This window comes from Enterococcus sp. 3H8_DIV0648 (assembly GCF_002140655.1).
GTDB classification, from domain to species: Bacteria; Bacillota; Bacilli; order Lactobacillales; family Enterococcaceae; genus Enterococcus_A; species Enterococcus_A hulanensis.
In genome coordinates, this window is the sequence record NZ_NGLG01000001.1 from 1,406,592 (window position 1) to 1,449,703 (window position 43,112).

Annotated in this window: 39 protein-coding genes; 9 read left to right on the top strand and 30 right to left on the bottom strand. The window is 42.0% G+C overall.

From position 1 onward, the window contains the following. Positions 1-83 precede the first annotated feature (83 nt). On the top strand, positions 84-500 hold the full coding sequence (locus A5875_RS06465; protein ID WP_088932843.1) for an Lrp/AsnC family transcriptional regulator: 417 nt from the start codon (positions 84-86) through the stop codon (positions 498-500). Positions 501-553: 53 nt separating this feature from the next. Here the strand turns inward: A5875_RS06465 and A5875_RS06470 are convergent, their stop codons facing one another. Further along, positions 554-3,346, bottom strand: coding sequence for an ABC transporter permease (locus A5875_RS06470; RefSeq protein WP_088932844.1), 2,793 nt, complete (start codon positions 3,344-3,346; stop codon positions 554-556). Between the two features lie 11 nt (positions 3,347-3,357). Then, complete coding sequence (locus tag A5875_RS06475; RefSeq protein ID WP_088932845.1) at positions 3,358-4,059, bottom strand: ABC transporter ATP-binding protein; 702 nt, start codon at positions 4,057-4,059, stop codon at positions 3,358-3,360. A gap of 181 nt (positions 4,060-4,240) precedes the next feature. Here A5875_RS06475 and A5875_RS06480 point away from each other — a divergent pair, with 181 nt between their 5' ends. Further along, positions 4,241-4,837, top strand: a complete 597-nt coding sequence (locus tag A5875_RS06480) for a TetR/AcrR family transcriptional regulator (RefSeq protein WP_254911852.1) — start codon at positions 4,241-4,243, stop codon at positions 4,835-4,837. A 42-nt stretch (positions 4,838-4,879) separates the two neighbouring features. Here A5875_RS06480 and rsgA read toward each other — a convergent pair whose 3' ends face one another. From rsgA to A5875_RS06505, 5 genes are all read right to left on the bottom strand, one after another. Next, positions 4,880-6,220, bottom strand: coding sequence for a ribosome small subunit-dependent GTPase A (gene rsgA / locus A5875_RS06485; protein ID WP_088932846.1), 1,341 nt, complete (start codon positions 6,218-6,220; stop codon positions 4,880-4,882). A gap of 433 nt (positions 6,221-6,653) precedes the next feature. Then, on the bottom strand, positions 6,654-6,977 hold the full coding sequence (locus tag A5875_RS06490; RefSeq protein WP_088932847.1) for a carboxymuconolactone decarboxylase family protein: 324 nt from the start codon (positions 6,975-6,977) through the stop codon (positions 6,654-6,656). A gap of 88 nt (positions 6,978-7,065) precedes the next feature. After that, on the bottom strand, positions 7,066-7,446 hold the full coding sequence (locus tag A5875_RS06495) for a VOC family protein (RefSeq protein WP_088932848.1): 381 nt from the start codon (positions 7,444-7,446) through the stop codon (positions 7,066-7,068). A gap of 40 nt (positions 7,447-7,486) precedes the next feature. Then, positions 7,487-8,434, bottom strand: coding sequence for a LacI family DNA-binding transcriptional regulator (locus A5875_RS06500; RefSeq protein ID WP_088932849.1), 948 nt, complete (start codon positions 8,432-8,434; stop codon positions 7,487-7,489). Positions 8,435-8,559: 125 nt separating this feature from the next. Next, positions 8,560-8,928 carry a DUF1694 domain-containing protein gene (locus tag A5875_RS06505; RefSeq protein ID WP_088932850.1) on the bottom strand — a complete coding sequence of 123 codons (369 nt, stop codon included), beginning with the start codon at positions 8,926-8,928 and terminating at the stop codon, positions 8,560-8,562. A gap of 108 nt (positions 8,929-9,036) precedes the next feature. Between A5875_RS06505 and A5875_RS06510 the strand changes: the two genes are divergently transcribed. Further along, positions 9,037-9,843: a MerR family DNA-binding transcriptional regulator gene (locus A5875_RS06510; protein WP_088932851.1), complete on the top strand. Its 807-nt coding sequence runs from the start codon at positions 9,037-9,039 to the stop codon at positions 9,841-9,843. A gap of 30 nt (positions 9,844-9,873) precedes the next feature. On the opposite strand, the gene A5875_RS06515 is transcribed toward A5875_RS06510, so the two are convergent. From A5875_RS06515 to A5875_RS06550, 8 genes are read right to left on the bottom strand one after another with little or no spacing between them, the layout of a single operon-like run. Further along, positions 9,874-10,482, bottom strand: a complete 609-nt coding sequence (locus A5875_RS06515; protein WP_088932852.1) for an AAA family ATPase — start codon at positions 10,480-10,482, stop codon at positions 9,874-9,876. 14 nt (positions 10,483-10,496) lie between these two features. Further along, the gene (locus A5875_RS06520; RefSeq protein WP_088932853.1) at positions 10,497-11,228 is read right to left on the bottom strand and encodes a GntR family transcriptional regulator; all 732 of its coding nucleotides are present in this window, start codon (positions 11,226-11,228) and stop codon (positions 10,497-10,499) included. A 22-nt stretch (positions 11,229-11,250) separates the two neighbouring features. Beyond that, positions 11,251-12,012, bottom strand: coding sequence for an SDR family NAD(P)-dependent oxidoreductase (locus tag A5875_RS06525; RefSeq protein ID WP_176244716.1), 762 nt, complete (start codon positions 12,010-12,012; stop codon positions 11,251-11,253). Positions 12,013-12,031: 19 nt separating this feature from the next. Continuing rightward, positions 12,032-12,505 (bottom strand): PTS system mannose/fructose/N-acetylgalactosamine-transporter subunit IIB, encoded by a 474-nt coding sequence (locus A5875_RS06530; protein WP_088932855.1) that lies wholly within the window; start codon positions 12,503-12,505, stop codon positions 12,032-12,034. After that, positions 12,477-12,917, bottom strand: a complete 441-nt coding sequence (locus tag A5875_RS06535; RefSeq protein ID WP_088932856.1) for a PTS sugar transporter subunit IIA — start codon at positions 12,915-12,917, stop codon at positions 12,477-12,479. Before A5875_RS06535 ends, A5875_RS06530 begins: the two co-directional genes overlap by 29 nt. A gap of 16 nt (positions 12,918-12,933) precedes the next feature. Then, positions 12,934-14,595, bottom strand: coding sequence for a PTS system mannose/fructose/sorbose family transporter subunit IID (locus tag A5875_RS06540; protein ID WP_088932857.1), 1,662 nt, complete (start codon positions 14,593-14,595; stop codon positions 12,934-12,936). Positions 14,596-14,607: 12 nt separating this feature from the next. Continuing rightward, on the bottom strand, positions 14,608-15,612 hold the full coding sequence (locus A5875_RS06545) for a zinc-dependent alcohol dehydrogenase family protein (RefSeq protein WP_088932858.1): 1,005 nt from the start codon (positions 15,610-15,612) through the stop codon (positions 14,608-14,610). Between the two features lie 11 nt (positions 15,613-15,623). Continuing rightward, positions 15,624-16,472 carry a class II fructose-bisphosphate aldolase gene (locus A5875_RS06550; protein WP_088932859.1) on the bottom strand — a complete coding sequence of 283 codons (849 nt, stop codon included), beginning with the start codon at positions 16,470-16,472 and terminating at the stop codon, positions 15,624-15,626. A gap of 238 nt (positions 16,473-16,710) precedes the next feature. Between A5875_RS06550 and A5875_RS06555 the strand changes: the two genes are divergently transcribed. After that, complete coding sequence (locus tag A5875_RS06555; RefSeq protein WP_088932860.1) at positions 16,711-17,457, top strand: MurR/RpiR family transcriptional regulator; 747 nt, start codon at positions 16,711-16,713, stop codon at positions 17,455-17,457. Positions 17,458-17,481: 24 nt separating this feature from the next. Continuing rightward, positions 17,482-18,381 carry a carbohydrate kinase family protein gene (locus A5875_RS06560; protein WP_088932861.1) on the top strand — a complete coding sequence of 300 codons (900 nt, stop codon included), beginning with the start codon at positions 17,482-17,484 and terminating at the stop codon, positions 18,379-18,381. A 125-nt stretch (positions 18,382-18,506) separates the two neighbouring features. Here A5875_RS06560 and A5875_RS06565 read toward each other — a convergent pair whose 3' ends face one another. Further along, on the bottom strand, positions 18,507-19,652 hold the full coding sequence (locus tag A5875_RS06565; RefSeq protein WP_088932862.1) for a hypothetical protein: 1,146 nt from the start codon (positions 19,650-19,652) through the stop codon (positions 18,507-18,509). A gap of 521 nt (positions 19,653-20,173) precedes the next feature. Between A5875_RS06565 and A5875_RS06570 the strand changes: the two genes are divergently transcribed. The 3 genes from A5875_RS06570 (at position 20,174) to A5875_RS06580 (ending at position 24,438) form a co-directional block, all read left to right on the top strand. Further along, entirely contained in the window at positions 20,174-20,674 is a 501-nt protein-coding gene (locus tag A5875_RS06570; protein WP_088932863.1) for an NADH-quinone oxidoreductase subunit NuoE family protein, read from the top strand. A 125-nt stretch (positions 20,675-20,799) separates the two neighbouring features. Then, positions 20,800-22,677, top strand: coding sequence for an NADH-quinone oxidoreductase subunit NuoF (locus A5875_RS06575; protein ID WP_207114350.1), 1,878 nt, complete (start codon positions 20,800-20,802; stop codon positions 22,675-22,677). A 12-nt stretch (positions 22,678-22,689) separates the two neighbouring features. Then, positions 22,690-24,438: an NADH-dependent [FeFe] hydrogenase, group A6 gene (locus A5875_RS06580; protein ID WP_088932864.1), complete on the top strand. Its 1,749-nt coding sequence runs from the start codon at positions 22,690-22,692 to the stop codon at positions 24,436-24,438. Between the two features lie 150 nt (positions 24,439-24,588). Here A5875_RS06580 and A5875_RS06585 read toward each other — a convergent pair whose 3' ends face one another. The 6 genes from A5875_RS06585 to A5875_RS06610 form a co-directional block, all read right to left on the bottom strand. Further along, positions 24,589-28,563, bottom strand: a complete 3,975-nt coding sequence (locus A5875_RS06585) for an RCC1 domain-containing protein (protein ID WP_088932865.1) — start codon at positions 28,561-28,563, stop codon at positions 24,589-24,591. Between the two features lie 14 nt (positions 28,564-28,577). Continuing rightward, positions 28,578-29,234 (bottom strand): hypothetical protein, encoded by a 657-nt coding sequence (locus A5875_RS06590; RefSeq protein ID WP_088932866.1) that lies wholly within the window; start codon positions 29,232-29,234, stop codon positions 28,578-28,580. A gap of 99 nt (positions 29,235-29,333) precedes the next feature. Next, positions 29,334-30,038 carry an LPXTG cell wall anchor domain-containing protein gene (locus A5875_RS06595; RefSeq protein ID WP_088932867.1) on the bottom strand — a complete coding sequence of 235 codons (705 nt, stop codon included), beginning with the start codon at positions 30,036-30,038 and terminating at the stop codon, positions 29,334-29,336. A 95-nt stretch (positions 30,039-30,133) separates the two neighbouring features. Further along, positions 30,134-31,099 carry a BsaA family SipW-dependent biofilm matrix protein gene (locus A5875_RS06600; protein ID WP_088932868.1) on the bottom strand — a complete coding sequence of 322 codons (966 nt, stop codon included), beginning with the start codon at positions 31,097-31,099 and terminating at the stop codon, positions 30,134-30,136. 52 nt (positions 31,100-31,151) lie between these two features. Then, positions 31,152-31,697, bottom strand: coding sequence for a signal peptidase I (locus tag A5875_RS06605; protein ID WP_088932869.1), 546 nt, complete (start codon positions 31,695-31,697; stop codon positions 31,152-31,154). After that, entirely contained in the window at positions 31,697-33,241 is a 1,545-nt protein-coding gene (locus A5875_RS06610; RefSeq protein ID WP_088932870.1) for a helix-turn-helix domain-containing protein, read from the bottom strand. The genes A5875_RS06605 and A5875_RS06610 overlap by 1 nt, the downstream gene beginning before the upstream one ends. A gap of 430 nt (positions 33,242-33,671) precedes the next feature. On the opposite strand from A5875_RS06610, the gene A5875_RS06615 reads away from it, so the two are divergent. Beyond that, on the top strand, positions 33,672-35,123 hold the full coding sequence (locus A5875_RS06615; protein WP_254911890.1) for a helix-turn-helix domain-containing protein: 1,452 nt from the start codon (positions 33,672-33,674) through the stop codon (positions 35,121-35,123). An 87-nt stretch (positions 35,124-35,210) separates the two neighbouring features. On the opposite strand, the gene A5875_RS06620 is transcribed toward A5875_RS06615, so the two are convergent. From A5875_RS06620 to A5875_RS06655, 8 genes are all read right to left on the bottom strand, one after another. Next, positions 35,211-35,756, bottom strand: coding sequence for an ECF transporter S component (locus A5875_RS06620; RefSeq protein WP_088932872.1), 546 nt, complete (start codon positions 35,754-35,756; stop codon positions 35,211-35,213). Between the two features lie 303 nt (positions 35,757-36,059). Next, on the bottom strand, positions 36,060-37,055 hold the full coding sequence (locus A5875_RS06625; RefSeq protein WP_088932873.1) for a sugar kinase: 996 nt from the start codon (positions 37,053-37,055) through the stop codon (positions 36,060-36,062). A 54-nt stretch (positions 37,056-37,109) separates the two neighbouring features. Further along, positions 37,110-37,850, bottom strand: a complete 741-nt coding sequence (dagF, locus tag A5875_RS06630) for a 2-dehydro-3-deoxy-phosphogluconate aldolase (protein ID WP_088932874.1) — start codon at positions 37,848-37,850, stop codon at positions 37,110-37,112. Between the two features lie 14 nt (positions 37,851-37,864). Beyond that, positions 37,865-38,959, bottom strand: a complete 1,095-nt coding sequence (locus tag A5875_RS06635; RefSeq protein WP_088932875.1) for a DgaE family pyridoxal phosphate-dependent ammonia lyase — start codon at positions 38,957-38,959, stop codon at positions 37,865-37,867. Then, positions 38,949-40,055: an amidohydrolase/deacetylase family metallohydrolase gene (locus tag A5875_RS06640; protein ID WP_088932876.1), complete on the bottom strand. Its 1,107-nt coding sequence runs from the start codon at positions 40,053-40,055 to the stop codon at positions 38,949-38,951. The genes A5875_RS06635 and A5875_RS06640 overlap by 11 nt, the downstream gene beginning before the upstream one ends. 8 nt (positions 40,056-40,063) lie before the next feature. Next, complete coding sequence (locus tag A5875_RS06645; protein WP_088932877.1) at positions 40,064-41,152, bottom strand: DUF871 domain-containing protein; 1,089 nt, start codon at positions 41,150-41,152, stop codon at positions 40,064-40,066. Next, the gene (locus tag A5875_RS06650) at positions 41,149-41,328 is read right to left on the bottom strand and encodes a hypothetical protein (protein ID WP_254911853.1); all 180 of its coding nucleotides are present in this window, start codon (positions 41,326-41,328) and stop codon (positions 41,149-41,151) included. Before A5875_RS06650 ends, A5875_RS06645 begins: the two co-directional genes overlap by 4 nt. A 153-nt stretch (positions 41,329-41,481) precedes the next feature. After that, positions 41,482-42,831, bottom strand: a complete 1,350-nt coding sequence (locus tag A5875_RS06655; protein ID WP_088932879.1) for a PTS sugar transporter subunit IIC — start codon at positions 42,829-42,831, stop codon at positions 41,482-41,484. Positions 42,832-43,112 lie beyond the last annotated feature (281 nt).

Here is a 43,112-nt window from a genome sequence, read left to right on the forward strand (position 1 = left end):
GTTTTTAAGCTGTTTTTGTTTGACTGCTTTATAATCTAAAGAATTTTTATTCTTTCACTTAAAAAAAGAAAGAAGGCATGAAAATGGATGAGACCGATAAAAAAATATTAAATCTCTTGAAAGAAAACGCTCGTGCGTCCTACAGCGAGATTGCTCAAAAAGTAGCCCTTAGTTCTCCCGCCGTCAAAGAACGGATCACGAAGCTGGAGGAATCCGGGATCATTGACAAATACACGATCAACATCAATTATCAGAAAATGGGGAAAAGCATCACCGCCTTCATTATGTTTGAAACGGTCAATTGCAAAGCCTTCCGCGAATTTTGTTCGAATCAGCCGATGGTGCTGAAGTATTATCGGATCGCCGGCTATTACAGTTATCTGGTCAAAGTCGTTGCCGAGAATATGGAATTGCTGGAAGCTTTTATTGATGAAACGATGCGCTTTGGCACACCTTCCACCCATATCGTCTTTTCATCAGCCGCAAATGATACGGTTTAAATGAAACAGCCGCTCAGTTTTTTTCTGAGCGGCTGTTTTTGTTATGTGAACCATTAATCGACAGATTTCAATGCCTCCAACATATCAACATTTCGTAAGCGTCGATTTACCACAAACCCTAGCATCAGCGTGACTAGAGAAATAATGGCTGCCGGTATAACAAAACTAGTGACGGATAAAGCTGGATTGAACATCACATCGTCGGGAGGAACCACGGTAATGATGTATCGGTGCAGCAGCTCGCCAACGCCGAAACCAGTCAAGATTCCCATTAAGGTCAATAAAATGGTCTCGCGATAAATATACAGCGTGACTTCTTTATCATAAAAGCCAAGAACTTTAATCGTCGACAGCTCTCTGATTCGTTCGGAAACATTGATGTTCGTTAAATTGTAAAGAATTACTATTCCTAAGAGTGCTGCGATGATAATCAATACCGTCATGATTTTATCCAATGAATGGACGATCGTATCGACTTGGTTCGTCAGCGTCGTATTCTGAACCACACCCTTGACACCGCTTAGGTTAGTAAATTTAGCCGCTTGTTTTTCCGTGTTGCTTACCGTACTGGTTTTTAGCCGAACTAAGTAAGCATTATCTTTTGGCTGCTGGTCAAACGTCTTTTGATAGCCTTCTTGACTCATAAACGCGAAGTGGCCCATATACATTTCAGTGATCCCACTGACTTTCATCTCACGCTTTTGATCATTTTCGTCCTTCAAGACAATGGAATCGCCTTTTTCAACATTTAGCAACTTGCTTAATCGCTCTGAAATGACTACGCCATTATCCGGCAATGCAATTTTCTTACCGGTTTGACGATTTTCAAGCTGGATATAGTCGGAGAACTGCTCTTCATTACTTGGAACGATTAGTTTGATAGACTGTTTGTCTTGATTCGCCCCAGCTACTTTACTCATTTCCTCATAACAAACGGCTTCCTTTTTATCAATCGACGAGCTGTTCAATAGATCATCAATTTCTTGCTGCTGATCATCGGTCACATAATTGTTTTCCGCCACGATCATATCATAGCGAATCAAATCCCCGAATTGCCGTTCATTGATCCCACTGATCGAATGCTGCACGCTGAAGCCGGCAAAAAGCAAAGCAACCGCACCGGCGACACCAAAAATAGTCATCAGCATTCGTTTTTTATAGCGGAAAATATTGCGCGCCGTTACCTTATGGGTGAAGCTTAGGCGTTTCCAGATAAAAGTGATTCTTTCCAATAAAATCTTTGAACCAGCCGTTGGCGCTTTCGGCAGTAATAATTGTGCCGGCTTCTCTCTTAATTCTTTTACGGCAACTAGCCACGCAGGTAAAACCGCACTGAACAGCGCTAATAATAAGGCGACCAGTGTCACCTGCCAATGGAAGTGCATTTCGATTTTAGGAACAGTAAAGCCGGAATGATAGGCGTTATAAACGATCAGCGGCAATAATGTGTGGCCTAAAATCACTCCTAGAACCGTTCCGGTAAGACTTGAAACCAATCCATAAAACGTAAATTTTTTCATGACATCTCGATTGTCATATCCTAAGGCCTTCAATGTTCCCGTATTCGTCCGCTCTTCCTCAACAAAGCGCGACATTGTAGTAAAGGTCACCAAGGCGGCAACAAAATAAAGAAAAATCGGGAAAACATTGGCTAACGCATCAACGATAGTAGAAAGCGAACTATAAATCTTATAACCTTCACCGCCGGGAATTTCGCGCCGGCTGTTTAAGGAATATTCTGGCTCCTCTAAATGCTCAAGTGTCTCTTGGGCTTCGGTCAATCGCTGCTCATTTTGATTGATCTCGGCTTCTGCTTCGCCTTTTTTCTTTTGAAAGGCTTGATTTTTTTCCTCATATTCCTGTTCCTTCAGTGCCAGCTCGGCTTGAGCGCTGGACAATTGTTGGCTGGCTTCGGCTGGTAATGGAATATTCTGTTCATTTGCTTGCTGCATTTTTGCCTGCAGTGCATCGCTGTTGCTGTCTAATTGCTGCTTGGCTTCATCCAGCTGCAGCTGAGCAGCAGTGATTTCCTGTTTTGCATTGTCAATGCGCTGCTGCCCGTCAGTGATTTGCGTTTGATATTCCTCTTTAATAGAAGATAAGCGCTGGGCAGGCTGATCTTTTAAAAGCTCCGCTAGATCATCTTTATGTTCCTGTATTTTATCGGTATACGCTGTCGAATATGGATCTAAGCCTTTAGTATCATCAAACGTCAAGCGCGCCAGCATATAATAATCCACATCAAAAACATTTTTGGAAACAACGGCATAGCCCTTTAATGCTCCAGTCCCAGCAGTCGATTGGCCTAAATTGACATTCGATAAGATCTCACCAGAATAAACAAAGCCGACGACCTTAAAGTTATGGCGTTTTAAGGTAGAGCTGCCGGTCTGATCCTGCTTTTCGGTAAAATCGATCTGGTCACCGATTTTATACTTGTTGTCATACATTTGACTGAGGGCTATTTCATTGCCTTTTTCAGGCAGCCGCCCTTTCGTGAGTTGATACTCCGAAACATTGTCAGACGCTGAGAATAGTCGCACACTATCGTCCGTGTCCTTAATCACAACATCCTTTAAATAGCCGTACTCTACTTTTTCTAACCCCTTAGCCTGATCGATCAGCGCTTCATCACTTTTATCGATCCCCAGCCCGCCTATGACGGTAACATCAGCAACATTCAGCTTTGCAGAATAATCCTCGCCGGTCGCCCGCATATCCGGTCCTGTTACTTTTAATCCTACCAATGCAAATGAACCTAGCAGCATCAGTCCCATAATGGATACGAAACGTCCTTTGGATTTAGCAATTGATTTAAAAATATCTTTCCATAATTTTTTCTTCATTTTTCCTTCACCTACCACTCGATATCAGCAATTTTTTGCGGGTTATGATTAACCTCGACTGCTTTGACCTTAGCATCACGCATCCGTATGACTCGATCGGCGATTGGAGCGATCGCGGCATTGTGGGTAACGATGATGACGGTGGCCCCTTGAATACGACTCATGTCTTGTAAAATTTGTAAAACTTGTTTTCCTGTTTGATAATCCAATGCACCAGTCGGCTCATCACAAAGTAGGATCTTAGGATTTTTGGCGACTGCTCGCGCGATGGCGACCCGCTGCTGTTCACCACCAGATAGCTGCGCTGGGAAATTATTTATCCGCTCTGCCAAGCCGACCTCCTGCAATACTGTCACTGGATCAGAGGCATTTTTTACAATTTCCGAAGCCAGCTCGACATTTTCCTTTGAAGTCAAATTAGGAACTAAATTGTAAAATTGAAAGACGAAACCAACTTCTTCTCTGCGATACTTCGTCAATTGCTTCGAATTGTAATTTGAAATATCATTCCCATCGATAATTATTTTTCCAGAATCATTTGAATCCATTCCGCCTAAGATATTTAAGATGGTCGACTTCCCGGCACCCGAAGCGCCCAGAATAATGGATAACTCACCCTTTTCAATTTCAAAAGAGATATTTTCGTTCGCGACAATTTCACTATCTCCCATCTGATAACGTTTATAGCTGTTTACTACTTCAATGTAACTCATATTTGTTCCTCCTTAAATTAACAACGTGTTGATTTATTTATATCAAGAGTATAGAATCAAGGTGACAGGAAGACAATAATCAGTTTTTGAAAAGTGTTGATTTAAGGTTTTGGCAAGCGTTATAGCTGGGGATAAGCTTTCTTAAGAAATGCAGCCCTTTAACAAAAAAATAAGGAGGAAGATGGAATTGGCAAAAGAAAGAAGTACGCAAACAAAAGCAAAACTCAAAAATTCTTTCATCAAATTAGTGAGAGAAAAAGGCTTAGACAATGTGACCGTCAGTGATTTGGCGCGCGATTCGCAGATTAATCGCGGAACTTTTTACCTGCATTATTTGGACAAGTATGATCTAATGGAAAAATTAGAGGAGCAGGCCATTAACGATCTAAAGCAGATTTTGCTATTTGATAAAAATACCGAGAATTTGAATGATCCGATCGAGCTGATTCCCTACGATGCGATTCTAAAGGCTTTGATCTATGTAAAAAATGATTTTGACTTTATCAAAACTTTGGCCAGCGACGGGGGCGATCCTAACTTCATCCTGATGATCAAAGAAATTCTCAGCCAGATGATTGACTCAAAAATCCAGCAATCCGAAAAGCTGACCTTTTCGCAAAAAATGCTGCCGGAAGATTACGCGAGAGAAATCTTATTATCGAGTATGGTCGCGATCTTGGTTTTATGGATCAAAAAGGATGCCGCTGAGTCGCCAGAAGAAATAGCGGTGATGATCACCAAAGCCAAGCAAATCTCCCCTTATGAACTATTGCTTTAAAGTAGCTAAAAAGCGTTCAGGAATTGACCTGAACGCTTTCTTTTAGCCTATTTTAAACGGTGGATGCTTCAAGGCTTTTTCTGCCAATCCGATCAAGAGCTGCTGATTGTCATCGGCGGCCACGCGATTGGTTTTTAAGGTGCCGCAATCGCGACAACGATGAATGATCGCCCATTCGCCATCGGCCTTTGCCCAAATACTGATCGGCTCCATTCGTCCTTTACACAGCGACGCGCGATCTCCTGGCCGATTGTCCACATGCAGACTAACCAAGCAATGAGGACAATGATTGCGATGCTGACTTCCCGCACTTTCAGGATTAGCCGGCATTCCGCATTCCTGACAAATAAAGCTTTCGCTGTAGGCAGTATGTTGATAATTGCTTTTTAACTGGCGCGCGAACTTGCTGATATCCTTTAGCCAAATTTCTTTTTCTCGTAAATAGGCGGTTTTGTCATTCGTATATTTCGCTTCCGCGTGGAGTTTAAGATAGCTTTCCCAGCGCTCTGAGGACAGCTCGCCATTGCGCAACGCTTCTTTGACTGCACAATCAGGTTCGCTTTGATGACGACAGTCGTTAAATTTACATTTGCCAAAATAGCTTTCGACATCCGCAAAGCTTTCTTCTAAACCTTGACGGACATCCCACATCCCGACTTCCCGCATTCCCGGCGTGTCGATCAGCTTCGCGCCATTTGCCAACTGGAATAATTGACGATGACTTGTGGTATGGCGGCCGCGGCCATCTTTTTCCCGGATCGCACTAGTCGCCATGACCTCTTTGCCTAATAAGCGATTGATCAAGGTCGACTTGCCGACACCCGAAGAGCCAACTAAAACAGCGGTCTTTTCTGGCCGCAAGTATTGATTCAGCTCCGCTATTCCTGCACCGGTTTGTGCGCTGATGGCATGGACTTCTGTTCCCAATGCAACTTTCTGAGCCGCCGCAAGCTGATCAGAATAGTCTTTCCCCGTATCTATCTTCGTTAATAAAACCAGCGGGATCGCGCCTGATTGCCAAGCAAGCGTCAAATAACGTTCCAAACGGCGCAAGTTAAAGTCATGACCAATTGATTGCAGGATCATCACGTAATCAAAATTAGCGGCGATCATTTGCTCCGTGCCTTTAAAGGAATCCAGCCGCGACAAGCTCGAAGTCCGCGGCAATGTGCGCTGGATGATACTTTGGTCTGCTCCCTGCCAGTCAACAGCGACGTAATCACCCGTTGTTGGATAATCGGACGGTTGATTCTGATAGTGGCTGCGTTTGATCCTTGCCAACCCTGTTTCAGTTTCTTTCGTAATTTCAAATAGGTCTTTATAAACAGCTGTGACCTGTGCGATCGTTTCAGCTGGGCGGTTTTCGATAATTGGTGTATTCATAGATTTGTTTTTCTCCCATTGTCTTATTCTTTCTCCTTTGTCGTGAAACCTCTATTTCCGATAGCATACATCATGTCCTTCTTTCATTAATTTTTTTACTATGATATCTGCCGCGAAAATAAATTTTTCACCTAAAAAGTATCAAAAAGAATCCGGTCTTCCTCGCTTCAGCTTTTTCAAACTGCGAAAATTGAAACGACAAAAAAGACGATAGTCATACTATCGTCTTGAGAATACACTTATCCCATTCATTCGACAGATATCACTTCCACAAGCACACCAAATAAAACGCACTTTATTCGGCTATTCAGCTTATTGATTAGATACCTGTGACACTCACAAAACATGCTCCATTCATTCATAGGTGGTTGATTTATTTTCAAGCTCAGTATAGCAAATCATAAGATGGCAAATCAACCTAAAATTCTTTTTGCTAATAATTCAGCTCATCCAGCAGCCGCAAAATCTTCCGAGCAGTAGGATAAAGAACCGAGCCGCCGCCTATTACTGTCAGCTTTACGACCTCCATCACCTCAGCCCGCGTGATCCCGGCTTTTTGACACTCCTCTAAATGATAAAGAATGCACTCATCACATTTTGACATGATTGAAATGGTCAGCCCGATCATTTCTTTTTGCTGCTTATCAAGAACATTGGCTTGATAGGTTTGAGAATCTAGTTCACCAAACTGCTTAAAAAAATCATCCTCTTGTGCCAAACGTTCATTGTAGACTTTTCTTTCACTGCTTTGTTCCAAACTTATTCGCCGCCTTTTGTTTTTTTACTCTTATAATTATACAGCTTTAGACAAAAAAACAGCCGAAGTTTCGGCTGCTGAATGGGAATTAATCTGTTGTAAGCTCGATCAGGTTTCCTTCGGGATCTTGGATGACTGCTTCATAATAGCCGTCGCCGGTCGTTCTTGGTCCGTTCAATAATGGGAATCCGTCTGCTAAGAATTTTTCAACAAAGGCATCGACATCCACTTTTGTGCCGACTGAGATCGCCATATGCGTATAGCCCAAGCTTTCCGCCACGCGATTTGAGAGATGCTGCTTAGAAGTCAGCTCCAAGCGGCTGCCAGATTCAAAGCTGACAAAATAAGATTTAAAACCGGTCTTTTTATTATGATAAAGCTCTGTACTGGTAACATTAAAGTAGTGCTCGTAAAATTCCTTCATTTTTTCCAAGTCTTTTGTCCAAATGGCTACGTGTTCGATATGCATTTTTTAGGTTCCTTTCCTATTTCCAAATTTTAGTGAGTATTTATCTTTTGATAATTCTTGGTTCCTTGGCTGTGTGAATCGTTTTTTGATCCGATAAAATATAATCGATCACTGCTGCTCCGATTTCATCCGGCAAAAAATCGATCGTAGAAAAATTCAGCAGCTGGCTGTATGCCAGATTCCCTTCGCCGATGATTTGGTAATCCTTTTTATGGGTGAATCCTAGCTCCTGCAAGGCACTAATGATCCCTGCAGCCGTATCATCCGCATTGGCATAGATTATTTCAGGCAGCGGCAAATCGCTATAGGTTTCCTTCGCCCAATAATAGCCGCTGTCATAGCCCTCCACTCCCGTAAAGAAATTCTGCCCTTCAACCACTTCACCAAAATATTGCTGGTAACATTCTGCTTTGTCTCTAGCACTGGTACTTTCAGCAAGCGGCCGCTTATTGGTGAAGGTCACTTTTGAAAAGCCCTGCTGCGCCAAATCCTTAAACAGCTGCTCATAAGCTTTTTTGCGATCAGGGTAGATCATGGGAATTTTAGGATCGGCGACCTTTTCCGTGGAAACGATCCGGCCTCTGGATTTGAGCTTGGTCCAATTTTCTAAATTACTCGCGCGGGATACTAAAACCAAGCCATCGATCATACGTTTTTCAAGTAAAGAGTAATACTCGCTTTCCGTTTTTTCATCATAATAGGTAGGCAAAAGCAGCACCTGATAGCCCTTTTCCCTAGCATGAAACAATAAACTATTGACTAAACGATCATAACAGGAATTATTGTAAGGTAAAGTCACACCCAGCGTATAATTCTTGCCGTTGCTTAATTTCACCGCATTCCCATTGACCACATAGCCGGTCTCTTCCATGACTGCCTGTACTTTTTCTCGAATGTCCTCAGACACATACTGATGATTATTGATCACTCGTGAGACAGTCGTTTTCGAAACGCCTGCCATTTTAGCGATATCACGAATATTTACCAAGCGCCCACCTCCCAGCTCTAGCTTACACTAAATCCTCTAATACGAATATAAACTATGGGACGCGTCCCATGTCAATATTTTTTATTAAAAAAAGGAACAGCCGCTTCTTCGACTGCTCCTGTATTTTATTCTGATGGCTCCTCCTCGAAAATAACCGCCAAGTGTTCCTTCTTCTCAATATCCTGCAGCATCGATAAACGATACCCGTCATTTACCACGATCGTAAAATGCCGATCATGACGTTTTGACAGCAGCATCAATTTTGTTATCATGGGCAGCTTCAAGTTGCCGTTGATGATTAGCTTCCCCTTTCGCTGCAACAGCGCCTTTAGCTGATTCATTGAGGCCTCAACATTTTCATGCAATTCCTTGAAGGTTAGAAAATACAGGACCCTTTTCCGATCACTGCCCAGCAGAACCCGTTCTTCAATCAAGCGATTGTTGGCCTTTTCCTGCCGCTGATTTAGATAGCTGATCAATTTTTTGAAAATCATGCTGCTCCCCTCCATTATTCAAAGCACTTTCAAACTTTGAAATCCCTGCTAAAATATGCTATAAAGCAGTTATAAACTATCCCTTAAAGGGAAGGTCAAGGAGAAAACATGCAAACAAAAGAATTACTAACCATTGGGAAATTAGCTAAGCTGACCGGCATCCACGTTAAGGCCCTGAGATATTATGATCGTATCGGTATCCTTATTCCAACTTACATCAATCCCGAAAACGGCTATCGCTATTATTCCCGGGAACACATTTACTTAGTTGATATGATCAAGCTTTGCGCCGAGATCAGCATTCCCCTTAAAGATATTAAAGACTTTTTAGCCCTTGACGGCACCACGATTGATGTCGACAGCGTATTGGATACTGGAATCAAGCTGGTAAGAAATAAAGTTGCGGAGTTTGAAAAGAAGCTGAACTTTTTAGAAGAGATGAAGAAGGATGTTCAGCGCAACGAGACGCTGCGAAAAAGAAAAGCGGGCCTCTACCTCACCATCGAACCCACCGATTATTGGCTGGAGCCCTTTACTGGCGAAATCGGGACCAACGACTATCATTTTGCTTTAAACCAAATGTTCAAGCGCGTAACTGAGTTAGGCTTGGAAGCCATCTATGAAGGCGGCATCGCCTTAAAAGTCAATAATCAACAAACGGAATCCTTTATCTTTTTAACCCTTGAGGAGAATCTGCAAAATAAACAATACGACAACGTTCTCCATTTACCGCAAACTCGCTACTTAACAAAAATCACGGAGACAGCCGATATCCACGAGGTCTATCGCTCTTCATCGGAAGTTGCTGCCAGCAAAGAAGCGATTCTCCTGTTTGAATTAGAAATGTATGCTCAGCAAAGCGCAGAAATAGAACAGACATTTGAAGTGCGGATGCCAGTAAAAAAAAGTAGCTGATAAAAAATCAGCTACTTTTTTTATGCTTGGCTAATCGACAAGTAAAACCGCGACTTCTCTTAATAGTTGATTATAGTCTACCAAAGAAAAATCAGTGACATCCAGCTCGATTAACGTTCCCAATGAAAAATCACCATATCCGCGAGTCGTACAGCGCTTGATGAACTCCTCATAATCAACTAGGTTGTCCGCCTCCTGATGGTTCAGCTTGGTTGTTTCCTTATGATAGCTCAACAAGATATGACCTAAATGTCTTGAATGATCCAAATCGCGGATTTTTTGCCGTTCATAAAGAACGTCCAAGTCAGCTATCAAACGGATCGTAACCACTTGATAATCATACTGTTGGGACAATTGCAGCAGTCGCTCTTTTTGCTTTTCGCTAAATGGATAATCAGAAATCAGACTGATCTCCTGCTGAAACAGCGCCTCCAGCTCCTGATAATAATCCTGCCAGCTTTTTTCAATCAGCAATTCCTTTTCAGCTAAATCGTTAAAGCCGTAGCGATCCCAATTCTTTTCTTTCATTTCATCAGGTGAAAGAAATTGAAGGCTGGGAAATTTTTCCAAGATCAAATTGGCTAAGTAGGATTTGCCGGTGCCAGGATAGCCTGCTAATAAAATCAAGGTTTTCTTCAAGTTGATTCCTTCCTTTATATCGTTAGTTCGATTTCCAGAAAATACTTATCGGCTAAATAGTAGCTGTCTACGTATTCGCGCGGGATATCCTTCACATCATAGGAAATTCTTTTGATGTGAAGTAAAGGCGTTCCTGCTTCTACCTTCAAAAGATCCGCGATAGTACCCGCCGCAGTGATTGAATAGATTTTCTGACTAGCGTAAGACCATTGGATATTATAGGTTTTATCAAGAAAAACACGCAGCGATTCCTCGGAAAAATTACGATTCAGCATTGCCGGAACATATTCTTTCTCAAAATAATTGATCTCCAAGTAATATGGCTCTTTATCCCCATAACGCACCCGATTCAAACAAATGACCTCTGTATCGGGTTTTAGCTTCAGTGCCTCAGAAACCTCCGCAGGTGCTTCCACTACCTTGAACTCGATGACTTTTTTCTTTGCGATAACATCTTCAAGACTCTTCTTTCTTGAATATTTTGCTACTCGCTGAGGAGAATGCTTTGGATGAGTAGAAATGACGACTGTTCCAAGCCCCCGCTGCTTTTTTACAAAGCCGTCGTTTGCAAGCATTTCCATTGAACGCCTAGCGGTTGCTCGACTCACTTGATAGGTCTTCATCAATTCACTCTCAGAAGGAATACACTCTCCGATAGTATAGGTGCCATTGATAATTTTTTGGAACAAGCGGTCATAGAGCTGGTAATAAAGCTGTTCTCTGCCGCTAAAATCCAACGAAGTCATTCTACAACATCCTCCTACTCCTTTAATCCATCCACTCTCCGCCAACCAGATTAATTGATTGCCCTGTCAGGTAGCTGGAATTTTCTGTCAGCAAGAATACCGCAGCGTTGATCACATCCTGCATATCGACCAGTCGATGCATCGGGATATTTCCTTTAAAATAATCCATTACTTCCTCAGGATCGATTTTTCGTTTTCTAGCATACTCATGCTTCAATTTTTCCCACATCTCGGTATAGACGATCCCCGGACAAATGGAATTGACCCGAATGTTTTGATCCGCGAATTCTTTGGCGATCGATTGGGTCAGTCCTTGTACGCCAAATTTACTGGCACAATAGATAGTCTGCCAAGAACTAGCCTTTTTCCCAGATAAGGAGGACATGTTGAGAATTTCTCCGCCGCCATGCTCCAGCATCCGTTCAATCGCGACTTGACAGCATAAGAAGGTGGCCTTCAAGTTGACGTTCATCGTCAAATCCCACAATTCCTCACTGCTTTCCAGAAACGGCACCATTTTGGAAATTCCTGCCGAATTAACCAGAGTAGTTAACGGTCCATCTTTTTCTTCAACAGCCGATACTCCTTTTTCGATTTCAGCTTTTGAGGTTACATCGATTTTATAATAGGTAACGTTTTGCCCAGCTTCAGCAGCTAGTTGCTGACCTTTTTCTTCATTCAAATCAAAGATCGCGACCTTGGCACCACGCATAGCAAAATCTTTCGCCATAGCTGCACCCATTCCGCTGCTGCCGCCTGTAATAATGATGACTTTTCCATCCATTTTTTCCATTTTTGTGCTCCTATTTTAGATACTTGTCGACTCCGACAGGTTTGTCCTGCGGCATCACCTGAATGAAGACGTTCACATTTTTATCAAGCAATGCTTTGAATTGTTGATTTTCATCTTGGCTGGTGGAAATATTCTTATATAAAACACTGCGATCCGGTCTTGTGCCCATTCCGCCTACATCGACCTCATCGATTTGAATTCCGTTATCCACCAAATAGTTCAGCGCTTCTGGGCCTTTTACTAAAAGAATCGTTGGCTCGTCCAAGCCTTGACCGAAAAATTGAACCCCTTCTTCTTTGGTAAAAATACCGATCGCGATTTCTTCTGGGATCGCCATTTCCAGAACCTCAATCATATAGTCATCATTGGCCGTACCATCATCTACGATCACCACTTGATTGGCACCTTTATTTTTGATCCAAGCAGTCATCACCTGTCCGTGAATCAAGCGATCATCAATTCTTGTTAATACTAAGTTTTGCACGCTGCTTCCGCTCCCCTCTACCGAATACCTTGCTTTGAATTCCGATACCATCTTTCGTTGTTGCCTTTTCCATTAAGGAATCTAATGTGTCCTCTTCCGTTCGTCCCAATGCTAACGTTAATAGCATAGGCATATTCATCCCTGAAACTAACCCGATTTTAAAATCCTTGGATAGATAGGCGGCACTTTGAAAAGGTGTCCCGCCGGCAATATCTGAAAGAATGATAAAGCCGCTTTCCTTGTCTGTATATTCTGATAACACCACTGCTAATTTCTCGCGGTAGCTTTCAGGCGATTCGCCCGGAATCAAAGGCACTGCTTTGACCCCGAAAGTATCTCCTGCGATCATTTTTAAACTGCTTAACAAGCCTTCACAAAATTCCCCATGACTTATTATGACGACATTAACCATTTGTTCACCTCATTTTTTAGCCTGCATATCCTAAAATGCCTAAATAATATGCTAGGATTCCAACTACGAAAATTGCCACAATAATGTACAGTGTGTTGATCTTTTTCTTCAGCATCCACCATACTAATAACGTGATTCCCAACGGAACTAATCCCGGAGCAAGAGAATCTAACACTTCTTGAAGCTTGGTTGACCCTTGTCCAATTTTAACTGCTAACGGCGTATTAACTGTGACACGGCTTGCCGCCATTGCACCCACGACCATTAACCCAACGATACTGAAGGCATTGATGATTTTATCAATCGTTCCATTTTTTAAAATCTTCAACAGAGATGTCTTACCTTGTTTATATCCTGTCATAAACATAAAGTAACCGCAACCAAAAATTAACGCTTCAAACACTACGAATGACAATATTGGTCCAAGGTAGCTGCCCTCTAAGGCTAACGAACAGCCAATCCCAAATAAGATCGGGAATAGAATTCCCTGCATAACCGTATCCCCGATACCGGCAACCGGTCCCATCAATCCAGTACGAACAGCATTGATATCTTTAGCTTCGATGTCTTCGCCATTCGCCCGCGCTTCCTCCATCGAACAAGCAATTCCGTTAATGATTGGTCCAATCGTAAATACTTCTGAATTGTAAAAGACCATGTATTTTTTCAATTCTTCAACCTGTTTTTCGTTCGTATCATACAATTCTCGAATCGGTGTGATCATTAAGTTGGCTGCACCTAATGCCTGCAAACGTTCATAGTTGTAGCAAGCTTCTGTACTCGTCGTCCACAGCCATGTCTTCACTAACGTACTCTTAGACAGCTTTTTCGTATATTCTGGTACAACGGCCGGCGCATTTCCCCGGTCATCGACTTTTGCTACTTCGACAGCATCGATTTTCTTGTTCACAGACAGTCTCTTAACTTTTTTCTTCTCGACTTTTTCTTCCCCTTTATTACCGTTCAAATACATTACAAGTGCGATGATCGCTGAGAAGATCGAGATGGCAGTCATTCCCAGTCCAGAATAAACCGTTAAGAAGAAGCCGGCAAAGAACCACGGAATCAAAGTCTTCTTGCCTAAATAATTCAGTAACATCGCAATCCCCAGTGCCGGCATGATACCGCCGACAACTTCCAGCGCACTAATCACATGCTTCGGTACTAAATCAATCAATTGTTGTGCCCAACCGCTGCCAGAATAAACAAGTAAGAATGCTGGAATACCATATAAAATGAATGCCATACAAGCAGATGGAACGAAGTTCATTAATCGAACGCCGCGGATGTTGCCCTTTTCAAGTAATTTGTCTGCCTGATGAATCCAAGCTGCATTGACCGTCATATATACTTGGTTTAAAAGTAGGCCTAACATACTAAACGGAATTGCAAAGGTGACCGCCATTTTCGGATCGGCACCAGATAGGATCGTCATCGCAGTTCCGAATACTCCTGCGACGATCGTGTTGCTCGGCATCGTACCACCGGCAGAAATGTAGCCCAGATAAATTAATTGGATATTGGCCCCTGCCATCATACCCAGCATCGGATCACCCATGAATACCCCTACCAAGGTTCCTGTAGTCAATGGGTAAACGAGACATTTTGTTACAGGACCAAAAAACCACCACTGACCCATCGTTGCCAAGATTGCAACCAAAATTGCTGATAATACCATTTTATTTCCTCCCTAATGTTCTTTACTTAAATAAACCATCACTTTTCCTTTTCGCGAATAATCCAGCGCACCAAGTTCATCGCCGATTTCTTCCAAGCTTAATTCAGCACTAATAATGCTTTTTGTATCTAATAGTCCGCTTTCTAATAATCTAACGGCTCTTTCAGAAGTATGCGGATTCAAGTAAGACGTATAGATGCTTAATTCTTTTGTATAGGCTTCAAACTGATTGAAAGATACCGGCTCATCAGGATCGCCTAAACCAAACAGCAAGACTTTGCCATTCTTTCCCGCGATTGTAATTGCTTGTTCCATCGTTTGCTTCAAGCCGATACACTCGACCACATAATCAATATTTTTGTCCTTTGCCAGTGCTTCGATCTCCTGATCCGTTACAGCAGCAGTTGCTCCCAGTTTCAACGCTAACGCTCTTTTTTCTGCTTCTCGTTCAATGACGATGATTTCGCCAGCTCCGCTGTATTTAATTAATTGCAGCATCAAAGAACCGATCGCCCCCATACCATACATAGCGACTGTTTTTCCGCTTTCGATTTGAATCAGGTCCAATCCGTGAATCGTACACGATAATGGCTCTGTGAATGCCGCTGTCTCTAAATCCAGAGAATCGGCGATCGGATAAACATTTTGTTCGGGCGGATAAACATATTCTGAAAAACCTTTTGCCACACCATGACGTTCGAGACAAAAATTCGGAAAGCCCTGCTGGCACCAGCTGCATTTGCCGCAGCCATAGCTGGGATCACAGGCCACGCGATCTCCGGGCTTAAAATACTTGCACTCAGGTCCGACGGCTGTTACTACGCCAGAACATTCATGTCCTAAAATGATCGGGGGAACGACCACGCTTGCTCCATTCTTTCCTTGGAACTTGTGAACATCCGTCCCGCATAAGCCGCACCAGGCTACCCGAATCTTGACCTCGTCATTCACCGGTTCTTTTTCAGGAATATCGCGAACTTCATACGTGTAATCTCCTACATAATATCCTGCTTTCATTTTGCACCCTCTCACTCACTCATATTTTTGAATAAGTTGATTTTTCGTGCCACGATCGCTTCAATTGTTTCTAAACAAGGAACGACATTGTCCCGATTTGAAACATTTTCTTTATGAGCCTCGTAGCATTCTTTTGATTTTCGATTCCAACCAACCAATAATTCGGTTCCAACATTAAACTTGCGAATCCCAAGTGCTATGACCTTCTTCACGTCATCATCCTTCACTCCGGTTCCGCCATGGATAACTAAGGGAATATCAACCGCCGCTTTGATTTTCTCCAGCTGCTCAAAACTAATTTCTGTTTTCGACATATATTGACCATGATTGGTTCCAATCGCAACAGCTAACGCATCAATCCCCGTCTCAGCTACAAATTCAACAGCATCTTGCGGATCTGTATAGAACACTTCGTCTTGGCTGACAACCAGTCCGTCCTCCGTACCGCCGACAGTTCCTAATTCAGCTTCAACACTGACACCATATTCCTTTGCGAAGTTAACGACTTGCTTCGTTCCTAGAATATTTTCCTTAAATGGCAGTGACGAACCGTCAAACATCACTGAGCTGTAACCTGCGCGAATCGCTTTGCGAATTTCGTCAAAATCCTTGGCGTGATCTAAATGCAAAGCCACATCTACACCATATTCTTCTGCCATCGCTTTACATACCGCAACCAAATTGCGATGACCGACGTAGTTTGCTGTTCCGCAGCTTGTTTGGATGATCACGGGGGTTTTTTGTTTTCCAGCTGCTTTGATGATCGCCGGCAGCATTTCTAAATTATGGGTGTTGAACGCACCGATTGCCATATCCAATCGATTTGCATCTTTCAAAACTTCTTTTAAAGTAACGTACATCAAAATTCCTCCTAAGCGTTGTCTGAATCCCTAACAAAAAGATGGCCATCTTTTTATATCCTCTGGAAATATAAAAATGTTAGAATATACGTACGTTTGATTCGCCTTAATCATATAATGCCAATTTTGGAAAAGCTATACGCTAAAAAGGAAAACCCTTACAGCTTTTCGTCGATTTTGCGAAATCTTGAAAATCCATTCATGATAAACTGTGAGAAAATAAGTTAGGAGGAAGATCATGATCATTGATATAAAGAAAGAGGTTTATCAAAGTCTGTCAGAATCAGAAAAGAAAGTAATTGATTTCTTGAATCGAAATGAACAGCTGATTCCAGAGCTGTCGATCACCAAGATCGCAGAAAAAACCTACACCTCTTCTGCAACGATTTCAAGAACGATTCAAAAATGCGGTTTTTCAGGAATCAATGAACTGCGCTATAAGATTTCTCAGCAGAAAGAGTCGGCAGAATCCGCCAATGCGCCTTATGTCGTCAATAATATTTTGGCAAAATCCTACCGTGAATGTACTGAGACGATCAATTCCATCAGCTCGACCGATATTTACCAAACAATCGAATACCTGAAAAATGCCGATCGGATCTTCATTTGCGCCCGCGGATTCACTGCCTTGATTGCCGATGAGCTGCAAATGTACCTGCAGCTGTTAGGCTACAATGCGATTATCGTCAAGGATGTTATGTGGATGAAAAAGTTTCATCGGATTATCACTGCAAAAGACGTGCTGGTCGTCCTTTCTCTTAAAAACAGTACCCCTGAACTAGCGCTCACAGCCAAGGCCGCCCGTGATTGCGATGCCAAGGTGGTCACTATTTGCTGCAAAACACCGACTGAACTTGAAAAGTATTCAGATATTACCTTGATCGGCCATTCTGAGAAAATTATGGAGGCCAGCGAGCAAATTGTTTATTCACGGATTCCATTGCTAGTCATTACGCGTACGATTATTGAATATATCGGCCTATAACTTCATTTTGTGAAAGGAGCTCGTATGAGTATTTTATGTATCGGCCAAGCAGTCTATGATTTGACTTTTCCTGTTAATGAGACCCTGATAGAAAATCAAAAATATCGAATTCCCGAGCGACATGAATGTATGGGGGCGCCTGCTGCAAATGCCGCTTATTTATGCGGTTCATGGGGCGCCGAGACTGCTTTGCTTGCTCGTATCGGAAACGACTTATTTGGTCAAGAGATCGTCCGTACATTAAAAACAGGGAACGTCGACACCTCTTTACTCTATTTGGACCAAGAACAAGCGACAAGTATCAGCAGTATTGTGGTCAATAAGCAAAACGGACATCGAACGATCCTAAACTCTCCCATGAAGGAACAAGCATTTCCCATCAATTCACCAAAAAAGAAGCCCACTACTATACTCGTAGACGGGCATGAATTGAAGGCAGCCTTAGAAGTCATCAATCACTATCCTGAGGCTGTCTCGATTATGGATGCCGGAACTTACAAACCAGAACTGGCAGAATTGATCCAAGCAGTCGATTACTTGGTTTGCTCTGAGGACTTTGCCTATCAAGCTACTGGAATCAAAATTACTCTGGAGAAAAAGCAGCAGTTAAAGGAAGTTTTCAAGCAGCTGCGTACACTTAACAGCAATCAATTACTAATCACGATCGGCGATAAAGGCTGTCTTTGGCAAGATCAGGAAACGATCCAGCATTTCCCTGCATTTAACGTTGAAGCAGTGGATACGACTGGAGCAGGCGATATTTTTCACGGAGCCTTTGCATTCTGTATGGATCAGAAGCGTTCGCTCGAAGAAACGATCGCTCTTTCTTCCGCCGCCTCCGCTTTATCAGTCATGAAAATTGGCGGACAGACTTCGATTCCAACGTTGGATGAGGTCACTTCTTTTCTGGCAGAAAATAGCTGATGCTCATTTCTACACAACAAATACCTCATTCTCAAACTGGGAGTGAGGTATTTTTCTACTATTTGATTTTAGAAAGCTTTTCAAGCCGCAACAAATAAACCGCCTATCCGCGAAATTTCTTTTCCCTATTTTTGTCTAAACCTCCGCAATAAATTGCGCAACGTACTATTCGATTGGTTCTCAAGCGGCTGTTCTTGCGCAGGATTATCCATCAGTGATTCCCCTGAATCATTCCTAGTCACAAGGCCTGCCTTGGCAGAAACCGCGACGGCGGCTTTTTCAGGCGTGTTGACAGAAAGCGGCTGAGTCAAATTCTGATCCGGGCTGTTCCCACCTGCATCCAGATCTGATTGCGCGCCAATCGGAAGCTGACTCACCTCTCCCGTCTTTGGATCGGTGTATTCAAAATGGAACTCTTTCAATACAGCATCTGCGGGGATAGTGGACTCTACCAATTTCACCAGCTCTTCCTCGCTCAAGCTGTATGGGTCAAAATCAGCAGGCAAGGTGGTCCGCTTCATTTGACGGTTCTGCGTATTCATTGAATCGGCAGGTGATTTTTGGGCAGACTGCGGCTGTTCTTTCTTGGTTGGGATTTTCTTGGTTGCGTTTTTCTTCGATACTCCTTTTTCACTTTTCGCTTTTTTGGCCTTTGCTTTTTTCTCTACAATGACCTCGATCTCGCTAAAGATTCGTTTTGACCCCACTAGTTGGACAAAACGGCGAACACCATTGTTTTCAAAGATACTTAACGTCGTAAGAATTGCCAAAATCGGCTCAAAGTCCTTTTTTTCCTTCAAAGGATCCGCATCCCGCAACGTCCATTTATGATTCTTGCCATTCGCATCTTGGAAGACCGATTCGATCGCGACTTCTCGGTCGTCAAGAGGCACCTTCTTGGTATTAGGCTTCGTTAAATGTTTATAATTCTCCCGCGCGGTTTTTGTATTTTGAAAATAATTCGTTTTGCTCTTGAATAGTCGTTTGATGACAGCATCCCATTCTCTTTTTGTAAAATAATCCTGAAAATAAGGAGACATCCTTCTTAATACCTCATTGGGTTCCGCGGAAAGATACAGCTCTCTGACTAGTTCGTTCATAAAAAGCGAAAAGTCGCTTGTCACTAATGCGTTTCTGACAAGGATCGCTATGATATATTCCAGAACCGATGCTAGATCGCGTGTCTCTGAATAGTATTGATTAATTTTTTTAGCTAGATTCTCTTTCTTCATTCCGAAAATTTGACGCTGATTCAACTTTTGACTTGTCATTTCGTTCCCTGCTTTCTGTCGATTTATATTAAACGTTTTCATTTTTTTCTTACTTGCTTTTCCGTTTTGCTATATATATTAATCATACAACTAGAATGATTATAAATCCAAACTATAATTGTTATCATTTATTAAAAATATTGTTAAAAAATCGTTCTTATTAAAAATTAAAAGCCCAGACTTATCCACAGGTATTAAATAACTAACAATAAATATTTATCTTAATATTTTAATCATTTTCCCATCATACATTAACTTTCAGAGCAGCGTGTCGAATTTCAAATAACACCTATTCATCAAACAAGAATTTCACATTATCCGTCCCTCGCAAAAAACGCCAAGATTCCCTCAACCACGCCGTTTTACGAGAACAGTTCTCATTCTCATTTGACTGAATATTCACAAACTCGTCTCTGTTTTTGATATACTTAATCTATATATCATAATTTTTTTAGCAGCAAAGTCATTATAATCATGTCCGAAAATTTGATTCAGTATTAGAAAGGAGGAAACAAAAATTGATGAGTACAGACGCAGTATTTGACTTTATAGAAACAGAAAGTCAGCAGCAAGAATTCCAAAGTTGTATTGAAGAATTAAAAGGCCAGCGCGGCGCACAAATGCCGGCTTTGCAAGAAGCACAGCGGATCTATGGCTACTTACCGATCGAGATTATGAAAAGGCTTTCTAAAGAACTGGAGCTTCCCTTAGAAGAGCTTTACAGCACAGCCACCTTCTATGCCCAGTTCACCTTTGTGCCTAAAGGCGAGTACACGATCAGTGTGTGTATGGGAACGGCTTGTTACGTCAAAGGAGCCGGAGATATCTTGGATTCATTTACGACGGAGCTGAAAATCAACTCAGGCGAAACCACTGTCGATCGTAAATTCACTTTGGAATCCTGTCGGTGCATTGGTGCCTGTGGCCTAGCCCCTGTATTGACAGTGAATGAAGAAGTCTATGGTCGCCTATCCAAGAAAAAGGCAGATAAAGTGCTGGTGACGTACCAGAATAAAAAATAACAGGTTGTTGCTCCTTCGTTTCCCCGAAGGTCTGATACTAGGGGAAATCCTCTTGTACGTTTCTTTAATTTTGATAAAGTTTTTGGTGTGTTAGCTGAATTTCTTAAGAGTCAGGAGTAAATAATATGAAAGATTGGAATGAATTAAAGGAGCTTCGAGACACTTATCGTCAGACAATCACGATGCGTTTAGATGATGAAGAGCATGAAAAACATCCATACGAAAAAGAGATATTAGTATGTGCGGGAACAGGCTGTATCTCTTCTAAAAGCGGCGAGTTTGTCGAGGCGTTAAAGGTCGAATTAGCCAAAAATAAATTGACAGATAAAGTGAATATCGTAAAAACAGGCTGCTTTGGACTTTGTGCGCAGGGTCCGATCGTAATTATTTATCCAGAAGCGGTCTTTTATCATCAGGTTCAGGCAAAGCATGCGAAAAAGATCGTTTCGGATCATTTAGTCAATGGGAAATTAGTCGAAAAGCTGCTTTACCACGACAATGAAAGCAAAGAAATCATCAACAAATTAATGGATACCCCCTTCTATCACAAGCAAAAACGGGTGGCGCTGCGAAATTGCGGGCGGATCAATCCCGAGCAGATCGGAGAATATATCGCCTTTGACGGTTATCAAGCCTTAGCCAAGGTAGTGAATGAGTATTCTCGCGATGATGTATTGAGGACCTTGGAAACATCGGGCCTGCGCGGACGCGGCGGCGCCGGCTTTCCAACCTTCATGAAGTGGTCATTTGCTAAAGCCAGCCAATCCGATCAAAAATACGTGATCTGCAACGCCGACGAAGGCGACCCGGGAGCCTTTATGGACCGCTCCGTTTTAGAAGGCGATCCCCATGCGGTCATCGAAGCGATGGCGATCGCAGGCTATACGATTGGCGCAAACCAAGGCTACATCTATGTCCGGGCAGAGTATCCGATCGCAGTCAATCGTTTGCGGATCGCGATCAAGCAAGCGCGGGAGGAAGGTATGCTAGGCAAGCATATTTTAGGCAGTGATTTTTCTTTTGATTTGGACCTGCGTTTAGGAGCCGGCGCCTTCGTCTGCGGCGAAGAAACGGCCTTATTAGAAAGTATCGAAGGCCATCGCGGCGAACCGCGGCCACGCCCCCCTTTCCCTGCTGTTAAGGGATTGTTTGGCAAACCGACGATCGTAAACAACGTTGAAACACTGGCCAATATCCCGCAGATCATTTTGAAAGGACCAGAATGGTTTGCCAGCTTCGGTTCAGAAAAATCCAAAGGGACGAAGGTTTTTGCTTTGGGAGGCAAGATTCAAAATACTGGATTAGTCGAGATACCGATGGGCACCACCCTGCGAGAGATCGTGGAAGACATCGGCGGCGGTATCCCAAATGGCAAAAAATTTAAAGCTGCTCAGACAGGCGGACCATCTGGCGGATGTATTCCGCAGGAGCATTATGATGTACCGATCGATTATGAAAATCTGAAGAAAATCGGTTCGATGATGGGCTCTGGCGGTTTGATCGTCATGGATGAGGATAATTGTATGGTGGATATCGCGAAATTCTTCTTAGAATTTACCGTCGAAGAAAGCTGCGGAAAATGCGTACCTTGCCGAGTCGGAACGAAGCGTCTGTTAGAGCTTTTGGATAAGATTACCATGGGCAATGGCACCTTAGACGACTTGGATAAAATGGAAGAGCTTTGTCATCACATCCAAGAAAACTCACTTTGCGGACTAGGGCAAACCGCCCCAAATCCAGTGCTTTCTACTCTTCGCTATTTCCGCGATGAATATGTGGCCCACGTCGAAGAACGGCGCTGTCCGTCTGGTGTCTGCAAGAACTTGATTCAATATCGTATTTTGCCAGAAAAATGTACCGGCTGTCGAGCATGTGCGAAAGGTTGTCCAGTCAGCGCCATCAGCGGTGAAGTCAAGCAGCCCCATGAAATCGATCAGTCGATCTGTACGAAATGCGGCTTATGTATTGATACTTGTCGCTACGATGCGATCACGGTCATATAGGAGGTGGAGCAAGTGAAAGAGGTTATGATTACCATCAATGGAAAAATCTGTACTGCTCCCAAAGGATCGACGATTCTCGAAGCAGCACGAATAAACAATATTGAGATCCCTACCCTGTGCTTTTTAAAGGAAATCAATGAAATCGGCGCCTGCCGCATGTGTGTGGTAGAAGTAAAGGGCGCCCGCAGTCTAGTGACCGCCTGTGTCTACCCGATCAGCGAAGGCATGGAGATCACGACGAATTCGAAAAAAGTGTTCAACTCCCGCAGAGTTACTTTGGAACTGATTCTTTCAACTCATGAACGAAAATGCCTTTCTTGTATTCGCAGCGGAAATTGTGAACTGCAAAAGCTCTGTAAAGAGTTCAATGTCGCGGATGAAGATTATTTCAACGGCGAAAATTGCCAATACGAATTTGACGACAGCGCGGTCCACATGGTGCGCAACAATAATAAATGTATTCTTTGCCGCCGTTGTGTTGCCGCTTGTTCAAAGTGGCAGGCAGTTGGCGTGATCGGACCAAACGATCGCGGGTTCAACACCCACATCGGCAGCGCTTATGAACAAAACTTAGGCGATGTGCCATGTATCTCCTGCGGACAATGTATCGTCGTTTGTCCTACTGGCGCGATTCATGAAAAGGATCAGACTCAAGAAGTTTGGGATGCGCTGGAAGATCCAACCAAGCACGTCATCGTCCAAACCGCCCCATCAATTCGAGTGACATTAGGCGAAGCCTTCAATATGCCAATTGGTACCAATGTTGAAGGAAAAATGGTGGCAGCATTACGGCGAATCGGCTTTGATAAAGTCTTTGATACCAACGTTGCGGCCGACTTTACGATTATGGAAGAGGCCAATGAATTTTTGGAACGGGTCGGAAATAATGGACCATTCCCGATGTTCACCTCCTGCTCGCCAGGCTGGGTCAAATACTGTGAACATTATCATCCAGAGCTGATTCCGAACCTGTCGACCTGTAAATCACCGCAGCAGATGTTCGGTGCTCTAGCGAAAACCTGGTATGCTGAAAAAGAAGGCATTGATCCAAAAGATATTTTTGTCGTCGGCATCATGCCTTGTACCGCTAAAAAATTCGAAGTCACACGTGAAGATGAAGCCGCAGCCGGCTACTCTGACTGTGATGTAGCGTTGACGACCCGCGAATTAGCGCGAATGATCGACAAGGCCGGTGTCCGCTTCGTGGAACTTGAAGACGAAGCCTTTGATAACCCATTAGGCGAAGCTACTGGTGCCGGCTACATCTTCGGTGCCACTGGAGGCGTTATGGAGGCAGCCTTGAGAACTGCTGCCGAAACTTTGGCGGGGCATTCTTTAGAGCAAGTAGAATTTACTGAAGTTCGCGGAATGAAGGGAATCAAAGAAGCCACTTATGAAATGAGCGGCGCAACGATCAATGTAGCCGTGGCATCAGGAATCGGCAACGCTAAGAAGCTATTGGAACGAATCGAATCCGGCGAGAAATTCTACCACTTCGTAGAAATCATGGGCTGTCCCGGCGGCTGTATCAACGGCGGCGGACAACCGGTCCAACCAGCTTCCGTTCGCAACTTTGTTGATTTGAAGACCAAACGTGCCGCTGCTCTTTATTCAGAAGATAAAGGCAAAGGTCTGCGCAAATCAAATAAAAGTCCGATCGTCCAAAAAATCTATCAGGAATTCTTAGAAAAACCCGGCAGCTTAAAAGCGCACCATATTCTCCATACCAGCTACCGTGATCGGACAAAGGTTAAAGTTTAAAAAAATAAGCCATCATCCCTTTCGATGATGGCTTTCGTCTGAAAGGAGTGTTCAAAAGAGCACTCCTTTTGCTAGTTCCTCTTGTGTACTACAGATTCACTCTTCATTCCCGCAAATTTTAAAAACTTTTACAGGAACGTCCAGTTTTAACTATGGGATTTTTAGTTCGCCAAAATGATTGGTCTTTTGATCCCAAGCATAGTCATTGATTTCCGTGTCCGGTTCGAGATAAACCGTTAGCCAGTAAGCCTCTTTACCATCGCAATCCAAATGGATATTTTGTGAACTGTCGAGATTTGAGATGTTTTGCGCATTCTCCTCTTCCGTCAACACAAACCCTAGATACTTATAATACTGCGGCGTGAGCCAATCAACCTTGATTCCCTTATACCCTGTTTGTAAGGAAACCACGTATTCATTATACGCAACAGTTTTATTAATATCCCCGCTGTTGGTCACGATATTTTTAGTTGAGAACTTCTGATCGTAGTTAGGCAATTTGACATTGCTTAATGACATAAACCCATTGCTTGGACGCTTGATCGACGAGTGAGGATTTTGGATCACCTGTCGAACATTCAATAGAATCGACGTGTGTGCCTTATAAATGACGTTTACTGTCATTTCGTCTACCGTTGCCGCTGCCGTGAAGGTCACTTCATTGTTTTCGCCAATTTCTGTCGCGTTATTCACATTGATTGGGAAAGTTGTTGCAGGTGCTCCATTTGTCGGCTTGTACTCGAATGGCAGATAGTCCACCTCATCGATTAGTAATTCTGGAACAAGTCGTTTATACGTAACCTTTCTCAAAATGTCCTCTGCAGCCATTTTAAATGGGTCCAGCTTTTCCCCTTCATCATCCACACCTAAATAATGAACCTTCGCATATGCCTCAGCCTCTTTTTCATAGTGGAACGAATGAACATAACTATCACACACTGCCAATTCGCCCTCGTCAGCTTCAAGATCATCATTATTCGCGGCATCTTCCACTCCATTAAGTGTATAGGTCTTCTCTGATGCCTGCGGTGAATAGAATTTCCAAGCCGCTTTGTACTGAGGCAGCCACTCCTCTTCGACCCATTCTTCGATCCAACTATTGATCCAGGCGGTCACTTGGTCCTCAAGCTTTTGCGACCAAGCAGTTCCCGAAGCGACAAAATCACTTTTTGTTTTCGCAAGCAGCTCGGTTCGATGCTTCGCTACTTGATCCTCTTTGACTTTATCCGACTCAAACAATGCATTCCATTGCGCTTCGGTTAATCTAGCAACCTTTGTTTCATCATAGCCAAAGGTCGGCGGTTTCGTTGTTGTGCCAATAATTTTCCCGTTTTTGTCTAAAGGAAAACCAACCAGCTTCTCGATACCATCATTGGTTACCTTGGATACATTCGTGCTTGTAGCTTCGTAGAGTACCTTGCTTGTATCGGCATGTTCTACCCCGTTGTGTTTGATCTCTGCTTCCGTATAATAGTTATCGAAAACCTTCCGACTTACAACAGCCGGCTCTGCACCATAGTAATTAGTCTTGACTAGCACCCAAACAACGCAATTATCCGTGACTTCAATGCTTTCATCTTTCAGCTTAACCTCAGGCTCGTCTAATCCTTGCTTGATTCCCTTCCAGCCATTGGCATCAGCTAGATCAAAAGCTGTGTACCCCAATGAAGAAGCTTGACTGTAAGCTGCATTGAACTCATCTTCTGAAGGACTGCTCAGCTCCATGTTTGGATCATCGGTATCGTAAGGCAGGATCAAGTACTTAGCTTCCTGCAGCTCTGGTTCAACCGTCAAGTTTAATTGAGCGCTATGATAGGCACTCCCCAGACCGATCTCGATTTTTACTTTTTCTTTTGCATTTTGTGATTTGTAATGCTTTTCTTTCGGAGCATCGATGTCAATGTTCCCAGGGATTACTCGCGGCGCCCCTCGCATGAACATGATTTCATAGCAGTAATAATCAAAAAGCCCGTCAACTGAATGCCTCGGGACAGTTCCCGATCCATAATTGTGTACATCGGCCCACCAGTCATATACAGGATCATAATCCCAGCCCCAAGCAATGGCACCTGATCCATCCAAACCAGTTTTGTACAAATTACCTGAAATATCTAAGAACTGCATGGCAGATTGATAACTTGAAATATCGTTTACAGCTGCTAATTCAGACAGTTGATTACCAGTAAAATCATTCGTTTCACCACCTGTAGCCAGCTCGATCCAATTTTGCTCATCTTCTTTGACATCCGGTACGCTCGTTTGCTCGGTAACATTCGCTGGAAGCGCCGTCGTAGCACGATTATCCACGAACCATGAACCATCATATTCGTCTTTGGCAACATAAAAATTACCGCTTAATGTATTTGTCCCGTCTCTTCTAATCACATAAACCAATCTTCGTTCATCTTCATCAATCATATACACTTTATTGTGTGCATTCCTTTGTGCCGCACGAGTTGGTGCTGCAAGATTGATTGTGCCTTTTTCCCCAACCGTTTTATAATACTTCTTATCATAAATTGTCGGATGCTTACCATCACCATCTGCAACATTCGACCACATACCTGTATCTCGGTAATTATTGAGCGTTTGAGTCAATCGGTCGATTTGTGCCGTAGGAATATTTTGAAAAACGGGGGCCTTTAGCGCTCTTGTATTAGTATAAGCATAAAATTCTGTATCGCCGTCTCCCAGCGTTTTAGGTAGTTGGGTGGCTAGCCTTAAATAAGTATCTAGCTTCCCCTTAAAGGGATCTCTGTAATCATAAGGTGTTGCCGTAGAGGTTGTTCCGTACAATGGTCCATCAGTTCCAAACTGATAATAATTGTTTTTGCCCCAAACCCAAACCCTTCCATATTGATCCAACGCATTTGTCGCAAATTTCCCTGCATTGACTGTAGTAAAAAATGGCGTATATACAGCAGATGTTGCATCAATTTCAACTTTTACTGGTGTTGTATAATTGCTGCCCGCAGTACTTCCATGATAAAGACGCCCAAATTGATAAATATCTCCCTCATCAGTTAATACAAAGCTGTTATCCAAATCTGCACTTACTTCTACTGGTGTCAAATTCTGCGTTGTGAAGAACGACGTTTCAGCTAACTGTTGCGAACCGCCAGTACCGCCAGTTCCTCTTTGTCCGTAAGTATTTGTACCAAAAGTATAAACCTTACCGGCAGCAGTCGCGATGATTCCGTGAGAATTCCCCATCGACATCGAGATAATTGATTCATCATTGTTCAAATCAGTTAACTGGTCAATCAAGGTCGGACGTGTGACATAAATACCTGTTGATATGAAAGGAATTCTTCCGCCATCCCTATAGCCCCAAGCGTACACATTTCCACTCTCCGTTGTAGCATAAATACAATGTGCTGCTTCTGTACCTGGATATAATTCGATGATTTTTTGATCTGAAGGAAAATCTACTTCAACAGGCAAGGGGTTTATTTCACCAGCTCCATAGGAAGTTCCTATTCCCATTTGACCCTCGTAGCCTCTTCCCCAAGCATAAAGTTTTCCACTATCGGCTAGGGCATATAGTGTATGGTACCCTCCCCAAATTTTAGAAATTTTTATATTATTATCAATAAAGTAAGGAATTCTCTTCATACCACCCTGATACCTAAAATAACTAGTAGGCAAACCCACGCCCTGCTGACCATATGCGTTATAGCCCCAGATCCATACAGAGCCATGATTATCAAGTGCTGCTCCTGCAGTATAAATAGTCACTGAATCAACAAACTTAACTGCGGACAATAACGGAGGTGTTGGTGCCATTAATGAACTCTCCAACGTCGGCAAATTCCGCTTCAGGCTTCCAGCAGCTAAAGAAGGCTGGACAAACGCAGACTCTGTGGTTTCCTCTTCATCCTTTTCGCTTTCTAAGCTGCTCTCTTCAGACGCTTGGCTTGATTTGGTCTTTTTGCTTTTTGCTTCCGAGGAACTGCTAGATTCTTGATCTTTGCTCTCAGATGTTTCAGCGACCTCCTCTGTTGTAGTTGTCATAACAGTGGAATGTTTTTCAATAGAATCTGTCGTTGTTGCATAAACGCCGATATTCCCTCCGATAGAAAGGAGTAAAACGGCTAATAAAAATTTAATTACTTTTTTATTCAATGAAATACTCCCTTCTATTCGGCACGTTTTTCTGCTAATGTTTCATCGATGGTTTTCAGCGGCTCCGCAGTCTGAGGATCATCCGTACCCCACCACGAAATTCGATAATCATATTTTTTCGTGTGGATCGCTTCTGTTTTTGCGACGATATCGAATGTTACATCTTTGTAATTGTCTTTTTGATCATTGGGAATGATGAGTTTGACTTTTTCAAATAGGTTAGAAGATGTCTCGCCGGGAGCGAGCTTATCTAAATAGTAAAAATACCCGTCTTTTCCATCTTTCCATTTGCTCGTATCTAGTCCGATCAATTGCACATGATCCTCTAATTGCACTTCAAAGGGTTCTCCATCCTTCAACGCTGCTGGAAAAACCATCATGCGTACAAATGCATCAATAGTTTCTGTGTTTTTTGCCGCGACAACTTTACTGATTTCTGTCTCAGGCGTCAACTCATTAGGCGAAGTGAAATCATCGACTAATGCCACATCAAACAGCGGATTGCCCGATTTGAATTTATTTTGCATGGAATCACTAGTAGTAAACCAAGCAAATGTCGAGAGCGTTACTAGAACAACCGCTAAAATAATAAGCGTGCTTTTTCTTGATGTTCCTTTTTCCTGAATCTTTATTCGAAGCTTTCGAAAAAAAATCTGAAGCTGATTTTTCAAAACTGCATCACCTCATTTCAAACAATAAACTGGTGCTCAACAAAGTTCGAAGTGCACCAGTTTCATTCGTATTCTCAAGTCACATGCACCGCGATATTGCTATCTGTACTTTGATCGTCTTTTTTTGCTTGAGTGGATATACACGATAGCGACTAAGATAAGACCTATCCAGACGAAGCCGTTCGAAAGAATTTCTCCTGTTCGAGGGAATAGTCCTTTAGGTTCTGAACTTTGAGAGCCGCCGGGGCTTTTTGGCACCTCGGATTCGCCCTCATCAGTCGTCTTTTCCGAAGCCGTCGCGATGAACTGCCACTCGACTTCCGCTTCACTCGGCCCTGAATAATATAATTTGTTCCATTTTTCAATATCATTCATGGTTAATACGATCACTGCTTGTTTTTCTGATCTGGCAGCAACCAAGCCAAATGGTACTTCTTTACTTCCTTCTTTACTCGTACTCAGATTGCCTTGATAAACTTCTTGATCTTCTAATAGAATCTGCATGGACATATTCTCGATCAGATCAATTTTTCCGGTTTTTGATTTCGGTTCAATAACTAAGCGTAAGTCATAAGGCTCGTCTCGGAAGTTTTTGATCGTCAACGTTCGTTTAATCGTATCTCCTGGTCGTAGATCCTCTAAGTTGAAGAAATATCCCCCATCCTTAGAGACATTGATCCCATTCTCGTCACCAAGTAAAAAGCCTTCTGGTAAATTCTTTTCAGCTGCTGAAGCTTCTTGAATAGAGATCGCAGGCAGGAGTACGACCATTAATAAAAACAAAAATCTTTTTAGTCGTTTCACCGCCTCACTCCCATTTCATACGGCCTGCTAACCGACTATTTTTAAGCAAAAAGAGTTTATCTTTTGCAAGAATTGTTTCTGCAAGTGAGCAAGGCTTATAGCGCCGCTTTGATCGCATTGGCAATATTTGCCGGGATTCCTGGGAATCCGCCGCCGTCGATTGCTTCTTCAGTTGCTTGCAAAGCTTCGATTCGTACATCTAATTCATAGTCCATCAATTGATAGGTGTTGTTTGCACTTCCGTCCAAAGTAACAGACGTTAAGATCAATGGAGATCTTTCCCCTGGAGATAGTGTGCCGATGTAATAGAACCAACCGCCATCAGCATCATATACCCATTTATTAGCTGTTACTGTTGTTGCTTCTACATCTGAAGAATAACCAAGTAAGATTTTATCATCCAATGCTGACTTAGTGATAGCTGTTGCTAAAGGATGCGGAGCAACTGCCCAATCTTTATTGCTTGAAGTGCCCAGCTTGTAGTACAGGTATTTAACGTTTGTAACTGTTACTGTTTGTGTGCTTAAATCATAGGCAAAGTCAGCATCCATCTTATAAAGCTTGCCACTTACCTCACGATATAAAGCAAACTCGTATTTGTTGGTAAAAACTTGTTTACCGACAATCGTTACGCCTGATGGGACGCCGTTAACTGTTAAACCTAAAGTTCCAGGATCAGAATAGCCATTACTTGAAAAATCAATAGATGGCACTGGAATCAAATCTTCATCTGTTTGTTCTGCATCATAAGCGTATTGCTTTAAGCTGTTTCCATCTGCTTCCATTTTTTGCAAAGCTTCTTTAAATGACAGACGAACGACAACGTCAGTGTCACTGTTACTTAGGACACCAACTTCCTTCTTCACTTCTTGTCCTGGTTCCCAGCCGCCTGGCTCTTCAAAATCCTCGACGATTTTAACTGAGCCGTCTGGTAATGACCCTGTTTTAAATTTGTTGGTAACATTGTCCGTAGATGTAAACCAGGCAAAAGTCCCAATCAATATCAAGACCACCACCATAATGAGTGATAACCCTACTGCTTTTTTCTTTTTCGAATTCATATGAATCCCCCTTATATATATTTTGCTATCAAAAAGTGATTGCCACCTTTTGTTAAGCCTTACTAAAAAAATATTTTGAGATAATACTTAATAACAAGAGAAAGATGACGGCAAGGCCGATCGCTAAATAAGGATTATCTTGAACGGACGTTAATAGTCTTCCAATAAAAGGAACAGCGCCCACCACGACCCCGATTATCTGCTTGTCAGCTATCTCAGGATCATCCATATTATTTGCGTCGCCTCGTGTGATGAAGGTCTTCTTCTCCGCGTCCTTCTTCACAACTCGATGAGTCAGGTAGACGGAGCCATCTTCGATTCCGCTAGGGACAAAAGTCACTACGTCTTTCACCTCAACCTTTGAAGGTTCGGTCATCTTCACAATCAGCAGATCTCCTTTTTCAAAGGCTTCGCCTTTAAAACGCTCGCCTAACGATTTATCCGTTCTCATAGAGTTCGTCTTAACAGTGTAGATGCGATACCCAAAAAGTGATTTGTCCGTTTGATCATTGAATCTGAACCATACTGCCGAAGCGACGATTCCTAATAATACGATCCAGAAAAGAATATTCAGAACCCATAGTATTTTTTTCTTCATTAAAAGCTGTCCTCAATTTCATTTTTTAATTTTCGATATTTTATGTCGGCTATCCTGGTCAGTTCTTCCTGTAAAAGTTCGTTATCCCTCGCGCAGAACGCCTCATTCATATAAAGAATCGGTACATTTTTAGTTAGGTAAAACTTTATTTGATTAGATAAAGCCATATCAGTGAGAATCAAATCCGTTTCTTCTGACAAAAAATTCACGATTTCGATGCAAAAATAGTTTCCAATCATTTGCAACTTCGTACTTGCCAGCATTTCTGGTGCTCGATTACTAACGATATAGATATAAATTTTGGGATGGAAAAGCTGCCGATTTAGTTCAAAGAACAGAATTTTGTAATAAGCCACACACAAATACTCCAAGTATTCCGATTCGATCGTAGTTAAATTCTTGCTGGATTTATTCATGAAAACCTCGTAAAAGGTTCTTTCACGCTCCTTGTTTCCAGGAAATTCAAAAGGATGATGAACATAAAGATCCACAATTCTTTGCTGCAGCCCTTTTTTGTAAATAAGTATTTGATAGAATACACCGACTAATCGTGCGAATGTTGTTTCCCTTTCTTCACAAGTCATTTCTCTCAAGGCATATTCCTCAATTGTTTTTAGTTTTTCATTTACTCTATGTAAGAAATCTATTTCATGTAGTTTAGAAGAGTTTGAAAAGAAGGTTGGGAGTTTTCCATCGTGTTGACCCATACTGGTAGCAATGATACAGCTGATTGCAAAACGAGCTTCGGTCTTCAAAATATCTGTACTGATCATTGCTCTTTTTTTTCTTAGAAGCTGAACAAAATTGTCGTACATTTTTTTATCCGCATCAGTCATCGGCTTCCAGTAATAATCATTAGCAGGAATTGGGCTTTTTTTTGCCCGCAACAATGAGATGGCTAATCCGTAATGGATAGTCAAAAACCTCGGTGAAAATTTTTGATAGATACTCTCATCTAATACATTCAAAATATCCAATATTTCATATGTACTCGTAAATAGAAACGGCCACTTATATCCGCCATATACATGTTGATATATTCCCGTATACAAAAGTCGGATCGTGGCTTCATCTCCTAAAAGAGCCAGCTTTCGCTTGGTTTTTAATGTGAGATTACTCGCATATAATTGTATGTAGCGTTCTAAGTATAAAATTTCTTTTTTGACCATGGCATAAGTGATATTCAATTTTTTTGTAATCTCAGAGATCATCCATTCCTTCGGCTCGATAAATAGCGAGAATAGCTGAAAGCGATAAGACTGCTCCAAATAATGCAAACGAAAGATCGTCGTTGAAAAATTAATCTTTACATTCCATATCACTTTTTTTTGCTCAAAGAGATCGACTAATTCTACATGGTCATCGTATCCAAGCTCCTGTATGTCCAATTTAATTTCTGTAATAATTTTTTTGACGGTTGGATATGAGACATTCAGAAGTTTTACTAACTCCATTAACTCGATTGAATGATTCTGATTCTTATGTAAATGATCAAGTATCAAAAAACGTCTTAAATAGCGAATATCCATTAAGTCAAGAATCATTTTGATCACCTCCTGTCTCTTATACACATCTAGATGTGTATAAGAGACAGGGTCAATTACCACCTGTATACCCCGTTGACCCATAAGGAACGAAACAATATCCTATATTCAATCTTGTGTCTGCACTATCGTCTTTTTTATGTCGGAAAATCGCTGAACTATCTTGGAACCTGTCTCTTATACACATCTAGATGTGTATAAGAGACAGCTTATAAATATTTTCAACACAGCAATAATAAATTTCTTTTTAAACAAATTTAGATTAAAGCACTTTTTAAGCACCTTTCTACACAAAAAAAAATATCTGTGATACCCTTCAATAAATACGACCCTGAAGGAGCTAGAAATGAATTTCCTCGTTGATAAATTGGATAGAAACAAGATTCTTTTCATTCAAACAGTTTTTGATTCAAATCATCACATGTGTTCCATGGACAGGCTGTTACAAACAGTCCCTATTAATTTCCAAACGGCAAACTCACTTTTCCACTCTATTTCTGATGATATCCAAGACGCTGATTTTTCTGATCTGATTGACTTAACATATTCTCCTGCAAATCAACTATTTGAATTTCATATTTCTCAGTCCTTAAATATTCAGACCGTTATAAACTTCTATATTATGAGGTCGACTAAGTTTAAACTGCTGGAATCGCTTTTGACGACAAAGTTTGAAACGCTTCAAAGCGTTGCTGATACTCTTCATGTATCCTACACACAAGTACGAAGAATTATTACTGAGCTGAATGACTCATTAGATGAAATCGGGTTGGAAATCCGCTCTCGACGCAACGTCTATTTAGCTGGAAATGAGATCAGCCAAAGATTTTTCTATACTATCTTATCTGTATCAACCTATGGTATCGGTTCTTGGCCATTCTCTTCCTTTAGTTATTTAGACCTATCTTCACTATTGGACGACTGTCCCGCTGAAGTGTTCAAATCAAGAGCTTTGGACAAAAATGTTTTGGCACATTACTACTTGGCGATTCACCTATTAAGAGAACGCCAAGGATTTGGTATCGATACAAAGGCGATCAGCATTCCCTTGTATGAACCTTTTTCTGTTTCAAACAAAGAAGCCTTCAAAACATTTTCCACGTCGATCAAGAAATACTTGCCTCATCACTCGGAAGAAAAACGAATAGAAGATGCACAACTTATCTGCAGCAGTTTAATTGCTATGGGCAGTTTTTCCTCTGTTGAGACTGTACCGGACTTTTTCCTTTTGAATGAGAAATTTAACGAACAGAAATTTGCTCATAAAGCTTTTTATATTATTGATCGGGTCAATTACCACCTGTATACCCCGTTGACCCATAAGGAACGAAACAATATCCTATATTCAATCTTGTGTCTGCACTATCGTCTTTTTTATGTCGGAAAATCGCTGAACTATCTTGGAACACTTCTGCCCAACTATTCCCATGAAACAATCGATTTGCGCAAGAAGCATAAAATCCAGCATATCCAATACCTTGTCGAATCAGAGATGGCCTCAGAAGAATTTGATTGGGGCAGAGACTTCTACGATTATCTTTTATCTCAATACTGCCTGATCTATGACAAACAGCTTAATTTCGAAAAACACACTGCTCCTATCACTGTTGCATTCATCTCGCTGATCTCGAACCAAACTTTGCAAAATGATGTTTGCCAGTATTTTTCATCCTATTTCAACTTGAAACCAGCAGAAAGCCTTGACCAGAGTGTGGATATTATCATTAGTGAGGTTCCTATCTCGATCGATACGATTTCTGCATTGCGATTGAATCAGCCGATCATTTATTGCCACCAAAAGCTGGTCGCTTCTGACTATGAAAAAATAACCGAAGCCTTCGCGAAAATTGCTCAAAAGAAATTCAAGTCTCCCCAGTTATAGCCGCAAAAAAATACCAGAGACTTAGAAATCAAAACAGATTTCTAAGTCTCTGGTATTTATATAGCAAAATTACTCAAAAATAATTTCTTATCTTGCTCTTTGACGATTCAACGCTTTAGACAATACCGGAACAACTAAGATCGACAGTCCTCCCCCGATTAATGCGGTGATCAGCTGCGGAAATGAAAAGGCGCCGGAGACCATCGCCGCTTTCGGAGCAGGCATTTTAAGTAAGATCGGAACAACAAACTGCACGATTGACAAATACAATACACCAAACTTAGCAACAGCGCCAACCACTGTTGCCATGACAAAATTCACAATACTCTGTTTCTTGTTGAAGCCTGCGATCAAATGCCAAATCGTTACCAAAACCGCATTTCCAATCGCAATACAGAACACAATTTGCGGAAATGCCGGTCCGATGCCAAACATGAAAGCAAAAATCGGTGATAACAACGCGATTGTCAAGCCGCTGGCCAAACCACCAGTGGTCACAGCGACGATCAGGATCAAGTTAACCAACGATCCTGTCACCAAGGTATTTCCTAGACCAGAAGTTACTGCTTGGACTACGATCAATAATGCCAATAACACACCTGTTTGAGTAACCCATAAAGCTCTTCGATTCATACCTGCGAGTGAACTATTTGACTACACAATCCCAAATAGTTTCCTCTTCACTTCCCTTCTCATTTCGATTTAGGTGCCTGTTACTTGAAGATGAGTAAATCATGAATAATTTCTATTTGTTTCTTAATATAATTATTGTACCAGATTTAGGGAGTGTAAAGAAAACCATTTTGATGCGTGTTTTATTATTATTTTGCATGGAATGATTCGTAGAAATACTGCCCGCCTTCCCAAAGCAGAATAAATTAAGCAAAAAAAACTAAGCAGTCAGAATATCGTCCAACTGCTTAGGCTTTCTTTGTATTAACGTATCAAATCAATTCCGGGATTTTCCAGCACCGTAAGAACCTGCTCCTTAGTAGTCAACGGCACATCTCCGTGAATGGTATGCGCCAAGACAGCATTCATCGTCGCAAATTCCACCGTATCAGCTAATGACCAATTATCAGCATAGCCTGCCAAAACACCTGCAGCATAAGCATCACCGGCACCGATCCGATCTAATATAGTCAGTTCACGACTGGTACTGACAGCCTGTTCCTTCCTATTATAAAGGAAGCCCTGCAGCTGCTTCTGATTCCCCGCAGAAATTCTTTTCGTTCCAGCGAACCATTCTATTTGATAGGTCTCCATAAAGCTGCGAATCAACTCGTCCTCATTTTCCGTCCGCTGCATTTGCAGCAGATCAGTCAAATCTCTTGTGCTGCCAAAAACGATGTCGCAATAAGGTAAAATCGTTTCATACTGTTGCTTCATAAAAGCTAGTTTATTCGGTTCAGTATTCAAACTAGGCCGGAAGTTAAAATCAAAGCAAACTTTTTTGCCAGCCTCAGCTGCCCTTTTAGCCAAGTCATGTGCAGCACTTCGCGTCTCGTCAGTTAAGCTTAATGAGATCCCGCAAGTATGAATCAAATCGTTGACCGCCAAAGCTGCATCAAAATCATAAGCTTCATGACTGCTTACACCAAACGAGCTATGATGCCGGTTCTGATAGGTTACCTGAGTCGGACGCTGACCATAGCCGTTCTCTGCGAAATAACTGCCAATATGATGATGAGCAAACTGTAATAACTCCGTATTGATCCCGTATTTCGCAATGGCCGATTTAGCAACCTGACCTAAACGGTTATCCGGCAATACGGTCACCAGAGATGTCCGGTAACCGAACTGCGCCAGATTAGCCATGATATTGACGCCAGTTCCTGTATAATCCATCCGCAATTCATTCGTTTGATCCAACAACAGATATTCTGGTGGAGATAACCGCAACATCACTTCGCCAAAAGCCGCAAATCTCATAGAATTTCTCCTTTTTCCTCTTAATGTATTTCTCTTTATAGCCAAAATTCCTTTTTATTTCAATGTGTTTTTACACATTTCCAATAATTCCTTGACGTCTTCTGGTCGAGTATCACCCGTTGCTGAATCAATGATTGAGCTGTAGACATGTGGAATGATCTTCTTAACGCTGGCATCTACCGCGATTTGAAGAATTTCTTCAAAGTTTTCCAAATCGATTCCGCCAGTAGGTTCCAGATAGAAATCATATTTTGCACAAGCTTCGGCAACTGCCTTAAATTCCTCTTTGTGCGCTAAGCCCTTCATTGGGAAGTATTTGATTGAACTTCCGCCCATGTCCTGCAACAGCTTGATCGCTGTTTCGATTGGAACAATTCCTTCTGCTCCTTGTGAGCTTAACGGACCCGTCGCGATATTTACATAGCCGACTTTTCCTGTTGGCGATACCAGCCCGTTAATGACCGTTTCCGTTTGGCCTAATAACGCTCTAGATGTACCGACTCCCGTAAACACTTGATTCACATGCTGCGGCTGCAGCTTTTCTGAGATTCGCGAGACCATTTGACTTTGATTGGGATCACCTGCTCCCAAGCCTACTGATAAAGCATTGTTCGTTGCTTCCTGATACTTTTTCATATCTGTAATTGCTGCTTCATCGTTCGGATAATTTTTTGATAAAACACCTAATACGACGTGCCCTTCGGCTGCTTCATAACAATCTTTGGCATTCTCTACTGAGTTAGCCAAAACATTTAAACAAATTCGATCTTCTAAATAATTCGGTAGTAATGACATTGTTTTGTCCCTTCTTATTCCATAATATCGCGTAAACGTTTCGTGATCATTGCCATTTCCTGCTCATTCACTGAACGGATATCAAATTCAATAATCCCGTTATTCGCTTGGTATTCTCTCGTGTAAACGGCTGGTGATTCCTTTTTCAGTTCGGCGATGACTTCTTTTGCTGTCCGACTTCCTGAAACCTGCACGCTTCCACGATAAATATCTCGTCCGGCGCCATCTTGGACAATTTTTGCGGATAAATCTTTGATCTGATTAACTGATTCAATAAACGGCGCTAATCTTGCCTTCATAGAATCCCCAGATTCGCTGCCGTTTTTTAAATAATCCTCGATTGCTTGGGTAAAGCCGAGAATATTGTCTTTGCCGATTTTCATAGCTCTGCCGATCCCTTTGCCCTGCAATCGAATCCATTCAATTTTATCCTGCTTACCGATTACCAAACCAGCGCTCGGTCCTTCAATCGCTTTTGCCCCAGAATAAATCACTAAATCAGCACCCGCTTTACTATAAAAGAATAAATCTTCCTCCGCAGCCGCATCTATGATCAACGGAAGCTGATTTCTCCTTGCCACTGCTGCCGCATCTTCTACCGACAGCATACTTTTTTGAACCGTATGATGGCTTTTAATGTATAGAATCGCCGCAGTATTTTCCGTAATCATCATTTCTAAATGCTCCGCTGAACACATATTGGCATAACCAGCTTCTACCACTCGTCCTCCGCCTTGCTCAACCATTACTTCTACCGGCGTACCATAATCGACATTATGCCCTTTCGGTAAAATGATCTCCCGTTTTGTGATTCGCTCCGTGTAAGGATGATACGCATGGTACACGTCTCCTTGACCGATCACTGCCGCAACACTTTGAGCAATTCCGGCTGAAGCGGAAGATACGATCTGTGCATCCTCCACTTTTAAAAGCTTCGCGATATAAGCGCCCGTCTTTTCACTTAAATCAGCCATTTCGAAAAAGTGTTCTCCGCCAAAACGCTGTGCCGCCAGTACCGACTCAGATACTTTAGAAACTCCTAGAATCGTCATGCGCCCAGAAGCATTGATCACTTCTTTCAATCCTAATTTTTCAAAATCAATTGTCATAGATTTGACCTCCAATGATCGTTTTCACAGGTACGATCTCCTCTTCCGCTGTACGCGTATGCCCATTGGAATCAGTTAACACTTTATCTGATTTCTTGATCGTAAATATCGTAATATCCGCATCATAACCCGCGGCTAATTTCCCTTTGTTCTTTAAATAGAAGTTTTTCGCTGGGCTCTCTGTGACCTGTTTGATTATCTCTTCCCAAGAGTACCCTACTACGAACAGCTTTTCCATCGTCGTGGCTAAATCATAGACCGGACCATTCTGACGGTTGCGGACATAAATATCAGAACTAATAGAAGAGCTCTTCATGCCTTCATTCAAAGCCTGTTTTGCAACATCGAAATTGAAGCTGTCAGTCCCATGACCGATATCAAAAATGATCCCTTTTTTATAGGCTTCCCACGCAAAAGCTTTGATCTGATGACGCTCTCGATCAAGGATACCATTTTCTTTTCCATTAAAACAATGGGTCAGCACATCGCCCTTATCCATCAAAGCCATAATATCTGACAATTCCGGCGGTGCGGAGCCAACATGTACCATCAAAGGCAGTTCGCCATATTCACTTTGAAATTTTTTGGCTAATTTTAATGGCTCGATCCCGCTTGATCCGATCACGGTTTTACTCATTCGAGCCTTTAAGCCAACGATAAAATCCGGATACTCTTCTATCGCTGTTCTTACCGCATCTTGCTGCACCTTAGTTAAATCGGCCAGTTCATCCTGCTCAACGATTCCCCATTTAGAAATATTCAATAGAGCATAGACATTTGTTTTTGATTTTCCAGCCAGCTCACAGAAATCTCCGATATTTTCTGCTCCTGTCGTTCCGGCATCGATAACTGTCGTCACTCCTCGTTTTACCCCAACTTCATCAGGATAATCGTAGTACAGTGTCATTTTTTCATAGCAATGCACATGATCATCGATCCAGCCTGGAGAAAGATAGTGATCCTCATCCAGAACAAGCTCGCGATGTCCTTCTCCGATAATTTCATCGGCAACTTCAACTATTTTTCCATCAGAAATTCCTAATTCGAACTTCTGTCCATCGATCGTTTTGGCGTTTCGTACAACTAAATCCAACATTTTCGTTCCTACTTTTCTGTAAATTTGAATTTTGACCATGGATGAATAAATGGTAAAAGAATCTGTTCATCGGCAATGATCTGACCTACTTTATTTTTTCTAGCATCCTTATGAGCCTTCAAAACAACTTGCAGCTCATTTTTATATTTACCGAAGCCGTCATTTCCAATCACGATATCCCCCGGTTGAAATTCGATTTCGTTGTCATGCGGTGGATTGGCTGACTGTCCATATTTTTTCCGTACAAAAGTCGAACGAACCATCTGATCCGTGATGTCTCCTCGACGATAGTGCTGTTCATTCAGGACGATTTGTTTTTCTACTTCGTTGATATTTAAAACAAACTCCACAGAAAATTCCGTTTGATAACGATCGACTTCTCCCATTGCCTTCAGCTCTTCTTCCGAAGCATAGGCATTGCCGATAATCACATCATCAATCAATTTAGTAGCAAATAAATGCTTAGTCGCCGTCTCGACCGATAGATGACGGTGCATCTCCAATGTTGGCAATCCATCATTGATATCCCACGGACCAATCTCTCCAACTTGTGAAGTAACGAAGGCCGCTGTTCTGATACCATGAGCTTTGAAACGTTCGCTGCATTTTACAAAGAAGTCATACGGCAGAGCTGTTCCTTCTTGCGGATAAAAATTATGGCAGCCATATAAAAATGGCGTGTTGGCTTCATAAGTTAAGATATTATCTAAATAAGCAACATCATTACTCATATTCAATTCAATCGCTACACCAAAAGGATTATAGGTCAGCATCGCTTCTTTACTTCCATCAAATCCCAAGTCTAATCGAATCCCGTCTGCCCCAAGTTCATGGAAGAAACTCATATCATCATACGAAATCCCTAACTCCTCGAAAATATTCGGAGCCACATCTAAAATCGTTTCATAACCTAGATCCTTTGCAAAGAAGATCAGCTCTTTGAATTTCTTTTTGACGACTTCTTTTCCTTCCGTAACCTCTAACATACTCATGAAAATTCTGCCAAACCCATATTTATGAGCCAGATCGATATATGCCTTATCCTGATCGATGTCGCTATGATCCGGATAAACTGAAATTCCTAACACACGTTTCATACACTTTTCCCTCGTTCCATTTCATCAAATTTTGAGCGGTACTTATAAGCAATCAATGAGGCTGAACATACGGTAACAGTCATTACTAAGAATGAAGCGATATGCAGGACGATACCTAACACGACTGCTAATAAGATGATGCCCAATGAGCCTAACAAAATATATCTAAGTTTCATTTCTTGTATCTTTACTGGCAACTTTCCCTTTTCCAAATAAATATGACTCGCTAGAAAAAGGATAATCAAATAAATTAAGTTCATAGTATCACCGAAGAGGACGGTCAGTTGACCATCCTCTCAATCCTTTCTGCTATAGAAAATGATTAGTTCTTAGTTAGAAGTGGCACCTTGCAAGTTTTCAGCCTTTTCTTTTTTAGCTTTTTCTTCTGCTTCCAACTCTGCCGCTTCACGTGCTAATTGTTGTTTTTCAAAAACCTTGAAGAATGGATAGTAGATCGCCATCGAGATCAAGAAGTTGACGATAACCAGAATCGCCGCCCCAATACTCCAATCAGTACTCATCCAAGCCGCAATCGGTGCAGGAATCGTAAAGCCGTAACGAGCAACCATCATTGGAATCAATCCCGACACAGTCAAGAAGTAAGACAATGTTGTTGTAATCAATGGCGCTACGATAAATGGAATCCCTAGTAATGGGTTCATAACAATCGGTGCTCCGAAGATCATAGGTTCATTGATATTGAACAGTCCTGGTAAGAAGGACAAACGACCTAAGCTCTTCAAGTATTTTGATTTCGAGAACATGAAGAACACCACCAAGGCCAGTGTCGTTCCGGCTCCTCCGATCCAAATGAACCATTGTAAAAATTGTTCCGTAAAAATGTTCGGCATTGCAGTCGCACTTGCTCCATCCGCGAAGGCTTCCATGTTTTCAGCAATTGATAATTCCCAGAAAGGACGGATGACCGGTCCCATGATCGCTGGTCCATGAATCCCTAACACCCAGAAGAAACAAATCAAGAAGACTGTCAGCAACCCGCCGAATAAACTATTTCCAGCCAGTACATCTTTAAACGGCATTAACAAATTACTCAAGAATCCATTGATATCAAAGCCGATCATATGACGAACAACCCAGAAGAATAGCAGAATGACCCCACCAGGAATCAAAGCCATAAATGAGTTGGTTACTTCCGGCGGAACACCATCAGGCATTTTGATAGTAATGTTCTTTTCAATAAATATTCGATAGATTTCAACAGAAATAATAGCAGTAACAATCGCTCCAAATAATGAGGCTGCACCTAAATTGGCAATATTGATATAGCGGCCCGCGTCGATTACGCCGTCCACATTGTCAAATACTCGAAGCGGTGGAGCTGCAGTCACTAGAAAGGCCATGACTGACAATATTCCAGCAGTCAAAGAATCCACTTTATAGCTGTTCGCTAGTTGAGAGGCAATACCAAAAGTTGCATACAAAGCCAATATTCCAACTGTATAACGAAATGGGATATCTAAAATTGCTAAATACGGTTCAATCATCGCAGCAACTGAAGGAATCGGGAAATTTAAGAAGATAGTGAAAAATGACCCGACGATCGTCAGCGGCATCGTCGCTACAATTCCCTTTCTGATTGCCATCATATGTCGCTGCGTACCGATTTTATTAGCGAACGGCATCAATTTTTGTTCAAGCGAGTTTACAAGTCTGTCCATTTTTTAACCTCCGTTTATAACGTTATAATGTTTACAGATGAATAATAGCACACTCACTTTCATGTGTAAACGCTTTTTCGAAATTAATTTTAACTCCTTTTTGAAAATATGAATTAACTTCAGCTATAAAGATTTATAAATCAAGCTAAATTCCGAGATACACTCAAAATTAAACCTGTTATGTTTAATTATAAGAAAAAGCTGCGACGAAAAATTCGTCGCAGCTTCAAGTTTAAGTCTCATATTCAATTTGATACGCATGATCAGATGTATTGTACAGT

What these genes read in the sequence shown, in the direction of transcription:
- A5875_RS06525 (WP_176244716.1), bottom strand. Translation starts at nt 12,012, where the DNA reads ATGGATGGAAAAGTCATCATTATTACAGGCGGCAGCAGCGGAATGGGT.
- A5875_RS06470 (WP_088932844.1), bottom strand. Translation starts at nt 3,346, where the DNA reads ATGAAGAAAAAATTATGGAAAGATATTTTTAAATCAATTGCTAAATCC.
- dagF (WP_088932874.1), bottom strand. Translation starts at nt 37,850, where the DNA reads ATGTCATTACTACCGAATTATTTAGAAGATCGAATTTGTTTAAATGTT.
- A5875_RS06535 (WP_088932856.1), bottom strand. Translation starts at nt 12,917, where the DNA reads ATGGTTAATGTCGTCATAATAAGTCATGGGGAATTTTGTGAAGGCTTG.
- A5875_RS06605 (WP_088932869.1), bottom strand. Translation starts at nt 31,697, where the DNA reads ATGAAGAAAAAAATACTATGGGTTCTGAATATTCTTTTCTGGATCGTA.
- A5875_RS06625 (WP_088932873.1), bottom strand. Translation starts at nt 37,055, where the DNA reads ATGAGATTTGCGGCTTTTGGCGAAGTGATGTTGCGGTTATCTCCACCA.
- A5875_RS06480 (WP_254911852.1), top strand. Translation starts at nt 4,241, where the DNA reads ATGGAATTGGCAAAAGAAAGAAGTACGCAAACAAAAGCAAAACTCAAA.
- A5875_RS06655 (WP_088932879.1), bottom strand. Translation starts at nt 42,831, where the DNA reads ATGGACAGACTTGTAAACTCGCTTGAACAAAAATTGATGCCGTTCGCT.
- A5875_RS06505 (WP_088932850.1), bottom strand. Translation starts at nt 8,928, where the DNA reads ATGATTTTCAAAAAATTGATCAGCTATCTAAATCAGCGGCAGGAAAAG.
- A5875_RS06575 (WP_207114350.1), top strand. Translation starts at nt 20,800, where the DNA reads ATGAAAGATTGGAATGAATTAAAGGAGCTTCGAGACACTTATCGTCAG.
- A5875_RS06610 (WP_088932870.1), bottom strand. Translation starts at nt 33,241, where the DNA reads ATGATTCTTGACTTAATGGATATTCGCTATTTAAGACGTTTTTTGATA.
- A5875_RS06620 (WP_088932872.1), bottom strand. Translation starts at nt 35,756, where the DNA reads ATGAATCGAAGAGCTTTATGGGTTACTCAAACAGGTGTGTTATTGGCA.
- A5875_RS06570 (WP_088932863.1), top strand. Translation starts at nt 20,174, where the DNA reads ATGAGTACAGACGCAGTATTTGACTTTATAGAAACAGAAAGTCAGCAG.
- A5875_RS06640 (WP_088932876.1), bottom strand. Translation starts at nt 40,055, where the DNA reads ATGTTGGATTTAGTTGTACGAAACGCCAAAACGATCGATGGACAGAAG.
- A5875_RS06550 (WP_088932859.1), bottom strand. Translation starts at nt 16,472, where the DNA reads ATGTACGTTACTTTAAAAGAAGTTTTGAAAGATGCAAATCGATTGGAT.
- A5875_RS06560 (WP_088932861.1), top strand. Translation starts at nt 17,482, where the DNA reads ATGAGTATTTTATGTATCGGCCAAGCAGTCTATGATTTGACTTTTCCT.
- A5875_RS06645 (WP_088932877.1), bottom strand. Translation starts at nt 41,152, where the DNA reads ATGAAACGTGTGTTAGGAATTTCAGTTTATCCGGATCATAGCGACATC.
- A5875_RS06615 (WP_254911890.1), top strand. Translation starts at nt 33,672, where the DNA reads ATGGACAGGCTGTTACAAACAGTCCCTATTAATTTCCAAACGGCAAAC.
- rsgA (WP_088932846.1), bottom strand. Translation starts at nt 6,220, where the DNA reads ATGAATACACCAATTATCGAAAACCGCCCAGCTGAAACGATCGCACAG.
- A5875_RS06510 (WP_088932851.1), top strand. Translation starts at nt 9,037, where the DNA reads ATGCAAACAAAAGAATTACTAACCATTGGGAAATTAGCTAAGCTGACC.
- A5875_RS06565 (WP_088932862.1), bottom strand. Translation starts at nt 19,652, where the DNA reads ATGACAAGTCAAAAGTTGAATCAGCGTCAAATTTTCGGAATGAAGAAA.
- A5875_RS06600 (WP_088932868.1), bottom strand. Translation starts at nt 31,099, where the DNA reads ATGAATTCGAAAAAGAAAAAAGCAGTAGGGTTATCACTCATTATGGTG.
- A5875_RS06520 (WP_088932853.1), bottom strand. Translation starts at nt 11,228, where the DNA reads ATGACTTCGTTGGATTTTAGCGGCAGAGAACAGCTTTATTACCAGCTC.
- A5875_RS06465 (WP_088932843.1), top strand. Translation starts at nt 84, where the DNA reads ATGGATGAGACCGATAAAAAAATATTAAATCTCTTGAAAGAAAACGCT.
- A5875_RS06635 (WP_088932875.1), bottom strand. Translation starts at nt 38,959, where the DNA reads ATGACAATTGATTTTGAAAAATTAGGATTGAAAGAAGTGATCAATGCT.
- A5875_RS06650 (WP_254911853.1), bottom strand. Translation starts at nt 41,328, where the DNA reads ATGAAACTTAGATATATTTTGTTAGGCTCATTGGGCATCATCTTATTA.
- A5875_RS06555 (WP_088932860.1), top strand. Translation starts at nt 16,711, where the DNA reads ATGATCATTGATATAAAGAAAGAGGTTTATCAAAGTCTGTCAGAATCA.
- A5875_RS06545 (WP_088932858.1), bottom strand. Translation starts at nt 15,612, where the DNA reads ATGAAAGCAGGATATTATGTAGGAGATTACACGTATGAAGTTCGCGAT.
- A5875_RS06475 (WP_088932845.1), bottom strand. Translation starts at nt 4,059, where the DNA reads ATGAGTTACATTGAAGTAGTAAACAGCTATAAACGTTATCAGATGGGA.
- A5875_RS06495 (WP_088932848.1), bottom strand. Translation starts at nt 7,446, where the DNA reads ATGCATATCGAACACGTAGCCATTTGGACAAAAGACTTGGAAAAAATG.
- A5875_RS06540 (WP_088932857.1), bottom strand. Translation starts at nt 14,595, where the DNA reads ATGGTATTATCAGCAATTTTGGTTGCAATCTTGGCAACGATGGGTCAG.